Raw genomic sequence first — 57,671 nt, forward strand, 5'->3', positions numbered from 1 at the left:
TGCCAATGCCGCATTGTGGGCATCACCCGCACCATTCAGTTATGAATACGATTTTTCTGCCGCCGGCACGCGTCGTTCGGTTGAAGATAGTCTGCAACGGTTGGGCATACCGAAACTCGATATTGTCTATATCCATGATTTATCGCCGGATAATACCGAGTTGCCGCGCCCGTGGCAGGAGCATTTTGCCCAGGCGGCCAAAGGCGCGATGGTGGAGTTATCGCGGATGCGTGATGAAGGGCTGATTCGTGGCTGGGGATTTGGCATCAACACGCCGAATGCCGCGGTGCTGGCGGCCGAGTCGGACGTACCGACACCGGATATTGTGCTGCTGGCCTGTCAGTATTCGCTGTTGGATCATGCGGAAACCCTGAATAAAACCTTTCCGGCGCTGGAAAAGAAAGGCATTTCCGTGGTGGTGGGCACCCCGCTGAATGACGGATTTCTGGGCGGGCGCAGTCGCTATCACTTCAGCGACAACATTCCGTCGGGAGCGGTGGAAAAACGTGCGCGACTGGCGACGATCGCCGATCGGTTTGGTATCGACATTCGCACGGCGGCGCTACAGTTTGCCGCCGCTCCTCCCATTGTATCCGCCGTTATTCCAGGATCGCGAGTGCCGGGGCAGGTACGGGCTAATGCTGATTCTATGAAAGTGGCGATTCCGCCGGAATTCTGGAGCACGCTACGTCGCGAAGGGCTGATTGCGCCCAACGCACCCGTGCCGGCCTGATTATTGCCCGATAAGAAGTCTGGACGCGCCGTATGGTATTCCGATTTATCATACGGCGCGTTACTTTCCGCCAACTGTTATTAAGGTGATGACCGATGAAAATACTATGCGCCGCATTGATGTTGAGCCTGTCAACGGTGTTGCCTGTCCTGGCTCAGACGACATCGCCATTGAGCGATGCACAAGCCAGCAAACTTGCCAGTAAGCGGGATCTGGTGCAGGAAGAAAAGAACCGGGCGTTGGTGGTTGAGTTTTATACGGAGGTATTAAGCCATCGCCGGGTCGATCTGGCTGATAAATACCTGAGTGCAGACTATATTCAGCATAATCCGTATGCGGCGACCGGGCGTGACGCGTTTGTGGCATTTTTTACGGACCTGTTCCGTCGTTATCCGCAATCCGAACACCGTATTATCCGCACCGCGACCGACGGTAATCTGGTCTATCTGCACGTACTGGCGAAGAATGCCCCGGACGATCGGGGACGGGCGGTGGTCGATATTCTGCGTGTTGATAACGGTAAGATCGTGGAACACTGGGATGTGGTTCAGCCGATACCTGAAACGAGCGCCAACACCAACGGGATGTTTTGATACGGCTTGCCCGGCGTGGGCAAGCCATCGAACCTTATTGACTGACCAACTGCTCCAACTGCTGCCGGCTGGTCTTCTTGCGGTCGATTTTCACGTAGGCGCTGAGTTCATCCGGTACAATCACCACATCCGCCACCCCCGGGTGCCGCTGCAGTTTATCGGACAGCGCATTATCCCGCAGCGCTTCATCCGGCAGGGCAATCCGCAGGCTGCTCAGATAAGGCGGCTCCTGCATGGTGAAACTGACCAGCAACCAGGCCAGCCCCAGCAGTGCGCCTGCGCTGAACACCAGCGATGCGCCGTGCAGGTCATATAGCGCGCCGCCGAGGCTGCCGCCAATCGCCACCCCGATAAACTGGGTGGTGGAATAGACTCCCATCGCGGTGCCTTTATAACCGGCTGGCGACTCCTTGCTGATCAGTGACGGCAACAGTGCTTCCATAACGTTGAACCCCAGGAAGAACAGCTGAATACCGATAAGGATCTGCCACAATGCATGGCTGCCCGCCTGCAGCAATACCAGCTCTGCCGCAATCAGAATCATGACGCAGGCAATAAAGACCTGCTTCATCCGCCGTTTGACCTCGGCATAGATGACGAACGGCACGACGGCGGCGAACGACACCAGCATCGTCACCAGATAGACTTTCCAGTGATGCTGCGGCGCCAGACCTGCCTGTTCCATTACCCGCGGTAATGCCACAAAGCTCGACATCAGCAGGATGTGCAGGCACATGATACCGAAGTTGAGCTTTAGTAGTCGGCGGTTGGCCAGCACTTTGCCGACGCCGTCGCGTACGATAGCGGACTCGCGATTCAGCACATGGGATGACGACGAGGGGATGACTGCCAGGGTAATAACGATAGCCAGCAGCGCCAGCAATGCGATCCCCCAGAACAGCGCATTCAGACCCAAGGCGTGGGTGACAATCGGACCGACCACCATGGCGATGGCAAAGGTAACGCCGAAACTGACGCCGATGAACGCCATCGCTTTGGTGCGGTTTTGTTCGCGGGTTAAATCCGACAGCAACGCCATGACCGCAGCGGAAATGGCGCCGGAGCCTTGCAGCGCGCGGCCCAGAATAATGCCCCAGATAGAGTCGCTGAGCGCGGCGATGACGCTGCCCAGCACAAATATCAGCAGACCGCCGACAATCAGCGGTTTACGCCCGATGCGGTCGGACATTAGCCCGAATGGGATTTGGAAGATAGCCTGCATCAGGCCATAAATGCCTATTGCTACGCCAATCAGTGATTCGCTGGCGCCCTGCAGGGCCATTCCGTAAGTGGTCAGCACCGGAAGCACCATGAACATGCCCAGCATGCGAAGTGAAAAGACCAGACCCAGTCCCCATGTCGCCCTCTGCTCAACAGGGGTCATGCGATTATCGTTCATTGCTACCTCTGACATTTCGTTAGCGCTATTTTAGTGTCCGGGCCCAAAAGCGTAAACGACAGGTTTGTTTCTGTATTTGGCAAAACAGGGGAGGGAGGATAAAAAATGTCCGCCGCCAGGTTCATTACGCGGTCGGTAGTGGCGATAAATATAAAATAAGGCAATGAATCAGCGAGGGTTTTAACCTTTGTACGGCGCCAGCGTTTTATGGGGCGGGAGCCACAGTGGCGCATCGCAGCGGCAGGCCGGAGGGCACGGGTTAGTTCACGCTAACTCACTTCTTGCCCTCCATCATATGACGTGCGCCTTCTCCTCCGCAAAAAGCGAAAGTGTGAGATCCGAACGCTCTGCTGAGAAACGTTAGGACAGAGCGCGAAGGACATTGTCGATATCAGACCGCCATTCCTCTGCGGAGACCGCTTTGAACGGAACGGTGCCAACCGAGGCGCTTGAAATAACTACCGTAGGTTCGAGGTCGCGCAGAAGCATAAGGCTGCTCTTGAGGTCCGATTTCGAGCCGCCTTCATACCAATTGGTGCGGGTTTCCCACATCCCGTGGTTCATATAGATAGTGTCTCCGGTAAAGAGATATGTTTGCCCATGAACTGAATGAACCAGAAAACACACGCTGCCTTTGGTATGACCGGGGGTTGGTATCACCTCGATGTTGCCCTGAAGGGTCTCCCGTCTATCGAACAGATAATCGACCGGCGTTACCTTTCTAACGTCCGGTTCCTCTAGTCGGTGGCAACAGAGTTTCGAGCCAAAAAGCGTTTTTATCTCGGCGAGTGCGCCGCCTACTTCATCCCGGTGGCTCAAAAACTGATAGGCTACTCCGCCCAGTTCTTGAATGTGTCGATGCTCCTGCCGCGAGCCAGAGTTGTAAAAGAGGATGTTGCCGGTGTTTTGTACCAGCAGATAGGCGTGGGAGTTTACGCCCGAGAATGGGTGCTCCACACGGGTCTGCCAGAGATCGGGATAAATCTGTTTCATACATGCCTCCTTTGTTGCCAGGCAGACGTGCGATGGAGGTCGGCCGCCTTCGCTGTTCTACGCATTTCGCTCCATCGCCGGTCGCTGCAACATGTGCTCGAACGATTATTCATAAGTGAGCTGCGCAACTCAGGTTCGCCCTGATAGCAAGGAGCAACGCCGGTTTAGAATTTCTTCTGTCTGTTTAGCAGATTGCATTCCAGGCCGGGTTGCCCACTCAGTCGGCGCTAGGTGTGTGCAGATTCAGGTGTCTGGAAATACATCTCTCCTTCGAGATCGGAAAGCAGCGAAGGCATAATCGGGTTCCAGCCGAGTCTTTCCCGCGTCAGGCGGCTTGATGCGTCCAGGTCGAATGAAACAAAATGCGAGAACCATCCGAAGTGCGCCTCTGCTTCGGCTGCGGACTTCGAAATGATGGGTACGCCTAACCCACGGCCGATAGCAATGGCGATGTCTCTGAACGGAATGCGTTCCTCGGTGACGGCATGATAGCGAGCGCCCGAGGTACCTCGTTCCAGTGCGAGACGATACAGCATTGCAGCGTCGAGACGATGCACGGCTGGCCAGCAATTTTGACCGTCTCCGATGTAGGCCGAAACCCCTGTTTTGCGCGCAATGTCGATCAGTAAAGGCACGAACGCATGGTCGCCTTCGCCGTGAACGGACGAGGCGAGCCGGACGATCGAGGCATGGACGCCCTTTGCGATGACCGCGTCGACGGCTTCTTCCGTTGCTGCACGCGGATTCGCTGCAGACCCCATTGCGGGCATTGAGTCTTCGGTGGTTCTTTGGCTCTTGGGAAGAATGCCAATGGCTGATGTAATCACAAGCCGGCGGGGGGATCCTTCGATAACTGATCCCAGTGCCTCGATCAAGCGACGGTCAGTTTCGCAGTTGGTCTGAAATTTGGAAAAATCATTGTCAAAGGCGGTATGGATAATGCTGTCACAGACCGCAGCCCCGGCGAGAACGCTGTCGAGATCCTCTATGTCGCCGCGATGAACCGAACCGCCGATAGCCCGTAAATCATCGGCGGACTTGTCTGAGCGGACAAGCCCAAGAACCTGGTATCCATTAGCGATCAATTCGCGGATAACCGCGGAGCCGACGAATCCGCTGGCTCCAGTAACAAAAATTCGCATGGTCGAGCCCCCTTTTTCATTTCCTGGTGAAAAAGCATGGTGAAAAAACGGCTGATGATGGGGTGATTGGGTGCCTCAATCTCAAGCCGTTGGGGCATTCTATTGGACTCGTTTTGTACGATCTATACCGGTAAATCCAAATATCTTTCGCTATCGTCCAGAGTCGGGATGTGGCGTTTTTGGGGAAATATTACTCTGCATTAAGAGCGAGGGATATGACGCCCTTGAGGTTTCATCCGGAGGTAAGGGCTGAGGCAAGTTATGCGCCCGGTCCTACCGAGCGGCTATATCGCCTTGGGGAGTGCCCTATAATTCGCTTGAACGCGGTGCTGAATGCGCTTTCCGATTCATACCCAAGCGAAAAGGCGATGGTGGAAACCGGATCGTCTGAGTTCATTAGTCGATCGCTGGCGAGCAGCATACGCCATCGCGTCAGGTAATTGATTGGAGACGTACCGACGGCTTCTTTAAAACGCTGTGCGAATGAGGAGCGCGACATACCCGTCAGTTCGCCCAGTTCCTGAACCGTCCAGTTCAGGGCGGGTTTTTCATGGATGGCGGCGATTGCCGCACCAACGTTTTTGTCGGCCAGAGCTGACAGCAGCCCGACGTCATGGCAATCCAGATGCAGCCTGAGCGCTTGCACCAGGATCATGTGCGCCAAATGCTGCAAGATGAGGACGCTGCCGGGCTGCGGTACTCGCAGTTCCTGCATCATTCGTTCTACCAGCCACCGTAGTGTTGTTTGATCCGCGGTGCTACGGATGTGAACGATGCGGGGCAAAAGTTTCAATAGCATGTCGGCATGCAGTTCGGAAACGGAGAAGCGGCTACTGACGATAAATACGTCGCCGCCGCCGTTCCAGCTAACTATGCCGCCGCTTTCCGCTCCCGTGAACACCTCCGCCGCCTGCACCGGCTTAACGTCCATTTGGCTGGCAAGGTGAAACGGTTCCCCTCGCGGAAGAACAAAACAGTCGCCGCTTTCGAGTTGAACCGGCTCGTCAACCCCCTCCACCGCTAGCCAGCAGCGCCCCGTGACTATCGCGCCGCTCTTGATCGTTCCCGTTTGGTCAGGGAATTGAATCGCCCAGTCGCCGCCGCCGTCAAATCCGGCAGACATGTAGTTAACTGGCTTCAATAAGGCTAGAACATCGGAAAGAGGATCCATCAGCGCTCGCGGACGATTAGCAAATAAAAATGAGTTTTTATCCTAAAACGTCCGGCACTTTAGCGCCAGGTTTTTCAGCGTTCTTTGATTTGCGCCACACTCAGCGAGGCTCGCTGGGGGAGGAGAGGGCGGGTGTGGTAAGTTTGATTTCAGTCAGGCTGATTACTGGGAAAACCCTCTGTGGTGGGCCTCAGTGTAGACCGGCCAATCGTTGCATGAAAAAAAACAGACGGGCAAGCCCGTCTGTCGGTAAGCGTGTACTGATGACTATCAGTGCAGGTAAGTCAGCAGCGTTTCCTGCATGGGCGCCATCGAATCCACCGACATCATGACGCTCAGGGAAGTGATAGCCACGATGGAAAACACGAACAGCTTTCTTGCCCATACGCGATCGTCGTTCGGGCTTTTATAGCCGGACAACGCCATGCCAAGCCACCAGACGCTGACCGCCGCCGCCACCACCAGGTATTTATAACCGGCGTAGCCGCCCAGCGACAGCATCAGGGTCGCAATCATAAACGCCAGGATATACAGCGTAATATGATGCTTCGCCACGGAAATGCCTTTGACGACCGGCAGCACCGGAATATTGGCGGCCTGATAATCCTTAAAGCGGAAAATCGCGATGGCATAGGAGTGCGGCATCTGCCACAGGCTGAAAATCAGCAGTAGAATCAGCGCGCCGGCGTCAAACTGATTGCTGACGGCGCAATAGCCGATTACCGGCGGCGCCGCGCCTGACAGGCTGCCAATCAACGTGCCGTAAACCGAGTGGCGTTTCATGTACAGGCTGTAAACGCCGACATATACCACAAACCCCATCACCGCCAGCCACATGGCCAGCGGATTTGCCGCGAGGTACAGTAACGCGAAGCCAGCAATACCCAACAGCGAAGCGTAAATCAGCGTGTTTTTCAGCGGAATCAGCCCCTTCACCAGAACCCGATTCTTGGTCCTCTCCATTTTTTTGTCGATATCGCGATCGATAACGTTGTTAAAGACGCAACCCGATGCAACGACCAGCGACACCCCGATCAGGGTCGCGACAAACAGCGGATAGTTGATGGTGCCCTTGGCTGCCAGCAAAAATCCGCCGATAACGGAAATCAGGTTGCCAAAAATAATGCCGGGTTTGGTGACCTGCAGGTATTGCTTAATCATCATGTAAAAGGCTCGGTTACTGAATCATCATGTTGTGGTGCGCATTCATCATGATCCACAGGGATCCCACCACCACGATTGCGATAATCAGGGCGGTAAACACAATGGCTACCACATTCCAACGCTCTTCTGATGAGGTATTGAGATGCAGGAAGTACACCAGATGAACCAGAATCTGGATAACGGCGCAGCCCAGCACGGTCAGCAGAATGACGTTGTGGGAAGCCGAACCGTTCATCACCAGACCGAACGGAATAACGGTCAGGATGATGGACAGGACGAAACCAATCAGATAGGACTTCACGCTACCGTGGCTGGCGCCGGCATGATCGTGTGTGGAATGACTCATTACATCGCCCCCATCAGATAAACAACAGTGAAGACACAAATCCATACCACGTCAAGGAAGTGCCAGAACAGGCTCAGACACATCAGACGGGTCTTGTTGGTGCTGGTCAGGCCGTATTTCGTTACCTGGATCATCATGATGGCAATCCAGATCAGACCGGAGGTCACGTGGATACCGTGGGTACCGACCAGCGCAAAGAATGCGGACAGGAACGCGCTGCGGTCAGGACCGGCGCCTTCTGCGATCAGGTGATGGAATTCGTAGATTTCCATACCGATGAACACCAGCCCGAACAGGAAGGTCAAACCCAGCCAGGCGTTAACCTGGCTCTTGTTGCCTTTGTTCATGGCAATCATCGCCATGCCGTAGGTGATACTACTGAACAGCAGGGCGAAGGTTTCCACCAGCACGAACTTCAGATCGAACAGTTCCTTGCCGGTCGGGCCGCCAGCGGTGCCGTTCACCAGAACGGCGTAGGTCGCGAACAACATCCCGAACAGGATGCAGTCGCTCATCAGGTAGATCCAGAAACCGAAGACCTTATTGGCGCCGGTGTCGTGGTGCCCATGCTCGGCATGGGCTGCATTATGATGAGTTAACGTATCAGTGGACATTTTTCACGCCTGCTTTGCTGAGTTTATCGAAGTTTTGATTTTCGATTTGTTCGACCTCTTTAACCGGCACGTAGTAATCCACGTCCTGATTAAAGCTGTGCACGATCCAGGTCGCAACCATGCCCACAAAGCCGATAATCGCCAGCCACCAGATGTACCAGATCATCGCGAAACCAAATACCAGACTGAATGCGGAGATGATCACGCCTGCGCCGGTATTCTTCGGCATATGAATTTCTTCATACTGGGCCGGTTTGCGATAAGCATCGCCTTTTTCTTTGATTTCCCAGAATGCATCGCGTTCCTGAATATGCGGCACAATGGCAAAGTTATAGAACGGCGGCGGAGAAGACGTTGCCCATTCCAGCGTACGGCCATCCCACGGGTCGCCGGTCAGGTCGCGGTTCTGGTCGCGGTCGCGGATACTGACGGCAAACTGGATAATCTGGCACAGGACGCCCAGCGCAATCAGGCCGGCACCGATAGAGGCCACCACCAGCAGCGGGTGGAATTCCGGATTGATCTGTTGGCTCAGACGACGGGTCATCCCCATGAAGCCCAGCACGTACAGCGGCATAAAGGCTACGAAGAAACCGATAATCCAGAACCAGAAGGCGCGTTTGCCCCAGGTTTCATTCAGCTTGAAGCCAAATGCTTTCGGGAACCAGTAGGTGATACCGGCAAAGCAGCCAAACACCACGCCGCCGATGATCACGTTATGGAAGTGAGCGATCAGGAACAGACTGTTGTGCAGTACAAAGTTGGCGCCCGGTACGGCCAGCAGTACCCCGGTCATACCACCAATGGAGAAGGTGATGATGAAGCCGGTGGTCCACAGCATGGCGGAGTGCGGCTGAATGCGCCCCTGATACATGGTGAATAGCCAGTTGAAGATTTTAACCCCGGTCGGGATTGAAATAATCATCGTCGCTATACCAAAGAAGGCGTTGACGTTGGCGCCGGACCCCATGGTGAAGAAGTGGTGCAGCCAGACGATAAACGACAGAACGGTAATAGCGATAGTCGCCCATACCAGCGAGGTATAACCGAACAGACGCTTTTTACAGAAGGTTGCCACTACTTCGGAGTAAATACCGAACACCGGCAGCACCAGGATGTACACTTCCGGATGGCCCCAGGCCCAAATCAGGTTGATGTACATCATCATGTTGCCGCCCATATCATTGGTGAAGAAATGGGTGCCGAGGTAACGGTCCAGCGTCAGCAGAGCGATGGTCACCGTCAGAATCGGGAACGCGGCAATAATCAGTACGTTGGTGCACAACGCCGTCCAGGTGAACACCGGCATTTTCATCAGCGTCATGCCAGGAGCACGCATTTTCATGATGGTGGCGAAGAAGTTGACGCCAGTCAGCGTGGTACCCACACCGGAAATCTGGAGACTCCAGATCCAGTAGTCTACCCCGACGCCGGGACTGTATTCCTTACCTGACAAGGGCGGATAGGCTACCCAACCAGTCTGGGCGAACTCGCCGATGCCCAAAGACAGGTTGATAAGAACCACGCCGGCCACAAACAGCCAGAAGCTGAGTGAGTTCAGGAAGGGGAAGGCCACATCGCGTGCGCCGATCTGCAGCGGAACCGCCAGGTTCATCAGACCGACCACGAACGGCGTCGCCACGAAGAAGATCATGATCACGCCATGAGCGGTGAAGATCTGGTCATAGTGGTGAGGGTTGAGGAAACCCGCTTCACCGGCGGAGGCCAGCACCTGCTGACCACGCATCATGACGGCATCGGCAAAACCACGCAGCATCATCACCAGACCGACGATGATGTACATGATCCCGATTTTCTTGTGGTCCACGGAGGTGAACCACTCGGACCACAGCCATTTCCATTTACCAAAATAGGTAACGGCAGCCAGCAGCGCCAATCCGCCTACAATGATTGCCGCCACCGTGACCATGATAATCGGCTCATGGTAGGGGATCGCATCAAGAGTTAATTTTCCGAACATCGTTTATCCCTCGACTCCTTTTAATGAGAGGAGTGCTCGCTCATGTTCATGCCCTGGTGATTCTGCATGCCTTCTTCTTTCTTAGGCTCGCTTTCGGCACCGTGCTGCATGTTCATGTTGTTGCCAATGAATTTGGTAATGATCTGGCTGAACAGCTCAGGTTGAACCTGAGAGTAGTACTCCACCGGGTGGTACTCGGTAGGTTGCGCCAGTTTGTTAAAGTCATTCATCGTGCTCAGCGTCTTGGATGACTTGCGTACATTCTCAACCCATTGGTCAAACGCTTGCTGATCCGGGGTCGCGATGGCGGTGAATTTCATGCCGGAGAACCCTTTACCGCTGTAACCGCCGGAAATGCCGTCGTACTTGCCCGGCTCATTGGCGATCAGGTGCAACTGGGTCTGCATCCCGGCCATGGCATAGATCTGACCACCAAGACGCGGAATAAAGAAGGAGTTCATCACCGTATCGGACGTAATCTTGAAGTTGACCGGAACATTGGTCGGGAATGCCAGTTCATTGACCGTGGCGATGCCAAGGTCCGGGTAGATGAACAACCATTTCCAGTCCAGCGACACCACTTCAACATTGATGGGTTTGACATTGGAATCCAGAGGCTTATAGGGATCAAGCGAATGGGTGGTTTTCCAGGTGATCGTCCCAAGGATGATGATAATGATGATGGGAACCGTCCAGACAACGGCTTCGATTTTGTTGGAGTGCGACCAGTTTGGCGTGTACTTCGCTTTTTCGTTGGAAGCTCTGAACTTCCAGGCGAAGGCAATCGTCATAATGATCACCGGGATAACAACGATCAGCATCAAACCGAGTGCTGTCAGTATCAACGAACGTTGCTCTAACCCGACTTGTCCTTTGGGGTTCATCAATGCCATATCACAACCACTGAGAAGCAGTGTGGTTGCGATTAAAGACAACATCCCAAAAATTTTATTGTATTTCCTGAGTCTCATCTAGCGACCTCAATTACAAGGGCTCTATTGTCATTTCACGCGAGCGGGCATTTTACGGGAAGGTTACCGCACTGTAAACATGATTAAAGAGATGTCAGCCTGCTGTTTACAGTTTTTGCCTGACCTGTCACATCTGAGATACATTTCTCAAAATTACTTTTAAAAACAGTGGGTAAACCGACTACAGAAAAAGTATGTATCGCTTTTCAGGAATTACAACTATTTCTGAATACTATTTCGCTCTGGTGTTAATATTTCGTTTCTATAAAGTTGCGCTGAATAACATGGTCAGGCGGAATTATTAAGAATAATGAAATAAATGTTTCTACTCGCTGATGCCTGAGAAGAAAAATAATTTAATAAAGTGATAATAGATAATGACGGCACGCTTTTTAGCGATAGCCTGCATTTATTGATTTACAACCGCTCGATTTACAGGCGGCGTGACAACAGATAATCCAGCGTGCCGCCGAGTAGCATCGCCAGTACCGCCAGTATAGCGCCAGCGGTCATCAGCATGCTTTCCGCGCCGGTGTTTCCCAGCCAGCCCAAACCCACCATTCCCCAGACAAGCAGACCGCCGGCGAACAGTACGCAGCCGATAAAAAACAGGCGGGAAGCCAGCGTATAAAGGTGTGGATAGGCGTTACGACGAGTGAAAGCGCCTCCTGATTGCGCCTGTTCCAGCGATGGGCGGCAAATTTTTAACAGGAGCAGCCCCGGAATGGCGATGATGATCGAAAACAGGTAAAACCATGCCCAGCCGTACAGTTCGACAAACCAGCCGGCAATCGGGCCGACGTAAACCCGTCCGACTGCCGACAAGGCGGACAGCAGAGCGAACTGGGTTGCGGAAAACGATTTGTTACAAAGCGTCATCAATAACGCCACAAAGGCCGCGGTTCCCATGCCGCCGCACAGGTTTTCCAGAAACACCGCCGATGCCATGGTAAATAACTGCTTGTCCGTGACAGCAAGTAGCCAGTAACCGGCATTCGACACGGCCTGCAGCAGGCCGAACAGCATCAATGACCGGAACAGCGTCCAGCGTTGCATCAGCACCCCGCCGTACAGCGCGCCGATAATCGTGGCGAACAGGCCCAGGGTCTTATTGACCAACCCCACTTCGCCTGGATTGAAACCGACCCCCCGGATCAGAAAGGTCGTGCTGAGGCTGACGGCAAACGCATCCCCCAGCTTATAAAGCACAATCAGCATCAGAATCAGCCAGGCATTATTGCGGCTGAAAAAATCTTTCAGCGGTGCGAAAACCGCTTGTTCAAGAGACTGCGGAGCGGGTTCGCTGACGGCAGGTTCCGGCGACAGCCAGGTCGCCAGCGTGCACAGCAACAACAGACCCGCCATCAGCCAATAGGTGGCTTGCCAGCCGAGAAAACGATCGGCAATCCACAGCGCCAGGCCGCCGGAAACCAGCATGGCCAGCCGATAGCCCAGAACGGAAATGGCCGCGCCGCTGCCGCGTTCCTCCGGCGGCAGCAAATCGGTTTTGTACGCATCAAACACGATGTCCTGCGATGCGGAACAGAACGCGATGATGACAGCCAGCATTGCCAGCCACCATAAATGATGCGATGGATTCAGCGTACCGATAAAGACGATCGCCGCTACCAGCGACAACTGCGTCACCAGCAGCCAGCCGCGGCGGCGCCCCATAAACGGCGGCGTATAGCGGTCCATCAGCGGCGACCACAGGAATTTGAAGACATAGGCTTGTCCCACCAGCGAAAAGAAGCCGATGGTTTTTAGATCCACATTTTCTACCGTCATCCACGCCTGCAACGTGCCGGAAGTCAGTGCCAGCGGTAAACCCGAGGCAAAACCCAAAATCAGAAGAATGACACTGTTGCGTTCACGGAAAAGCGAAAAAAGACGGCTGAGCATGCGAGGTCCTTTTCCCTTGCCCTGACAGGGCAAGGGAGGTGAGGCGGAATAAACTGTTACCGGGAGTTGGTTTTGATGAAGGTACTAATGCTGGTGTCCTGAGCCATATCGCTAATGACATCACTCAACACCTGATTGACCGACTCGGTAATCTTGCTGTTAGTGGCGGTAAGCGCGCCCTGTACATTATAGCTGGCGCGATAGTTCTTGATCTGCTTATTGCCGTTGGCGGCCTGCGCGATAATGGAGATATCCGCGCGGGTGGTGATGTTGTAGCGCAGATTGCCTTCGGCGACATCAGCATACAGGGTATTAACCACCACCTGCAGCGCCACCGGGCCGCCGGTGCCGATCATGTAACCGCGGGTCGACATCTGTTTCTCCAGCACTTCCTGCAGCAGGAAACGCAAATCGCGCGACGGTGTCAGGGTCACTAACTGGCCGTCACGGTTGACCCGCGCCAGCGACTGGTCGGCACGCTGGTCGGCGCCGTTAATGCTGATGGTCACTCCCATCAGGGTCGGATCCTGCGACGGCAGTGCGATTTTCGGGGTGACATCCAGCGTGTTGCTCTTGCTGGCGCATCCTGCCAGCACGAGTGCGGCGAACAACGGGAAAATGAATTTTTTTAACATGCGTGTCTTCTCGTCATGAAACGGTGGTTGGCTGATAAACATAGTCCGGTATCATATCATCGTCTTGGACAAGGGAAAGAGCAGAAAGTGGTCAGTATCCTGCTGAGCTGCATTCCTTTTTTCCAGCGTGCTATGCGTGAGTGACGTCTGGAACCGGATAATGGCATGTCGGGTTGATGAATCCGCCTTGTCGCCGCGTATCCGGATAGTCGATATATTCCCATTAATAATCAAAAAATGAATAAAATTGAAGTGGATAAGCGAGCAGTCAGTGATAAAAGGCCGTTTTATCGACGCAATTTTCACTGACGCCTGAAAAAGGTAACCCTATGATTCGTGAAACGATAGAAGCCAAGTTGCGTGCGGAGTTTGAACCGCAACGCATTGAAGTTATTGACGAAAGTTATCGTCATAACGTGCCTGCCGGCTCTGAAAGCCATTTCAAGGTGGTGCTGGTCAGTGAATGCTTTACCGGCGAGCGGGTGATTGGCCGTCATCGCGCGATTTACCGTGTATTGGCTGATGAACTGGCGGGGGCGGTGCATGCGCTGGCGCTGCATACCTACACGCCGAAAGAGTGGCTGGACCTGCAGATGGCGGTGCCTTCGTCTCCGCCCTGTGGCGGCGCGGGATTGCAGCGTTAAGTGACGTGATTCGCCCAGCGCCGAACCGCCGGCAACGCCGATTGATCCATTTACAGATGGTTTGCAGATGAAAAGTGTGAAAGCCCTCCGCCAATAGTCTGGTTACTCTCCTCGACTCGGTCTATCGATGCCGCTATAATGCCGCGTCTTATTTTCCGGAATGTATTCGGGACGCTTCTGAGTATAGGGAACTGGTCCGGTAAAATGGCCGTCCTGGTTCTGTGAGACTGTGATCAGCAAGGTTGCCCCAGGGCGCTTTATGAAAACGGCCTCTGAGGTTGACCGAGCACTGTGATTTTTTGAGGTAACAAGATGCAAGTTTCAGTTGAAACCACTCAAGGCCTTGGGCGCCGCGTAACGATTACCGTTGCTGCTGACAGCATTGAGAATGCCGTTAAGAGCGAACTGGTCAATGTGGCTAAAAAAGTTCGTATCGATGGTTTCCGCAAAGGCAAAGTGCCGGCGAAAATTGTTGAGCAGCGCTACGGCGCATCCGTCCGTCAGGACGTGCTGGGCGATCTGATGCAGCGTCACTTCGTTGATGCCATCATCAAAGAAAAAATCAACCCGGCTGGCGCGCCGAACTATGTTCCGGGCGAGTACCAGATCGGTGGTGATTTTACCTACTCCGTAGAGTTCGAAGTTTATCCGGAAGTCGAGCTGAAAGATCTGGACACTATCGAGGTTGAAAAACCGCTGGTGGACGTTTCTGAAACCGACGTCGACGGCATGCTGGATACCCTGCGCAAACAGCAGGCAACCTGGAAAGAAACCGATCGCGTCGCGACTGCTGAAGACCGCGTAACCATCGATTTCACCGGTTCTGTCGGCGGTGAAGAATTCGAAGGCGGCAAAGCCTCCGATTTCGTTCTGGCTATGGGCCAGGGCCGTATGATCCCGGGCTTCGAAGACGGTATCGTTGGTCACAAAGCGGGCGATGAATTCACCATCGAGGTGAAATTCCCGGAAGACTACCACGCTGAAAACCTGAAAGGTCAGGAAGCTAAATTCGCCATCGTGCTGAAGAAAGTGGAAGAGCGTGAACTGCCGGAACTGACTGCCGATTTCATCAAACGCTTTGGCGTTGAAGACGGTTCTCTGGATGGCCTGCGCGCCGAAGTCCGTAAGAATATGGAGCGCGAGCTGAAAGGCGCGATCCGCAACCGCGTAAAAACTCAGGTTATCGACGGTCTGGTCAAGGCGAACGACATTGATGTGCCGGCCGCACTGATCGACAGCGAAGTCGATGTACTGCGCCGTCAGGCTGCTCAGCGTTTCGGCGGCAATGAAAAACAGGCTCTGGAACTGCCGCGCGAACTGTTCGAAGAGCAGGCTAAACGCCGCGTTGTTGTTGGCCTGCTGCTGGGCGAAGTGATCGCTTCCAACGAGCTGAAAGCCGATGAAGATCGCGTCAACGTGCTGATCGACGAAATCGCTTCTGCGTACGAAGATCCGCGTGAAGTGGTTGAGTACTACAAGAAAAACAAAGAAATGATGAACAATATGCGTAACGTAGCCCTGGAAGAACAGGCGATCGAAACGCTGTTGTCCAAGGCGAAAGTGGTAGAAAAAGCGGTCAGCTTCAACGAGCTGATGAATCAGACAACCGCTGCCTAATCACGCTTTTTCACCTGAAATCGTTTCTTCAAAAAGCCCGCGGCTTATGCTGCGGGCTTTTTCTTCCCTGATGCGACAAACTGAACGGCCTGCCGCCAGGTCCTGCCAAATCTGCACTATGATTAATAGCGATTAATCTATTGATGGCTGATTAATCAAGGCGCAATCAAACCCGCTTGCAGCGCAGGATATCGCTTTAACCAAAATGAATCGCTGGTGTAAGCTTGAAAAAGGATGCATCGGTCCCCAACTGGTTAATACCGCGTAGATTGCATCGTCAGGGAAACTCGCCCGATTCCGGCGACGGAGAGATGGCTAACTGCGTGTCTGAGCATGGTCATCACTTTCCATCTCAAGTAGAATCAGGCGGTATGCGCCAAATGCATTTTATCTAGGAGACGTTAATGTCATACAGTGGCGAACAAGAAAAACAGGCCCCTCACATGGCTTTGGTGCCGATGGTAGTTGAGCAGACTTCGCGTGGGGAGCGTTCTTACGATATCTATTCCCGACTCCTGAAGGAGCGCGTGATCTTTTTGACCGGTCAGGTCGAAGATCACATGGCTAACCTGATTGTGGCGCAGATGCTGTTTCTGGAAGCCGAAAACCCTGAAAAAGATATCTACCTGTACATTAACTCTCCAGGGGGCGTGATCACCGCCGGCATGTCGATTTACGACACCATGCAATTTATTAAGCCGGATGTCAGCACCATCTGTATGGGACAAGCGGCGTCGATGGGCGCTTTCCTGCTGACGGCGGGTACCAAGGGCAAGCGCTTCTGCCTGCCGAATTCCCGAGTGATGATCCACCAGCCGCTGGGCGGATTCCAGGGGCAGGCGACGGATATCGAGATTCACGCTAAAGAGATCCTCAAGGTGAAGGCTCGGATGAACGAGTTGATGGCCAAACATACCGGTCAGCCTCTTGAAGTAATAGAAAGGGACACGGAGCGTGACCGTTTCCTCTCTGCTGCTGAGGCAGTAGACTATGGGTTAGTAGATTCTGTACTTACCCATCGTGAATAACGCCAGGGATGCGAAATAGCCAGATGACGCGGGGTGCCGGCCATTATGGTAGTAGGCTGGCGTTTGCTGTGGCGCGATTGCTATGTGGTTGGCCTGCGGGCAAGAGACTAGAGAAGAGGTTTGACTCATGACAGATAAGCGCAAAGACGGTTCAGGAAAACTGCTGTACTGTTCTTTCTGCGGCAAAAGCCAACACGAGGTTCGTAAGCTGATCGCCGGGCCTTCAGTGTATATCTGCGATGAATGTGTTGACTTGTGTAACGACATTATTCGCGAAGAAATTAAAGAAGTAGCGCCACACCGTGAGCGCAGTGCGTTGCCGACGCCACACGAAATCCGCCGTCATCTGGACGATTATGTTATCGGTCAGGAGCAGGCGAAAAAGGTGCTGGCGGTTGCTGTCTACAACCACTACAAACGTCTGCGTAATGGCGACAGTAATAATGGTGTCGAACTGGGCAAAAGCAACATCCTGCTGATCGGTCCGACCGGTAGCGGGAAAACATTGCTGGCGGAAACGCTGGCTCGTTTCCTGGATGTGCCTTTCACTATGGCTGACGCCACCACGCTGACCGAGGCCGGTTACGTGGGCGAGGACGTTGAAAACATTATCCAGAAGCTGTTGCAGAAGTGTGACTACGATGTGCAGAAAGCCCAGCGCGGTATTGTCTACATCGATGAAATCGACAAGATTTCCCGTAAATCCGACAACCCGTCCATCACTCGCGACGTGTCCGGTGAAGGGGTGCAGCAGGCGTTGCTGAAGCTGATTGAAGGCACCATCGCCGCTGTTCCGCCGCAAGGGGGGCGTAAGCACCCGCAGCAGGAGTTTTTGCAGGTGGATACCTCCAAAATCCTGTTTATCTGTGGCGGCGCCTTCGCCGGGTTGGACAAGGTTATTGAACAGCGTACCGATACCGGTCGCGGCATTGGTTTCAACGCGACGGTGAAGGGCCTGTCCCAGAAGGCGACAGAGGGTGAACTGCTGAGCCAGGTGGAGCCGGGCGATTTGATCAAGTTTGGTCTTATTCCCGAGTTTATCGGGCGCTTGCCGGTGGTAGCGACGCTGAAAGAGCTGGATGAGGAAGCGTTGATCCAGATCCTGCGCGAGCCGAAGAACGCGCTGACCAAACAGTATCAGGCGCTTTTCAAACTGGAAGGCGCAGAGCTGGAATTCCGAGACGAAGCGTTGACCGCCATTGCGAAAAAAGCCATGGCGCGCAAGACCGGCGCTCGTGGTTTGCGCTCCATCGTAGAAGCGGCGCTGTTGGAAACCATGTACGACCTGCCTTCGCTGGAAAACGTGGATAAAGTGGTGATCGACGATTCTGTCATTTCGGGGCAAACCGAGCCGCTGCTGATTTACGGCAAGCCTGAAGCACAGCAGGCATCTGGCGAATAATTAGCCTAAAAAACAACGGTAAACGATAAAATGGGGGGTTTTAGCCCCCCATTTTTTTTTACACACGTTCAGTCGTTGAATGTGAGATATTTATCCCCATATACTCGATTACCTATAGGCGAAACCCGTGATGCCCGCGTTTCACGGATTCCCTTAACCTGGCGGAAACGAAACTAAGAGAGAGCTCTATGAACCCTGAGCGTTCCGAACGCATAGAAATCCCCGTATTGCCGTTGCGCGATGTGGTGGTTTATCCGCACATGGTCATTCCGTTGTTTGTTGGTCGGGAGAAATCAATTCGGTGCCTTGAAGCGGCTATGGATCACGACAAAAAGATCATGCTGGTGGCACAGAAAGAAGCCTCAACGGATGAGCCTGGTGTTAACGATCTTTTCTCGGTAGGGACGGTCGCCTCTATTCTTCAAATGCTGAAACTGCCTGATGGCACCGTGAAGGTGCTGGTGGAAGGCTTGCAGCGAGCGCGCATCACGACACTCTCTGACAGCGGAGAACATTTTGCGGCCCAGGCGGAATACCTGGAGTCGCCGGCAATTGAAGAGCGTGAGCAGGAAGTGCTCATGCGCACGGCCATCAATCAGTTTGAAGGCTACATCAAACTGAACAAGAAAATTCCCCCTGAAGTATTAACGTCTCTTAATAGTATTGATGATGCGGCGCGTCTTGCCGACACCATCGCCGCGCACATGCCGCTAAAGCTGGCGGACAAACAGTCTGTGCTGGAAATGTCCGACGTGACCGAACGTCTGGAATACCTGATGGCGATGATGGAGTCCGAGATTGACCTGTTGCAGGTGGAGAAACGGATCCGCAGTCGCGTCAAAAAACAGATGGAAAAAAGCCAGCGCGAGTATTACCTGAATGAGCAGATGAAGGCCATTCAGAAAGAGCTGGGAGAGATGGATGACGCGCCTGACGAACAGGAAGCGCTGAAACGCAAGATCGAATCCGCCAGCATGCCGAAAGAGGCGCGTGAAAAAGCCGAAGCCGAGTTGCAGAAGCTGCGTATGATGTCGCCGATGTCGGCTGAAGCGACCGTGGTGCGCAGCTACATCGACTGGATGGTGCAGGTGCCGTGGCAGGCGCGCAGCAAAGTGAAGAAAGATCTGGTCAAAGCCCAGGAAATGCTGGACAGCGACCACTATGGTCTGGAGCGCGTCAAGGAACGCATCCTCGAATATTTGGCGGTGCAGAGCCGTGTCAGCAAGATCAGAGGGCCGATCCTGTGTCTGGTCGGGCCGCCGGGAGTGGGTAAAACCTCTCTGGGTCAGTCGATCGCCAAAGCCACCGGCCGTAAATATGTGCGTATGGCGTTGGGCGGCGTGCGTGATGAAGCGGAAATCCGTGGTCATCGCCGTACCTATATCGGTTCCATGCCGGGCAAGCTGATTCAGAAGATGGCGAAAGTGGGGGTGAAAAACCCGCTGTTCCTGTTGGACGAGATCGACAAGATGTCCTCCGATATGCGCGGCGACCCGGCTTCCGCGTTGCTGGAAGTGCTGGATCCGGAACAGAACGTGGCGTTTAACGATCACTATCTGGAAGTGGATTACGACCTGTCCGACGTGATGTTTGTGGCGACGTCCAACTCCATGAATATTCCGGCGCCGTTGCTGGATCGTATGGAAGTGATCCGTCTGTCCGGTTATACCGAGGACGAAAAACTCAATATCGCCCGTCAGCATTTGCTGCCGAAGCAGATTGAGCGCAACGCCCTGAAAAAAGGCGAACTGACGGTCGAAGATAGCGCCATTATCGGTATTATCCGCTATTACACCCGCGAAGCCGGGGTGCGTAGTCTGGAGCGCGAAATCTCTAAACTGTGCCGTAAAGCGGTGAAATCGCTGATGATGGACAAAGCTCTCAAGCATATCCAGATCACCGGCGACAACCTGAAGGAATATCTCGGCGTTCAACGTTACGATTACGGCCGTGCGGACGAAGAGAACCGCGTGGGCCAGGTAACGGGTCTTGCCTGGACGGAAGTGGGCGGCGACTTGCTGACCATCGAAACCGCCAGCGTCCCGGGCAAAGGCAAGCTGACCTATACCGGTTCGCTGGGCGAGGTCATGCAGGAGTCGATTCAGGCGGCGCTGACCGTGGTGCGCGCCAGAGCGGAAAAGCTGGGGATCAACTCCGACTTTTATGAAAAGCGCGATATCCACGTGCATGTGCCGGAAGGCGCTACGCCGAAAGACGGCCCGAGCGCCGGTATCGCTATGTGTACCGCATTGGTGTCCTGCCTGACCGGCAACCCGGTGCGCGCCGATGTGGCGATGACCGGTGAAATCACCCTGCGCGGGCTGGTGCTGCCGATTGGCGGGTTGAAAGAGAAACTGCTGGCCGCGCATCGCGGCGGGATCAAGACCGTGCTGATTCCGGAAGAGAACAAGCGCGATCTGGAAGAGATTCCGCAGAATGTGATTGCCGACCTGGAGATTCACCCGGTCAAACGCATTGAGGAAGTGCTCACTATTGCTTTGCAGAATTCGCCTTATGGCATGGATGTGGTGAAGTCGGTAGCCAAAAAATAGTGACCTATCGCAAAAACCACTGAGAAAATAAAGGCTGGTAAGTAAAATGGTGCTTGCCAGCCTTTTTTCGTGCCGCTAAGTTAGAGCACTGTCGAGCCTGCTGGCAGGTAGTCTGCGGCTTGACTGAATTGATAAAGCTACGTGTTGCGCTGGACGCTCTGGCGTAATGACAGTATTTCAGAGGGGATGAGAGTGTGAACAAGTCACAATTGATCGACAAAATTGCCGCAGATGCTGATATTTCCAAAGCGGCAGCAGGGCGTGTGTTGGATGCAATTATTGGGTCTGTTACTGAATCTCTGAAAGCAGGGGATGACGTTGCTTTAGTCGGTTTTGGTACGTTCTCCGTGCGTGAGCGCGCAGCACGCACCGGCCGTAACCCGCAAACCGGGAAAGAAATCAGCATTCCGGCCGCTAAAGTGCCGGGTTTCCGTGCCGGCAAAGCACTGAAAGACTCAGTGAATTGATGAGTAAGTAGCAAAATCTGAGGTGGGACGGTTTTCCAGTCCAAACAACTACCTGACTCAGCGTACTGGGTAGGGTAAGATATAAGGCGCATCATGGTATGATGTGCCTTTTTTTACAGGTCATTAAGATTACTGTTATCAGGCAAATACTTGAGTGCGCCCTAGCCGAGTGCGGCTATAGCAATAGCAGGGAGGCATGGCTACGGCCTGCGCAGGGGAAGTGTTATCCATTCTACAGCGGAGTGTTGTCACATTATGATGGACAATTTACGCGCGGCCGCTAACAACGTCGTGCTGAAAATTATTCTTGCCTTGATTATTGGTTCATTCGTGTTGACCGGCGTGGGGGATTACCTGATACGAGGTTCAGGTGACTACGCGGCCAAGGTGAATGGGCAGGAAATTACCCGAGCTCAGCTTGAGCAGGGCGTACAGAACGAGCGCAGTCGTCAGCAGGAGATGCTGGGAGAGAATTTCTCCGCGCTGGCTGCCAACGAAGGGTATATGCAGCAGTTGCGCAGGCAGGTACTGTCGCAGCTGATCGACGAAACGCTGGTTGTTCAATATGCCCATACATTGGGGTTGAATATCAGCGACGAACAGGTCAAGCAGGCGATTTTCTCTGTGCCTGAGTTCCAGACCAACAACCGTTTCGATAATGATAAATACCTGGCGCAGGTGAGTCAGCTGGGGCTGACGCCGGATGCCTACGCGCAGTTTCTGCGCAAGCAGCTGTTAACCCAGCAATTGATTCGCGGGCTGGGCAATACTGACTTCGTGTTGCAGCAGGAGCTTGATAACCTGGTGGCGATGGCGGCGCAGGATCGCACCATTCGCACGGCAACTATCGATCTGAGCGCCCGCGCCAAGAACCAGACCGTTTCTGATGAGGAAGTGAAAAACTTCTACGATCAGAACAAGGGACGCTACCTGGCGCCAGAGCAGTTCAAAGTCGGCTATATCATGCTGGATGCCGCTTCCATCATGGATAAAACCAAGGTGGATAACACGGATATCGCGGCCTACTACGAGCAGCATAAGAGCGAGTTCACCCAGCCGGAACGTAAAAAATACAGCGTCATTCAGGTGAAAACCGAAGCAGACGCCAGAGCCGCGTTGGAGCAACTGAAGAAAGGCGCTGATTTTGCCGCGCTGGCTAAAGAGAAATCCACCGACATCGTTTCCCGTCGTAATGGCGGCGACCTGGGCTGGATGGATAGCGGTTCTACGGTGGATGAAATCAAACAGGCCGGTCTGAAAGAGAAAGGCCAGTTGTCTGACGTCATCAAATCCTCGGTCGGCTACCTGATTATTCGTCTGGATGATATTCAGGCGCAGCGCGTCAAGGCGCTGGACGAAGTTCGTGCCGATTTGGCGGAGAAGGTAAAACGCGAGAAAGCGCTGGATGCGTTCTATTCTTTGCAGCAGAAAATCAGCGAAGCCGCCAGCAACGATAATGAATCGTTGGCCTCCGCTGAGAAAGTCGCCAATGTCAAAGCGGTTCAGACCGACTGGTTCACGCGTGACAATGTGCCGGCTGCATTGAACTTTCAGCCGGTCACCCAGGCGATTTTCGGTGGTTCGCTGGTCGGCGAAAATGGCACGCCGGGTAATAACTCGGATGTGATCAGCGTTGAGGGCGACCGTGCGTTTGTATTGCGTGTGACCGAACATAAACCGGAAGCGACCCAGTCGCTGGATCAGGTGCGTGATCAGGTGGTTCAGACGCTGAAACGCCAGAAAGCCGAGCAGCAGGCCAAGGTTGAAGCTGAAAAGATTATGGCTGACCTTTATCAGGGGAAAACCGACAGCCTGACGGCTGCTGGCCTGAGCTTTAGCGCAGCGAAAGAGATGTCCTCGACCGGGCAGACCGATGCGCTGGCCGAAACGGTGTTTGCGATGCAGCAGCCGAAGAAAGACAAGCCTTCTTACGCGGTGGCTCAGGATCAGGCCGGCAATGTCGTGCTGATTGCGCTGGACGCAGTGAAGCCGCATGTCTTGTCGGATGATCAGAAGAAACAGTTCGGCGCCCAGGTAGAACAGAGTTCTGTCGGCGCGCTGTTTGACACCTTGCTGATGAGCCTGCGCAGTCAGGCGAAGATCAAGTACGGTAGCGCTGCGCAAGAAGTGCAATAAACCTCGCAGAATTCTGCAAATCACTGCAACATCCAAAGGCCGCTTTCGCGGCCTTTTCCACATTTTCAGTTTGCTGTTTGCCGTGTTTTGATGGCTCGGGCATTGTGACCGTGCTGTCAAACACAAGGAGGAAGCAGCATGAAAAATTCAGGAATCAAAGCATTATGTCTGATTGTGGGGATGAGTTTTGCCGGGGTGTCAACGTGGCTTCATGCCTCGCCAGCCGTGACGGCACCGGATAAAACCAGCGTCGCTGCGGTGAAGTCCGCTTCGCCTGAGCAGAAGCTTGAAAAGGCGACGACGTCGGCGACAGATGAAGAGGAAGTGAGTATTAACACCGCAACGGCGGAACAACTGGCCGCGGCGCTCAATGGGGTAGGACTGAAAAAGGCGCAGGCGATTGTGTCTTATCGTGAGCAAAATGGGCCGTTTACCCAGATTGAACAACTGCAGGAAGTGCCGGGAATCGGCAGTGCGTTGATCGAGCGTAACCAGTCCCGTTTGCGTCTTTAAGTCGGAGCATCGTCGGGGAAAACTGACACAACGCAATTCCCCGGCAGTAGCGAAAGCAGAATGTGAAAGATCAGTACCAGACAAGCGTTGGCTTGTCTGGTCCCGGTACCTTCATTTCAGACCGGTTTTTTGCTTCAGGGAAGCCATCACGGCCGATGGGTTATGCTGGTATTCCGCCAGCCCTTTTGCCCGCAGGTGGCATGCGGCGCACTGCCCGCACCCCGTTCCTTTAATACCGTTGTAGCAGGTAAGCGTATGGTTTTTAACGGTATCAAGCTGCTGATAATAGTCCGCCAGCGCCCAGGTTTCTGCCTTGTTGAGCCACATCAGCGGTGTGACAAAGTGAATGTCTCTTGCCAGACCCAGCGTTACCGCTTGATTCAACGCTTTGACGAATTCGTCGCGGCAGTCGGGGTAACCGGAAAAGTCGGTTTCGCAGACACCGGTAATAACGGTGTCCGCACCTACCTGGTAGGCGTAAATCGAGGCCAGCGTCAGAAAAAGAATATTTCGACCGGGAACAAAGGTACTGGGCAACCCGTCGGCATTGGCATCAAATTCGGGGACAGGGATATTGTCACGGGTCAGGCTACTGACCGCCAGCTCGTTGAGCAAGCCGACATTCAGCACCTTGTGCGCTCTGGCTCCCAACGCCTGCGCCAGCTCCGCGGCGACGTCGATTTCAGCGCGGTGGCGTTGCCCGTAATCAAATGTGACGCAATGGACTTCATCATACTGCTGCAGGGCCTGTATCAGGCAGGTGGTGGAATCCTGTCCACCACTGAAAACTACAACTGCGCTTGTCATTCTCGTTCACCCTCATGCGTGGGAGCCGCCAGGCGGCCGCTATCCGTCAACCATATTCTGACTATGGTACCTGAAATCCCGGCGCAGTTCAGCGTAAGGGGAACTCGGCCTCCCAGAGAACCGTCAGGGAATACGATATCCTTCAGTCAGTTGCTGAAGATAAGGGGTGATATCGCCAATCTGGGCGCGTACCCAATCCTGATTGTAGTAAGTGTCGAGATAGCGCTCGCCGCTGTCACACAGCAGCGTGACGATCGCACCGCGGCGCCCTTCCGCCACCATTTGTCCGGCCAGTTGCAGCATACCCCAGACATTCGTGCCGGTGGACGGGCCGACCTTGCGCCCCAGAATCCGCTCCAGCCAGTAAAGGGTGGCGATACTGGCGGCGTCGGGCACTTTCATCATGTCGTCGATAACGCCGGGGATAAACGATGGCTCGGCGCGCGGGCGGCCGATTCCTTCGATACGGCTGCTGCATTTCCCGATGAGCGTACGATCTTGCTGGCGATAGCAGTCGTAGAACACCGAGTTTTCCGGATCCACCACCACCAGTTGCGTATCCAAGCCTTTGTAACGGATGTAGCGCCCCAGCGTGGCGGACGTCCCGCCCGTGCCGGCGCTCATCACCAAATAGTCCGGTACCGGGAACGGTTCGCGCTCCATTTGCCGGTAGATGCTGTCCGCGATGTTGTTATTGCCGCGCCAGTCGGTGGCGCGTTCGGCGTACGTGAACTGATCCATGTAGTGGCCATGCAGTTCTTTGGCCAGCGCTTCGGAGGCGGCGTAAATCTGGCCGGATTGTTCAACGAAATGGCAATTCCCGCCGTAGAACGTGATTTGTTCGATTTTCCGTCTGGCGGTACAGGCAGGCATCACGGCAATAAACGGCAGCCCCAGCAAGCGGGCGAAATAGGCCTCCGACACGGCGGTACTGCCGGACGAGGCTTCAATAATCGGCGTGCCCTCATTAATCCAGCCGTTGCACAGACCGTACAGAAACAGGGAGCGGGCAAGGCGGTGTTTCAGACTGCCGCTCGGATGCGTGCTCTCATCCTTGAGGTAAAAGTAGATGCCGGGGTAGTCCGGCAAGGTCAGGCGAATCAGGTGAGTGTCTGCCGAACGTTGAAAATCGGCCTCAATCGCGCTGACGGCGTCGCGTACCCAGGTGCTGGTCATGTGATGTTGTCCTGCTGAATAAGAGTTATGTTTTCAAAGCTTGTTTCGCCATCCGACGCGCAACGCGTAGGCACAATGGCGAGGATAGGATTTAGCGTATCGGTTTTTGCAGAAAAAAAGATTGCCTTTTTGTTTGTAAAAAGGGCTAATGAGAGAAAATTTTTCTCTTTTATGTCGCCATGCTGGATAAAACCGATCGTATGTTGCTGTCATTGCTGCAGCAGGATTGTACTCTGTCGTTACAGGCGCTGGCCGAGGCGGTGAACCTGACGTCCACCCCTTGCTGGAAACGGCTAAAGCGGCTGGAGGATGACGGGTACATCAAGTCCCGCGTCGCTTTGTTGGATAATGAAAAGCTGGGGCTGGGGCTGACGGCATTTGTGTTGTTGAAAACCCAGCAGCACAACAGCGCCTGGTACCAGGAGTTTTCCCATTTTGTCTCCGATATGCCCGAGGTGCTGGCGTTTTACCGTATGGCGGGAGAATACGATTATCTGATGCAGGTTCAGGTGGCGGATATGAAAAGCTATGACGCTTTTTACAAACGGCTGGTCAATGGCATACCGGGGTTGGTTGATGTCACATCCAGTTTCGCTATGGAGTGCATGAAACAGACAACGGCTTTGCCCCTGCAGGTATAAAATTTATTCGCCATACACTTTATGTATAATAATCTGTTCCCTGCATCATAATTCTGTAGCTAATGGACTGAAATCGCGTGAGACTTTTTGTTCAACTAGGATGGTATTTCCGCCGTGAATGGAAGCGCTATCTGGGGGCGGTAATCCTATTGATTGTGATTGCTATCCTGCAATTGCTGCCGCCCAGACTGGTTGGCATCATTGTTGACGGCGTAACGCAGCGTCAAATGGCCACGAGCACGGTACTGTGGTGGATTGGCGGGATTCTTCTGGTTGCGTTATTGACCTATCTGTTGCGCTATTTCTGGCGCATCTGGCTATTTGGCGCAGCCTATCAACTGGCCGTTGAGCTGCGTGAAGATTTCTATCGCCAACTGAGCCGACAGCATCCTGCTTTTTACCTTCGCCATCGCACCGGAGACCTGATCGCTCGCGCGACCAATGACGTGGATCGGGTGGTCTTCGCCGCCGGGGAAGGGGTGTTGACGCTGGTGGATTCGCTGGTGATGGGGTGCGCGGTACTGGTGGTGATGTGTACCCAACTCAGTTGGCAACTGACGCTAATAGCGCTGGCGCCGATGCCGCTGATGGCGGTGATCATCAAACGTTATGGTACGCAGTTGCATCAGCGTTTCAAAGACGCGCAGGCGGCATTCTCCTCGCTCAATGACCATGCCCAGGAGAGCCTCACCAGTATCCGCATGATTAAAGCGTTTGGTCTGGAAGATCACCAGTCAGGCAGTTTCGCCCGGGTCGCCGCCGACGCCGGTCAGAAAAACATGCGAGTGGCGCGGGTGGATGCGCGTTTCGACCCGACGATTTATATCGCGGTGGCCTTCTGCAACCTGCTGGCGGTAGGGGGCGGCAGTTGGATGGTGATTAATGGTTCTATGACGTTGGGGTCGTTGACCAGTTTTGTGATGTACCTTGGCCTGATGATTTGGCCGATGCTGGCGCTGGCCTGGATGTTTAATATTGTCGAGCGCGGCAGCGCCGCCTATAGCCGCATCCGTCAGCTCTTGTCTGAGGCTCCGGTGGTGGTGGATGGCTCTCAGGCGCTGCCTGCCCAGCCGGGAACGCTGGTTGCGGAGATTACCGCCTTCCATTACCCGGGGCATTCGGCGTCGGTGCTCAATGATGTCCGTTTTACGCTGGCGCCGGGGAAAACCCTGGGGCTTTGCGGCCCGACCGGTTCCGGCAAGAGTACGCTGCTGGCATTGCTGCTGCGTTATTTTGATGTCGAACAAGGGCAGATTACCTATCACCAACAGCCATTAAACCAGATTCGACTGGATGAGCTGCGAAGCCGATTTGCAGTAGTCGGCCAGACGCCGTTCCTGTTTTCGGACTCGGTAGCCAACAATATTGCGCTGGGGCGCCCTGATGCTTCCCAACAACAGATTGAAGAAGCGGCGCGGCTGGCAAATGTGCATGACGATATTCTTCGCTTGCCGCAGGGGTATCAGACCGAAGTCGGCGAACGTGGGGTGATGCTGTCCGGCGGCCAGAAACAGCGCATCGCCATTGCCCGTGCGCTACTGTTGGAAGCTGAAGTGCTGGTGCTGGATGATGCGTTGTCTGCGGTGGATGGTCGCACGGAGCACCAGATTTTGAGTAATTTGCGTCAGTGGGGGCAGAGGCGAACGCTAATTATCAGCGCGCATCGTTTGTCGGCGCTGGTGGATGCCGATGAAATTCTGGTGTTGCAGCAAGGGCATGTCGCGCAATGCGGCGATCATGGGCAACTGTCGCAGCAGGCCGGCTGGTATCGCGATATGTATCGTTATCAACAACTGGAAGCCGCGCTGGATGATTCACCCCATGAGGAGCGACCGCATGAGTAATTCCCGGGCATTATGGCCGACGCTGAAGCGGTTGCTGGCTTACGGTCTGCCGTGGAAAAAAACGGTAGGGGCCGGAGTTTTGCTGCTGTGGGTGGCGGCGGGCGCGGAAGTAGCGGGGCCGGTACTGGTCAGCTATTTCATTGACCATCTGGTGAGCAAAGGCGAATTTCCGCTGATGATGGCGGCCGGGTTGGCGGTAGGGTATATCGTGCTGCAGGGGATTGCGGCGCTATTGCATTATGTTCAGGCGCTGATGTTCAACCGGGTGGCGGTTGGCGTCGTGCAACAGCTGCGCATTGATGTGATGGATGCGGCGTTGCGTCAACCGTTAGCGGTGTTCGATACCCAACCGGTCGGGCAATTGATCTCCCGCGTGACCAACGATACGGAAGTGGTCCGTGACCTGTATGTGATGGTGGTGGGCAGCGTGTTGCGCAGCGCGGCGCTGATTGGGGCGATGCTGATAGCCATGTTCAGTCTGGACTGGCGCATGGCGCTGGTGGCGCTGACCATTTTTCCGGCGGTCGCGATTGTCATGGTGATTTATCAACGCTACAGCACGCCGATTGTCCGGCGGATGCGCAGTTATCTGGCGGACATCAACGATGGTTTTAACGAGTCCATCAGCGGCATGAGCGTTATCCAGCAGTTCCGTCAGCAGATACGGTTTGGCAAAAAGCTGAGTGACGCCAGTTGGTCGCATTATGATGCGCGCATGCAGACGCTACGGCTGGACGGCTTTCTGCTGCGCCCGCTGTTGAGCCTGTTTTCGGCATTGGTGATGTGCGGCCTGTTGTTGCAATTCGGGTTCAGTTCGGTCGGCTCAGTCGGGGTTGGGGTGCTGTATGCCTTTATCAACTATCTGGGGCGTCTGAATGAGCCGTTGATTGAACTCACCACCCAGCAGTCAATGTTGCAGCAAGCTGTCGTCGCGGGAGAGCGTATTTTTGAGCTGATGGACGGCGCCCGCCAGCGTTATGGCGACGATGTTCGTGCGCTGGAGAGCGGGCGTATCGATATCAATCAGATGACGTTTTCCTACCATAAAGGCAAGCCGGTGCTGCATGACATCGAGTTGCACGTGCCGGATCGCGGATTTGTCGCGTTGGTTGGGCATACCGGGAGCGGCAAGAGTACGCTGGCAAGCCTGCTAATGGGGTATTACGCGCCGGATAGCGGGGAAATCCGTCTGGATGATCGCTCGTTGCCGACGTTGTCGCATCAGGTGCTGCGTCAGCATGTGGCGATGGTGCAACAGGATCCGGTAGTGCTGGCTGACTCCATGTATGCCAATGTTACGCTGGGGCGCGACATCAGTGAGGAAAACGTCTGGCAGGTGCTGGAAGCGGTACAACTGGCGCCGCTGGTGCGAGACATGCCGGAAGGTGTTCATACTCGTATCGGCGAGCAAGGGAACAACCTGTCGGTGGGGCAAAAACAGCTGCTGGCGCTGGCCAGAGTGCTGGTGGCGGCTCCCAGAATTCTGATTCTGGATGAAGCGACCGCCAATATCGATTCCGGCACCGAGCAGGCTATCCAGCGCGCATTACGGCTGGTGCGTTCTCACACCACGCTAGTGGTGATCGCGCATCGCCTGTCAACCATTGTCGAGGCGGACAACATTCTGGTGCTGCACCACGGTAAAACGGTGGAGCAGGGAACACACGAACAGTTGCTGACGAAGGAAGGGCGTTATTACCAGATGTACCAGTTGCAGCAGGCGAGCCGAGAGTTGGCCTTTTCGCAACCGCACGATGCTTCCGAACTGATATCTCAGGCACCATGACTGCCAACGCAGTGCAGCGTTTCGCACCATAATTTGGCAGAGCCCGCCTTGTTGTGCAGTGTGCTGCACTGAAACCAAGCGCGATGCACTATTTTTGTGCGTTGCGCGCTCCTGTTTTTCCTATTCATTGTCCATACTTCATACAGTCATCTTCCTTTCTGTCCCTAACGGGTCGCGTTTTATCGCTTTTGCTTCGGCTCAACATTTATGGCACACGATTTGCTTTAAGTGATGTGTGGACATATTTGAGAGTGACGGGCGCAGGCCTGAACTTACATGGTTAGGGGGATGAGGATGAAACTGGTTACTGTGGTAATTAAACCGTTCAAGCTGGAAGACGTACGCGAAGCATTGTCTTCTGTAGGCATCCAGGGGCTCACCGTCACTGAGGTGAAAGGGTTTGGGCGTCAGAAAGGGCATGCGGAACTGTATCGTGGCGCGGAGTACAGCGTTAACTTTTTGCCAAAAGTGAAAATTGACATCGCGATTGCCGACGACCAGTTGGATGAAGTTATCGATGTCATCAGTAAAGCCGCCTACACCGGTAAGATTGGCGATGGCAAAATCTTTGTCGCGGAACTGCAGCGTGTCATCCGTATCCGCACCGGCGAAACTGACGAAGCCGCACTATAACAATTACCTGATTTAGCCTTATTAAATAGGGATGAAGAGAAAATGAAGAAACTTTCCTTGTCATTAGGTTTAGGGGCGGCTGCCATGCTTCCGGCATGGGTCATGGCGGATACGCCGGCGCCTGTGGCGGACAAAGCGGACAATGCGTTCATGATGATTTGTACCGCATTGGTGCTGTTCATGACGATTCCTGGATTGGCGCTGTTTTACGGCGGCCTGATTCGTAGCAAAAACGTGCTGTCCATGCTGACTCAGATTATGGTGGCTTTTGCGCTGGTCTGCATTCTGTGGGTGATCTATGGCTACAGCGTGGCATTCAGCGCAGGCAGCCCGTTCTTCGGCAGCCTGACCAATTTCATGCTGAATGGCATCGATATCAACTCTGTCAGCGGTACTTTCTACCAGTTTATCCATGTGGCTTATCAGGCGTCCTTTGCCTGCATTACCGTGGGGCTGGTGATTGGCGCATTGGGTGAGCGTATTCGTTTCTCCGCCGTACTGATCTTCTCCGCACTGTGGTTCACCTTGTCTTATTTGCCGATGACCCACATGGTATGGGGCGGCGGCTATCTGGCGGCAGACGGCGCGCTGGACTTCGCTGGCGGCACCGTAGTGCACATCAACGCCGCTGTGGCTGGTCTGGTTGGCGCGTTGCTGTTGGGCAAACGTGTCGGTTTCGGCAAAGAGGCTTTCAAGCCGCATAATCTGCCGATGGTATTCCTGGGCACCGCTATCCTGTATATCGGCTGGTTCGGTTTCAACGCCGGTTCTGCCGCCGCCGCCAACAACGTAGCGGGTCTGGCGTTCCTGACCACCGTGGTGGCGACAGCCGCTGCGATTCTGGCTTGGGTAATTGGCGAGTGGATTAGTCGCGGTAAACCGTCTCTGCTGGGCGCCTGTTCTGGCTGTATCGCAGGTCTGGTTGCCATCACGCCGGCCGCGGGCACTGTGGGTATCGGCGGCGCGATGATTATCGGTTTTGCCGGTGGTTTTGCTGGCCTGTGGGGCGTGACCGTACTGAAAAAATGGCTGCGCGTCGACGATCCGTGTGATGTGTTCGGGGTGCACGGCGTATGCGGCATCGTAGGATGTCTGCTGACCGGCGTGTTCACCGCCGCGTCGCTGGGTGGTACCGGTTATGCACAGGGTGTGACCATGGCTCATCAGGTATGGGTACAGCTGTTCAGCGTGATCGTCGCTATCGTATGGTCTGGCGTCGCCGCGTTCATCTCCTTCAAGGTGGCGGATATTGCTGTCGGTCTGCGTGTACCGGAAGAACAAGAGCGCGAAGGTCTGGACGTCAACAGCCACGGCGAAAACGCCTACAATCAGTAATTAATTCTCGTTCGGTAACGGATAATAACGGTTACCGTCATGCACTAAACAAAAAAACCACCTTGAAAAAGGTGGTTTTTTTATGCCTGGCGCTAGGGCTACTGACCGTGACGCCGGATGACGCCTTCCTGCACGCTGGATGCTACCAGCACCCCTTCACGGGTATAGAACTGGCCGCGAACAAACCCGCGGGCGCCGGAAGCCGAGGGGCTTTCGACAGAGTAAAGCAACCAGTCATCCAGCCGGAACGGCCGGTGGAACCACATCGCGTGGTCAATCGTCGCGACCTGCATTCCTCGTTCCAGAAACCCTACGCCATGCGGTTGCAGCGCCGTGAGCAGAAAATGGCAATCGGAGGTATAACCGAGCAGATATTGGTGGGTTCGCTCGTCATCTGGCATGGTGCCGTTGGCCCGGCACCACACCTGTCTGACCGGAGGCGCGGCTTCACCTTTCAACGGGTTATGAAATTTTACCGGGCGAATCTCTATTGGCCTGTCATTGGTAAAAACCTGGCGCATAACCGGCGGGATCAGATGTTCTATACTGCGGGCGATGTCCTGCTCTGACGGCAAATCGTCCGGCGGCGCTACCTGCGGCATGTCGCTCTGGTGCTCAAAGCCGCTTTCCCGTGTCTGGAAAGAGGCGGTCATGTAAAAAATCGAACGGCCATTCTGAATGGCGCTGACGCGTCTGGCACTAAAACTGTTGCCGTCCCGCAATGTCTCCACATCGTAGATAATCGGTTTCTGACTGTCGCCCGGAAGCAGGAAGTAGCTGTGAAACGAATGAATGAAGCGGTCAGCCGGCACGGTCTGTTTAGCGGCCGACAGCGCCTGACCGACCACCTGACCACCGAACACCTGACGTAACCCCAGATCCTGACTTTGGCCGCGGAACAGGCCTTCTTCCAGCTTTTCCAGATTCAACAGGTCGAGAAGATTTTGTAGTGCCTGGCTCATAGTTCTGCCTTTGGGTTAATCGTGATTACGCGGATGGCTCGTCGTTCGCTAAAGAACGCTTTCCATCGCATTCAGACATGAAGGTATTGGCAGGATCCGGGATGTTAATGTGCTTACACGATAACTATCGGAATTTTCCACCATAATTGTTATGCCGGTTGGTTCATACTTCTTAACAGGTGGCGGTCTTTATGACCGTCATCCTGATAAAATAATTAAGGAGACTTACCTATGAGATTATGGCATATCTTTGGTGGTATTACGGTATCGATCGCGCTCTCCGGGTGTGTGAATAACCATGGTGTTGCTCCTGAAGCGACTGCGCCGGCAACGGGGCAGACTCAGATTCAGACTCTTTCTCAACCTGTTAGCGGCATGCCCGCTGTGACCGGCACAGTCAATATTCGCCAAAAAATCGCGTTGCCGCCGGATTCGGTGCTGACGGTGACTGTATCCGATGCGTCGATTCCGGATGCACCTTCAAAAGTGATCTCCCAGCGGGTTATCCGCACGGAAGGGCAGCAGGCGCCATTCCGGTTTGTGCTGCCTTATAACCCGGCGGAAATCCGGCCGGACGCCCGTATCCTGCTCAGTGCCGCCGTTGCCATTAACCACCGGGTGACATTGATTACCGAGCATGTGATGCCGGTGGTCAGCAATGGGGTGAATAATGCCGATCTGACACTGATACCGGTTCCGACCGTACCGGTGCCGGCGAAGTCCGGCGGGTTTCTGACGCCTAATGCACCGGCAGCGACCGATGATGGTGTTTCAGATTCGTCATCACAATCCTATTAATATTGTTAATCACGCTGGCGGTGCCTGCTTACAAGACATCCTGCACGTACCGCCAGCGAAACCTGTCCAGATCGATCTTCCCTTCCAAATCCAGTATCACCCCTTCAGATTGAAGGGCCGACTTTTGCCGCTGAAAATCCGGACCGGTAAGCGAAATCTCTCCTTTTCGATTAATTACCCGATACCAGGGGAGCTGGCTGCCGGCGGGGAGCCCCCGCAGTATACCGCCGACCTGCCGTGCGGCTCGCGCCGAGCCGGCAAGGCGAGCGACATCGCCATAGGTAACGACGCAGCCGTAAGGAATAGCGGCGATAACGTGGATGACTCGCTGACGAAAATTGTCCGCTTCGGTAATCATGGCGGGATCCAATATGTTGAAACCGGTAGAGAATGAACGGTATCAGCAGTATAAAAGCTGGCGATGGGTAAGAAAACAGCGGTTAGGCGGCAGCAACTTGCAATTGCCCAGTTCATCACCGATAATGCCCTCCGCCCCACAGCTGTGGGGCTGTCAATGGAGGCCCCGTTGGTTCTCCCGCAACACTAACCTGTGGACCCGGTCAGGTCCGGAAGGAAGCAGCCGCAGCAGGCGACGTGTGTGCCGGGATGTAGCTGGCGGGGCCTCCACCATTTTATCTCTCTTCCGCTGGCTTCAATATTCTTCTTTATATCCCCGCCTGATGTTTTATCAATAAAAGATACAGCGTTTTTTATACGATAAATGCGGTGAAAAGGTTTCTAATCAGAAAGGTTCGATTTAATTCTGGGGAGAGTGAATGAATTAATAAAGAGAAGCTTAAGTAATGCGTGATACTTCTTGTTACAAAGGGTGTGTTATTTTTTACAGTTCATAAAAACAAAGGCCGACAGAATATCGGCACAGTGTCTTTATGTATTTAAACCGCTGTTTTTAATGCTTAGCGAACGTATTTCCACACAGCAGTCGGCACTTTGTCGTAAAGCTTATTCATCGTCAGCTCGGCCAGGCGGTGGTCTGCGGCTGAATAGAACATTTCAAGCTCATCGTTGGAAAGCTCGTACTTGTTTTTTTCTATAACACGCTCAAGCGTGTCGATGGTTGTGCATTTACGCAAACGCATTAAATAGTCGATTTTTTTCATAGTGACCTTGTTAATTTTCCTGGATTAAAATTAAGTATGAGACAAATTATTGCTTAAGTTTTTACTACCGTACAGATGCTCTTTTCTGAGAACATTCTGAATAATTGTGACTTGGATTTCTTCCATTTCTGCAACTCGGAGTCATTTATACCGTAATTGCTGAAAAGAATATAAGTGTCATCCAGATATTTCTCAACCCGTTCACATAACGCCGCTTCATGCGGGTATTTTATTTTGTAGGTAACAACAAATGCCGCAATATGCTCGATAAGTTCGTTTAGTTGAAGGTTGACCGCAGAGGTCGGATCATTCACCCAGCCACGACTGCTGTCACCTAATGTCGCGATACTTTCGTCGTGCAGATTTTCACACAAGAATCTGAGTTGGGCAATATCATAATGTTGAGGTGTGTACTCATCCATTTCTATCCCTCCGTAAGCTACGATTCAGTGTCACTTAGGGCCACCACTCGGCCAGACAGGTGGTGTGATGAAGTGCAGAAGATAGAATGCCCCTCAGTATGCCTCAATTTCCCTTAATCTTAAGACGAACAGGGGTAACACGGTGAATGCCAGAGAATGACTCGACGTCACTGTCAACGATCATTCTGAATTCATTATAGCAAAAAAGCCAACGTTTACGGTGTGGTCGAACCAATTTTATGACGATTGCTACCATCGGTGCGGGCTGCTTCCGGTGAGCCGTGATATATTTATCGGCCACTGGAACAAGTATATTTAATTTTTTTCGGCGTTAGCAAGAATCACAGTGTTAATTAGTTTTTCTGGCTTGTCTTTATTTGTAAAGATTTTGATGAAATGAAAAGATGCTTATTTTATCTTTTTGTTTTTTAAGGGGATTGATGAAGGGATACGAAGAGGGAAGGTGTGGTGATGAGCACACCTTCCGATAATTTTTGAGCAAATAATAATTAGCGCTTTTTCTTTTTCCTGCCCTGTACCGCGTTGAAACGCGGGTTGCTCTTACAGATTACATAGACGCGACCGCGACGTTTGACCACGATACAGTCTTTGTGACGCGTTTTGGCGCTGCGAAGAGAACTTAATACCTGCATGGATAATTCCCCAGATTACGATTTAAGAAAACGGCCGAAACGCTGTTGGAAACGCGCTGCGCTACCTTCTTTGGCGTATTCTTTCTGCTTGCCGGTGTAATAAGGATGAGAGGCGGAAGAAACGTCGATAGTGACGTAAGGATAGACTTCGCCTTCGAACTCATAGGTTCTATCGGTTTTGATGGTAGAGCCGATTTTATAAAATACATTCTCACTGGTATCGTGGAACAACACAGTGCGGTAGTTGGGATGAATACCCGCTTTCATGACAGCCTCATTTGTTATGTTATAACATATCTATATTCTGCGCTTTTTTGGCGTGATGATCAACGTTACGATTTGCGGGGAGATCGCGGGGCAGGGGGATAAGGGAGTGCGCGTTGGGCTTGCTGCCTGAAAATACCTGAAAAGAAAAAGGCCGCATAAGCGGCCTTTTAGAAGCAATATAACGCGTTAGTGACTGGTCTGGGAGTGCTCGTGATGTGAGTCGTCCGCTTCTTTTTTCTTGCCGAAGCGGCGGCGTACCACTACAAAGAACACCGGCACGAAGTAGATAGCCAGTACGGTAGCGGTGATCATCCCGCCCATTACGCCGGTACCGACTGCGTTCTGTGCGCCGGAGCCTGCGCCGGTACTGATCACCAGCGGTACGACGCCCAGAATGAACGCCAGCGATGTCATCAGAATGGGGCGCAGACGCATACGTACAGCATCCAGGGTCGCCTCCACCAGACCTTTCCCTTCTTTCTCCATCAGGTCCTTAGCGAACTCGACGATCAGAATGGCGTTCTTGGCGGACAAGCCGATGGTTGTCAGCAGGCCGACCTTAAAGTAAACATCGTTTTCCAGTCCGCGCAGGCCGGCAGCCATCACCGCACCAAACACACCCAGCGGTACAACCAGCATAACGGAGAATGGAATCGACCAGCTTTCATACAATGCGGCCAGACACAGGAACACCACGATGGCGGAGATAATGATCAACGCCGGCGCCTGGTTACCGGCCAGTCGTTCCTGATAGGACATACCGGTCCAGTCGAATCCGATTCCCGGTGGTAATTGCGACGCCAGTTCTTCCATCAGCGCCATGGCTTCACCGGTACTTTTGCCGGGAGCGGCTTCACCCACCAATTCTACTGCCGGCAGGCCGTTGTAACGCTCCAGACGCGGCGAACCGTATTCCCAGCGTTCGGAAGCGAAAGCTGAGAAGGGGACCATCTGACCGGAGGTGCCGCGGACATACCATTTCTGGATATCGTTGGGCAGCATACGGAATTTGGCTTCCGCCTGAACGTATACCTTTTTCACCCTACCTCGGTCGATAAAGTCATTGACGTAGGTTCCCCCCAGCGCGGTGGACAGCGTGGCGTTGATGGTGGCAATCGATACCCCGAGCGATTCCGCTTTTTCCTGATCGATATCAAGCCGGTATTGCGGCATGTCTTCCATCCCGTTGGGACGAACACGCACCAGCGTGTCAGGATGTTGGGCGATCATGCCCAGCAACTGGTTACGAGCGGCCATCAGCTTATCGTGACCAAGGTTGTTCTGATCGATCAGTTCAAAGTCAAAACCGCTGGCGGTACCCAGCTCGACGATCGCCGGTATGTTGAACGGGATGACCATCGCTTCCTTGATTTGCGAGAAGGCGCCAAAGGCGCGACCGATAATTGCGTCGACCTTATTGGCTGCGCCAGTTCGCTCGTCCCATTCTTTCAGGCTGGCGAAGGCGATACCCATGTTCTGTCCGCGACCGGCGAAACCGAAGCCGTTAACGGTAAACACCGAGTTCACGTTGTCTTTTTCGTGTTGCAGGTAGTAATCGTTGACCTGATCAAGCACTTTCTGCGTGCTTTCCTGGGTCGCGCCTACCGGCAACTGCACCATTGTCAGTAATACGCCCTGGTCTTCCTGCGGCAAGAAGGAGCTTGGCAGACGGGTAAACATCAGACCCAATCCAGCCACGACAATCAGGTACACCACCACATAACGGCCAGTGCTGCGCAGGATGTTGGCGACGCTGTTGGTGTAGTGATGGGTACTCTTATCGAAAAGACGGTTGAACCAGCCGAAGAAGCCTTTTTTCTCGCCATGGGTGGCAATCGGTTTCAGGATGGTTGCACACAGCGCCGGCGTCAGGATCAACGCCACCAGCACCGACAGCACCATGGAAGACACGATGGTGACGGAGAACTGACGGTAGATGGCACCGGTCGAACCGCCGGAAAACGCCATCGGTACGAATACCGCGGACAGCACCAGCGCGATACCGACCAACGCGCCCTGAATCTGCCCCATGGATTTGCGGGTGGCTTCCTTGGGCGATAACCCTTCCTCCGCCATCACGCGTTCCACGTTTTCCACCACAACGATGGCGTCGTCCACCAATAGGCCGATGGCTAGCACCATGGCGAACATGGTCAGGGTGTTAATCGAGTAGCCGAAGGCGGACAGTATGGAGAAGGTTCCCAGCAGCACCACCGGTACGGCGATGGTGGGAATCAGCGTGGCGCGGAAGTTCTGCAAGAACAGATACATCACCACGAACACCAGCACGATGGCTTCAAGCAGGGTTTTCACCACCTCGTAAATGGAGATTTTTACGAACGGCGTGGTGTCATACGGATAAACCACTTTCAGCCCGGCCGGGAAGGTCGACTGCAATTTAGTGATTTCCGCTTTTACCGCTGAGGCCGTATCCAGCGCGTTGGCGCCGGTGGCGAGCTTAATACCCAGACCGGCGGCCGGACGACCGTTATAACGGGCGATGACGCTGTAGCTTTCGCCGCCGAGTTCGATGCGGGCAACGTTATTCAGGCGAACCTGTGAACCGTCCTGATTCACTTTGAGCAGAATATTGCCGAACTGTTCCGGCGAATTCAGCCGGGTCTGCGCAATAATTGACGCATTCAGTTTCTGACCGGGTACCGGCGGCGTGCCGCCAAGCTGACCGGCGGCGATTTGGTTGTTCTGCACCTGAATCGCCGAGACCACGTCGCTGGTGGTGAGCTGGTAATTGTTCAGTTTGTCCGGGTCGAGCCAGATACGCATAGCGTACTGGGCGCCGAACAACTGGGTATCACCCACCCCGCGTACGCGGCTGATCGGGTCTTTGATGCTGGCGCCGACGAAGTCCGCGATGTCCTGCTGGGTCATGTTGTTGTCATCGCTGACAAAACCGAGCACCATCAGGAAGCTGCTGCTGGATTTCTGTACGCTAACGCCTTGCTGCTGCACTTCCTGCGGCAGCAACGGCATCGCCAGTTGCAGTTTGTTCTGTACCTGCACCTGCGCAATGTCCGGGTTGGCATCGGCATCGAACGTCAGTGTAATCTGCACGGTGCCTGACGAGTCACTGTTGGAAGACATATACAGTAACTTGTCGATCCCGTTCATGTTCTGTTCGATTACCTGCGTTACGGTATCCTGCAGGGTTTTCGCATCCGCGCCCGGGTAGTTGGCGGTAATCTGAACCGCGGGCGGCGCGATGGTTGGGTACTGCGCAATAGGCAACTTCAGGATTGCCAGTGTCCCGGTGAGCATCACCATAATGGCGATGACCCAGGCAAAAATCGGGCGATCTATGAAAAACTTGGCCATGGATTACCGGCTCCTGTTAAGACTTAGCGGGTTGGGACTGCGGTTGCTGCTGTTGCGCATTACCTGCGGCCACTTCCTGCGCTTTTACCTGCATACCCGGTCCGATTTTCTGCAGGCCTGTCACGATAATACGGTCACCCGATTTGACGCCTGACGTCACCAGCCATTTGTCGCCGATGGCCTGGCCGGTGGTGATCGGATGGACTTCCACTTTGTCGCCTTCGCCGACCAGCATCACGGTAGCGTCGCCGCGCGGTGTGCGGCTCACGCCCTGCTGAGGCACCAGAATCGCGTTGGGAGTAACGCCGGAATCCATCTGCGCGCGGACAAACATCCCCGGCAGCAGGTTGTGATCAGGGTTAGGGAACACGGCGCGCAGCGTGATGGAGCCGGTGGTTTCATCCACGGTGACGTCGGAGAATTCCAGCGTCCCAGGCTGGCTATAATGGGTGCCGTTATCCAGCGTCAGCTGAACGTTGGCTTTGCCATTGGTCTGTTGCAGGGTGCCGTTTTCCAGTTCCTTTTTCAGGCGCAGGAAATCGTTGGTGGACTGGGTGACGTCCACATAAATCGGATCCAACTGCTGGATAGTCGTCAGCGCTGTCGTCTGCGCATTGGACACCAGCGCGCCTTCCGTTACGGTGGACTTGCCGACACGACCGGTAATCGGGGCCGTTACTCGGGTATAGTTCAGGCTAATCTGGGCGTTGTCGAGGCTGGCTTTCGCCGCGGCAACCGCTGCTTCGGTCTGGCGTGCGGTGGCCACAGCCTGATCGTAATCCTGCTTACTGACGTAGTTGGTGCCGAGCAGCGGTTTATAGCGGTTAACGGTCAGCCGCGCGATTTCTGCGTTGGCCTGAGCCTGGACCAGCGCGGCCTTGGCGTTGTTGTACTGGGCCTGATATGTGGCCGGATCAATCTGATACAGCGATGTGCCTGCTTTGACGTCGCTGCCTTCTACAAAGTTGCGCTTCAGAATAATACCGTTCACCTGAGGGCGTACTTCGGCAATACGATAGGCGCTTGTGCGTCCCGGCAGCTCGGTGATGATATTCAGAGTTTGTGATTTTATCGTAACGATGCCGACTTCCGGAGCGCCTCCCTGATGGGCCCCTTCTTGAGAAGCCTTGTTGTCACATCCTGTGAGTACGAGGCCGCCAGAAAGCATCAGCATAGCCGCCAGAGGCGTAAGCCTTCTGTTTTTATTCATAGATAAACCCCAAGTATCCGATTTTTAATTGACCAATGGATCACAAGCTTTTAAACCCATTGCTGCGATAAATTCAGGCTCGTGCTATGTTACATACATCCGTGAATGTATGTAAATCTCGCTTCCCTTGAAAGTCGGCGCTATGGCACGAAAAACCAAACAACAGGCTCATGAGACCAAACTTCAGATTATGGACGCAGCGCTGCGTCTGTTTTCCGAGCATGGCGTTTCCTCAACATCATTGTCCGATATTGCGACTGCCGCCGGCGTGACCCGCGGTGCTATTTACTGGCACTTTAAAAACAAAGCTGAACTGTTTGATGAGATATGGGCGCGATCAGAAGCCAAAATTTCTGATTTCGAAACTGAGTATCAGGCAAAATTTCCTGATGATCCACTGCATGTGCTCAGAGAGCTGCTGATTTATATGTTGAGATTGACCGAGTCAGATATTGAATGGCGCTCGATGATGGAGATCATATTCCATAAATGCGAGTTTGTCGGCGAAATGCTGCCGACATTCAATGGCCGTAAGGATCTGTATTTCGACTGCTACGATAAAATAGAAGCCTCGCTGATGAACTGCATTCGGCAGGGGATGTTGCCGATGGACGTAAATCCCCGGCGTGCAGCGGTAGCCATGCGCGCTTATATGCGCGCTTATCTGTCGGGTATCATGGAAAACTGGCTGTTCCTGCCGGAAAGTTTCGATCTGAAAAACGAAGCGCCGTATCTGGTCGATGGGCTTATCGATATGTTGCGCGGCAGTCAGGCCTTACGCCAGAACGGTAGCTCAGAAGCCTGATACGCATAAATGCAGCCCGGCATACCTTGTCTTCCGGCAGACGTGATAAACTGCGCCATCTCTGTAAAACCGATGATGCATCATGAGTCGCTGTTTCGCCGTTTCTGGTTCGTTTACCGTTCTTTTCCGTTCTTTCCTTTATGATTCTGTTCGCCGTAGCCTGCCGTATATCTGGGTGTTTCTGCTCGGGTTGATGCCGCAGTGGCCGGCGCTTGCCGCCGGTAGCGATTTGCCGACCCGGAATGAGATTCAGAATCGGCTGGATACCCTCAACAAACAAAAAAGTCTGACCTCGGTAGACAAGCTGACCCAGCAGGATTTAACCCAAACGCTGGATGTGCTGGACTCTATCGACCGGGTCAGGCAGGAAACCAGCCAGTTGAAGCAGCAGGCGGCGCAGGCGCCGGCCAAGCTGAAGCAGGTGAATGAAGATCTGGTGTCGCTGGGGGGCACTGCGCCGGTGTCTCAGCCATCGCTGGAGTCGCTGTCGCTAAAACAGCTGGAAGCCCGCCTGAATGAAACGCTGGATGATTTGCAGTCCGCGCAGGAAAACCTCTCTACCTACAATAGCCAGCTGATTTCGTTGCAGACCCAGCCAGAGCGGGTGCAGAGCGCGTTGTATGCCGCTTCGCAACGCAGCCAGCAACTGCGTACCCAGCTCAGTGGACTTGACCCGTCGCAGGAGCCGCTGCGGCCGAGTCAGCAGATTTTGCTGCAGGCGGAGCAGGCGCTGGTCGGGCTGCAAATGGAGCAGCAGCGCAAAAGTCTGGAAGTGAACACCACCATGCAGGATCTGCTGCAGAAGCAGCGGGATTACACCGCCGCGCAGATCGGCCAACTGGAACACATGGTGCAGACGTTGCAGGGCGTTATCAACAACAAGCGCCTCAACCTGTCGGAGAAAACCGCCAAGGAAGCGCAGAATTCGGATGAGTTGCAGCGTATTCAGGAGAACCCGCTGGTCAAAGCGGAGATGGATACCAACCGTCAGCTCAGCCAACGTTTGATCAAAGCGACCGAAGCAGGCAATACGCTGGTTCAGGAGAGCATTCAGGTAAAAAACTGGCTGGATCGGGCCACGCAGTCGGAACGCAACCTGAAAGAACAGATTACGGTGCTGAAAGGCAGTCTGTTGCTGTCGCGCATTCTTTATCAACAACAGCAAAATCTGCCATCGGCCGATGCGATGGGCAACATCAGCACCCAAATCGCCGATTTGCGTCTGGAACAGTTTGATATCAACCAGCAACGCGATGTGTTGTTCCGTGGCGATGAATATATCCAGCAACTGGTTGTTCACAGCAATGCCACGGTGGATGCCGAAGTTACCGATGCGCTGGAGCAGATCCTGGACATGCGCCGCGAACTGCTCGACCAGCTCAATAAGCAGCTTGGCAATCAGCTGATGCTGGCGATTAACCTGCAAATCAGCCGCCAGCAACTGATGAGCGTGAATGACTCGCTGCAACGTACGCTGACTCAGCAAATCTTCTGGGTCAGCAGCAATAAACCGATGGACTGGAACTGGCTGAAGGATCTGCCATCGACACTGAAACAGCAGGTAAAAAACCTGCATTTCAACCTGAAAGGCGTACAACTGGGCCAGGGGGTCATGAATTCGCTGTTGCTGATCATCCCGGCACTGATAATGGTCTGCCTGTTGCTGTGGCGGCGAAAAAGCATCGATAGCTATATGAGCAAGCTGGCGGACGATGTCGGGCAACTCAAGCGCGACAGCCAGTTGCATACGCCGAAAGCCATTCTGCTGTTGATTTTACGCACGTTGCCGGGCGTGCTGGTGATTTTGTCGCTGGGGCTATGCTTGAAGCGGACGGATAGCCAGCTCAGCAGCTTCGCCTGGCTGCTGAGCGAAAATCTGGCGTTGTTCTGGATGGTGTTCGCCACCGCCTGGTTTAGTCTCAAGCCGGGCAGCCTGAGCGAGCGCCACTTCAATATTCCAGCGTACCGCTGCGCGCATTACCGGCGTCAGACGTTGCGACTCGGCGGCGCGCTGCTGCCGCTGATGTTCTGGTCGGTGGTGGGCGAGAAAGCGCCGCTGTACCTGGTGGATGACGTCATCGGGCAGATCATTATCGTCTGTAACCTGCTGTTGCTGACCATTCTGGTGTTCCCGGTATGCCGCGACTGCTGGCGGGAAAAAGAACGTCATACGGTGCAGTTGATCGTGGTGACCATGATGGCCGCCATGCCGCTGTTTCTGATTGGGCTGATGCTGAACGGGTTTTTCTATACCACGCTGCGACTGGCCAGCCGCTGGATCGACAGCCTGTATCTGTTGATCGTCTGGAATATCGTCTATTTCGCCACTATTCGCGGTTTAAGCGTCGCGGCCCGCCGTCTGGCGTATCGCCGCGCGGTGGCGCGACGCCAGAATCTGGTCAAAGAAGGGGCGGAGGGCAGCGAACCGGTGCCGGAAGCGCCGCTGGCGCTGGAGCAGATCAGCCAGCAATCTTTGCGCCTGACCACCATGGTGCTGTTTCTGGCGTTCTCCGGCGCGTTTTACTGGATCTGGGCCGATCTGGTGACCGTGTTCTCTTATCTGGACAGCATCACGCTGTGGCATTACAGCACAACGAATGCCAGCGGCGCCGTATTGCAGCCGGTTACGCTAGGCAACCTGTTGGTGGCGATGGTGATTGGCGGCGTGGCCTATGTGATGACCCGCAACCTGCCAGGTTTGCTGGAGGTGCTGGTGCTGTCGCGTCTGCAACTGCGGCAAGGCACGTCTTATGCCATCACTACCGTGCTGACCTATCTGATTACCGCCGTCGGTGCGGTCACGTCACTGAGCTCGCTCGGGGTTTCCTGGGATAAGTTGCAGTGGTTGGTGGCGGCATTATCGGTGGGGTTGGGCTTTGGTTTGCAGGAGATCTTCGCCAACTTCGTGTCGGGCCTGATTATCCTGTTCGAACGACCGGTGCGTATCGGCGACACCATCACTATCGGTACGTTCTCCGGTTCGGTCAGCAAGATCCGTATCCGCGCCACCACGATTACCGATTTTGACCGCAAGGAAGTCATCATTCCCAACAAGGCGTTTGTCACCGAACGTCTGATCAACTGGTCACTGTCGGACACCATCACGCGTGTCCTGATTCGTATCGGCGTTGCTTACGGTTCCGATCTGGACAAGGTGAAAGAGGTATTGCTGCAGGCGGCGCGCGATAATCCACGCGTGATGACCGACCCGGAACCGCAGGTGTTTTTCCTGTCGTTCGGCCCAAGCTCGCTGGATCACGAACTGCGTTTGTACGTGCGGGAACTGCGGGACCGCAGCTACACCGTCGATGAACTGAATCGCACCATCGATCGTCTGTGCCGCGAAAACAATATCGACATCGCCTTCAACCAGTTGGAAGTACACCTGCACAACGCGCAGGGCAACGAGATACAGGAAGTGTCCCGCGTACTGACTCCGCCGCAGGATGCGATGGAAACCCGCTAAATAACGTTGTGGGGAATATGCGCCGGAGCGGGAATGCCTGCTCCGGCGTTAGGCGGGCGTCTGGTGGGGTGGGGCGTCGGCCTTCAACTGGTAGTCCCGGCGTACGATTTCCAGCGCCGCCAACACCACCTTCGGCGCTATCTGGTTGTCTTCCAACAGCATAATGAGATCGACCGCCAGTTTGATTTCTGGCGTTTCATTTTCCAGCGACATGATTCTTCTACCTCACTCCGATCCTGTTCTGTTTTTTCTAAAACATAGCAGAGAATAGTGAATGAGGATCACGAAAGGTCAAAACCCCTGCTCCTGACGTTCAATCTGACGCTCCAGCCGCGACAGCGCCTGACGGCAGCGGGCCAGTCGGCCTTCCAGCGCCGCCAGCTCGCGTTGTAGGCGTTGCTGCTCGCTGAGTTGGCTTTGGGTCGCCAGCAAGCTTTCCCGATCCTGAATCATCGCCAGCAGTCGACGCTCATAACCCTGATATTCCGCCAGTTTCTGGTACCGGTCCTGCGGCGCCGGCGTCGCGGGTTCCTGCTCCCGCAGCGGTTGGGTTGCCAGTTCCCGCTGCAGCGCCGTCATTTGCGTCAGCAGTTTTTCCGCCATGAACGCCACCCGATCCAGGCGCTGTTCCTGTACATATTGCTGCAGATGTTGGTAGTTATGGCGGATCTCGTCGAGATAATCGCCCAGTCGGGTGCCGTAGCAACTGAACAACTGGCGATCAAAACGCGACCGGGGCGCCTGTCGCGCGGCAATCGGCTCGACATCCCGCGCCAGCGTATCAATCTGGCGCGCCAGCACGGCCAGCAGTGCCTGTGTTTCCATGGCGTTTCCTCCGTCGGTCGACCGCGGCATCCGTAAGCCGCGGTATGTGGAATCACGGGCCGGTTCAGTGGGTGCTGAACGCCGGTTTGCCGCTGTGGAATTTGAAATCGTTGTCCGGGCTGGTAATCAGCTGTGCTTCTGTTTGCGCAAAAAAGGCGACGCGCGCGGTAATATCCTTACCGGCGATCTGTTCCGCCAGCGCCAGATAATCCTGATAGTGGCGGGCTTCGGAACGCAGCAATGAAATGTAGAATTTGCGCACGTCTTCTTCCAGATGCGGCGCCAGTCTGGCGAAGCGCTCGCAGGAACGCGCTTCGATAAAGGCGCCGATGATCAGTTTGTCCACCAGCGCATCCGGCTCGTGTGATTTCATGTGTTGCGTCATGCCGCGGGCGTAGCGGCTGGCGGGCACGTTCTGGTAAGGAATGCCCTTTTGCTCCATGACTTCCAGCACCTGATAGAAATGGTGCAGCTCTTCGCGGATCAACATCACCATTTTATCGATCATGTCCTGACTATAGTGGCAGCCGGCGCGGGCGGTAATCTGACGGGTAATTTGCCCGCCTGCTTTCAGCGTCTGCATGTCGCCCACCTGTCGGAAAGCGAAACTCTCGTATGGGGCAATCCAGTCCTGCAATTGATGCCGGCTCTCCTGATCCACCGCATAACGACGGATCAGAAACAGCGCGCTCTGAGCGGCTTTCAGTTCGCATACCAGATGATCGCGCAGCAATACCGGCAGATTTTCCGGCTTGCGCGCTTCGTCGATCCACTCATCTGGCGTAGCGGCGGTGAGGAAAGCATGAATGGGGTCGAGAATGGAATGATCAAACATGTACGGCGGACGGATTGAGTTAACGTGGCGGTATGATACAACGATTCCTGTGGATTGCGATCGGGTCTGCTGCGGCCCGGCTCGGGTGAGCTGTCTGGAAATGAACGTTCGTATGGAAACGTAATGGGGGCAAGATGTATCGAGTGGTGCTGATAGTCGTGGGGTGGCTGGCGGTAGTGCTGGCGGCGTTGGGCGTGGTGTTGCCGTTGTTGCCGACCACGCCGTTTCTGCTGCTGGCCGCCTGGTGTTTTGCCCGCTCCTCGCCGCGTTTCCACTATTGGCTGCTATACCGCTCCTGGTTCGGCGGCTATTTGCGCCACTGGCAGCAGCATCGCGCGCTGCCGCCGGGCGTCAAAACCAAGGCGGTGCTGGTGATTATCGCGACTTTTGCCTTGTCATTGTGGCTGGTGGATATTACCTGGGTCAGGGGCCTGCTGCTGGTGATTCTGGTCGCGTTGCTAACCTTTATGCTGCGTTTGCCGGTTATTGATCCGAAGCAATAGCCTGCGATAAAAACAGGCGGATCTGCGTAGGCCGGTTGCATTTGCCGGTCAGTTTGACTAGATTTGAGCGTTTTCGTGCGCGAGCCGCCACCGTATTTTTTATCGCCAACGCCTGCGGGCGGCATGGCGAAGGTCCGTGGCGGTGTTCAGTGAATATAAGGTTTTATCAGGCACAACATTATGACCGCAACTCAGCAGCCAGAATTGATTAAAAACAGTATCAAGAGTATTCCGGATTACCCCAAGCCGGGCATACTGTTTCGTGATGTGACCAGCCTGCTGGAAAATCCGCAGGCCTATTCGGCGAGCATCGACATGCTGGTTAAACGCTATCAGGACGCCGGCATTACCAAAGTTGTCGGTACCGAAGCGCGTGGTTTCCTGTTTGGGGCGCCGGTGGCGCTGGCGTTGGGCGTCGGATTTGTTCCGGTGCGCAAGCCGGGCAAATTGCCGCGCGCGACGCTGAGCGAAAGCTATGAACTGGAATACGGCAGCGATACGCTGGAAATTCACGCCGATTCCATTACCGCCAGCGACAAGGTGCTGGTGGTGGACGATCTGCTGGCGACCGGCGGTACGATTGAAGCGACCGTCAAACTGATTCGTCGTCTCGGCGGTCAGGTTGCCGACGCCGCTTTCATCATCAATCTCTTTGACCTCGGTGGACAGCAGCGCCTCGAAAGCATGGGCATCGCCTGCTACAGCCTGGTCGATTTCCCCGGCCATTGATGACGGCAGTCTCGCCGATGGCGGCGAGACTGTGTTAGCATCACCTCCTCAATAACTCAACTGCTGCGGTATTGATGAGCTATCAGGTTCTTGCCCGTAAGTGGCGTCCCCAAACCTTTGCCGACGTGGTAGGACAGGAACATGTCCTGACGGCGTTAGCCAATGGTCTTTCGTTAGGCCGTATCCATCATGCTTACCTGTTTTCCGGTACACGGGGCGTAGGCAAGACGACTATCGCCCGTTTACTGGCGAAAGGGCTGAATTGCGAAACCGGGATCACGGCTACGCCCTGCGGCCAGTGCGATACCTGCCGGGAAATCGAACAGGGACGATTCGTCGACCTGATCGAGATTGACGCTGCATCCCGCACCAAAGTGGAAGATACCCGCGATTTGCTGGATAACGTGCAATACGCTCCGGCCCGCGGCCGCTTCAAGGTTTACCTGATCGACGAAGTGCACATGCTCTCCCGCCACAGCTTCAACGCGTTGCTGAAAACGCTGGAAGAGCCGCCGCCGCATGTGAAATTCCTGCTGGCGACCACCGATCCGCAAAAACTGCCGGTGACGATTCTGTCCCGCTGCTTGCAGTTTCATCTCAAAGCGCTTGATGCCGAGCAGATTCGTCAGCATTTGCAACAGGTGCTGGAGCAGGAACAACTGGCTTCGGAACCGCGCGCGCTGCAATTGCTGGCCCGCGCCGCCGATGGCAGCCTGCGCGATGCGCTGAGCCTGACCGATCAGGCTATCGCCATGGGGCAAGGGCAGGTCACCGCCGCCGCCGTCAGCCAGATGCTGGGCACGCTGGATGATGAGCAGCCGCTGGCGTTGATTGAAGCGCTGGTGAAAGGCGATGGCGCCGGTGTCATGGCGCTGATGGGGCAGGCGGCGTCGCGCGGCGTCGACTGGGAAGCGCTGCTGGTGGAAACCCTGACGCTGCTGCACCGGATTGCCATGCTGCAGTTGCTGCCTTCCGCGTTGGGTGAAGAATACAATCAGGTCGCGCCCCGGTTGCGTGAACTGGCGCGGGTGATCCCGCCTGCCGAGGTGCAGCTCTACTATCAGACGCTGCTGGTGGGGCGCAAGGAGTTGCCGTACGCGCCGGATCGCCGTATGGGCGTGGAAATGACCCTGTTGCGGGCGCTGGCGTTTCATCCCAGCCAGACGATCGCCGAACCGGTTCCGGTCAGCGCGCCATCCGCGGCGCCTGCGGCGAGTGCGCCGTTACCCTCCGAACCGGCGCGTGTGCCGCCATCGGTTAGATCCAGCGCGATGCCTGCCGCATCCGGCGATGAACCGGCGGCCAGACCTATTCCGGCAACGGGCAGCGAATCGCCGCCAGTGCCAGCTCCGGACGGCAATTTGCCGGATGCGACCGCACAGTTGCTGCAGGCGCGCAGCCAGTTGCTGAGCCGACAGGGAAATACCCCGACAAAAAAGACTGAACCGGCGGCGTCAGGAAAAACGCGGCCGGTAAACTCGGCGCTGGAGCGGCTGGCTTCGGTGACCGAGCGTGGTCAGCAGCAAATGGCGGCCAAAGCCGTGGCGCAGGAAGAGCAGAAAAAGCAGGAGGCTTATCGCTGGCGGGCGCAGAAGAAAGCCGAGCGGGTTGAAACGGCGCCGGTGACTACGCCCAAGGCGCTACGCTCGGCGCTGGAATATGAAAAGACGCCGGAATTGGCGGCGCGGCTGGCGGTGGAAGCTATCGAACGCGATGCCTGGGCGGCGGAAATCGATCGTCTGACGTTGCCTAAGCTGGTACAACAGCTGGCGCTTAATGCGTTTAAAGAGATGGCGGAGGAGGGAGCGATTCACCTGCATTTGCGCTCTTCCCAGCGCCATCTGAATTCGGCGGCGGCGCAGAAAACGCTGTCGGAGGCGCTGGCGACGCACTACGGGCGTCCGATCAGCCTGACTGTCACCGAAGACGATACGCCGGCGGTCCGTACGCCGCTGGAGTGGCGTCAGGCCATTTATGAAGAGAAGCTGGCGCAGGCGCGCCAGTCCATCATGGCTGATAATAATATTCAAACGCTACGGCGTTTCTTTGATGCGGAACTGGACGAAGAGAGTATCCGCCCCGTTTAACCCGCTGCCTGCCGGCAGCCCGAAGTGGTAGAGAGAACGATATGTTTGGTAAAGGCGGTTTAGGCAATCTGATGAAGCAAGCTCAGCAGATGCAGGAAAAAATGCAGAAGGCGCAGGAAGAGATTGCCAATCTGGAAGTGACCGGGGAATCGGGCGCCGGGCTGGTGAAGGTGACCATTAATGGCGCCCACAACTGCCGTCGTGTTGAAATCGACCCTAGTCTGATGGAAGACGACAAAGAGATGCTGGAAGACCTGATTGCGGCGGCTTTCAATGATGCGGCGCGGCGTATCGCCGAAGTCCAGCAGGAAAAAATGGCGTCGGTTTCCAGCGGTATTCCGCTGCCGCCCGGCTTCAAGATGCCGTTCTGATGCAAACCAGCCCGCTTCTTGAATCGCTGATGGAGGCGCTGCGCTGTTTACCCGGCGTGGGGCCAAAATCGGCGCAGCGTATGGCGTTTCATCTGTTGCAGCGCGATCGCAGCGGCGGTATGCGTCTGGCGCAGGCGCTCACCCGCGCTATGTCGGAGATTGGCCACTGCGCCGACTGCCGGACCTTTACCGAGCAGGAGGTTTGCACCATCTGCGCCAATCCGCGTCGCCAGCAGAACGGCCAGATTTGTGTGGTGGAAAGCCCGGCGGATATTCATGCCATCGAGCAGACCGGGCAGTTCGCCGGTCGTTATTTTGTGCTGATGGGCCACCTGTCGCCGCTGGATGGCATCGGTCCCGGCGATATCGGGCTGGATCGACTGGAAGAGCGTCTGGCGACGGAAACCATCAGTGAAGTGATTCTGGCGACCAACCCGACGGTGGAAGGCGATGCAACGGCCAACTACATCGCCGAGCTGTGCGCCGAGCATGGAGTAATGGCCAGCCGTATCGCTCACGGCGTACCGGTGGGCGGCGAGCTGGAAATGGTGGACGGCACCACGCTGTCTCACTCGCTGGCCGGGCGACACCCCATCCGGTTCTGATTTCTGCGGCCGCCTGTCGGCGGCCGATATATCACCGACATTGTTTATGTCGTCAAATTGCATATGTCGACAAATTGTTGGTGTAGACAAATTGTCGGTGTAGTCAATTGCAGTTCCCCCCCTTGAAACCCCATCGGGTTATCCCCATCTGTTGCTTATCCTCCGTTGAATCAGCCTGAATAAATACGTATTGAGGGAAGTAATAATGAGTATGAAAGGCCAAGAGACCCGCGGCTTCCAGTCCGAAGTGAAGCAACTGCTGCACCTGATGATCCATTCGCTGTATTCCAATAAAGAAGTGTTCCTGCGCGAATTGATCTCCAACGCATCCGATGCGGCGGATAAATTGCGCTTTCGCGCGCTGTCTACGCCGGATCTGTATGAAGGCGACGGCGAGTTGCGCGTTCGGGTATCGATCAATAAGGAACAGCGGACCCTGACCATTAGCGATAACGGCATCGGCATGAGCCGCGATGACGTGATTGACAACCTGGGTACCATTGCCAAATCCGGTACCAAGGCGTTTCTGGAGTCTCTCGGTTCCGATCAGGCGAAAGACAGCCAGTTGATCGGCCAGTTCGGGGTCGGTTTCTATTCCGCGTTTATCGTTGCCGATAAGGTGACGGTGAAAACCCGCGTAGCGGGCGCCAGCGCCGATCAGGGCGTGTTCTGGGAATCCGCCGGTGAAGGCGAATACACCATCGCCGATATCGCCAGAGCGGAACGCGGCACCGAAATCACCCTGCACCTGCGCGAAGGCGAGGATGAGTTCCTCGACAACTGGCGTGTGCGCTCGGTGATCAGCAAATATTCCGATCACATCGCGTTGCCGGTGGAAATCGAATCCCGTACTGAAAGCGAAGAAGAGGGCGGGGAAGAGACCGTCACCTGGGAGAAGATCAACAAAGCCCAGGCGCTGTGGACCCGCAGCAAGTCTGACATCAGCGACGACGAGTACCACGAGTTTTACAAACACATCGCCCATGACTTTACCGACCCATTGAGCTGGAGCCACAATCGGGTGGAAGGGAAGCAGGAATACACCAGCCTGTTGTACATTCCTTCCCAGGCGCCGTGGGACATGTGGAACCGCGATCACAAACATGGTCTGAAACTGTACGTGCAGCGCGTGTTCATTATGGACGATGCCGAACAGTTCATGCCGAACTACCTGCGTTTTGTACGCGGTCTGATCGACTCCAACGACCTGCCGCTCAACGTCTCCCGTGAAATTCTGCAGGACAACCGCGTAACGCAGAGCCTGCGTACCGCGTTGACCAAGCGTGTGCTGCAGATGCTGGAAAAACTGGCCAAAGACGACAGCGAAAAATACCAGACTTTCTGGCGCCAGTTCGGTCTGGTGCTGAAGGAAGGTCCGGCGGAAGATAGCAGCAACCGTGAAACTATCGCCAAACTGCTGCGTTTCGCCACCACCCATAACGACAGCGATGAGCAGAGCGTGTCGCTGGACGACTACATCAGCCGCATGGTGGAAGGTCAGGATAAGATCTATTACATCACCGCCGACAGCTATGCCGCCGCCAAGAGTAGCCCGCATCTGGAGCTGTTCCGCAAGAAAGGCATCGAAGTGCTGCTGCTCTCCGATCGTATCGACGAATGGATGATGAGCTACCTGACCGAGTTCGACGGCAAGTCCTTCCAGTCGGTCAGCAAGGCCGACGAGTCGCTGGACAAACTGGCGGACGAGGCTGACGAGTCGCAGAAAGAAGCGGAGAAGGCGCTGGAGCCGTTTGTCGATCGCGTCAAGACGCTGCTGGGCGAGCGTGTGAAAGAGGTGCGCCTGACGCACCGTCTGACCGACACGCCGGCGATCGTCACCACTGACGCCAACGACATGAGCACCCAGATGGCGAAGCTGTTCGCCGCTGCGGGCCAACAGGCGCCGGAAGTGAAGTACATTTTCGAACTGAACCCGGAACATGCGCTGGTAAAACGCGCCGCCGATACGCAGGATGACGCGCAGTTCGGCGAGTGGGTGGAACTGCTGTTGGATCAGGCGCTGTTTGCCGAGCGCGGCACGCTGGAAGATCCTAACCAGTTTATCCGTCGAATGAACCAGCTGCTGACTGCCTGATTCTGCTTATCATGATGAGGCTGAACGCTCCGGCTTGCCGGGGCGTTTTTTATACTGCTTCTGCATATATTTACCCTGATGTTAACGACTGGTAACTCCCAGGTTGCCGATTCGTCGTCTACACTCTCAGAGTCGGCTGAAAAGTCATACGCCATCACAGATTTCAGTAGTACCGCGCCCGCTGAACCGAGCCCGTTCCTTGAGGAAGCTCTTCCGGAATGGTATGGTTTAGCGTTTTTCAAATTTTTTTTAAAAAAACTACATAGCAAGGGGAATTACGCAATGCGTATTATTCTGCTGGGCGCTCCGGGCGCAGGCAAAGGTACTCAGGCTCAGTTCATTATGGAGAAGTATGGCATTCCGCAAATTTCCACCGGCGACATGCTGCGTGCGGCGGTAAAGGCCGGTAGTGAACTGGGCAAGCAGGCAAAAGAAATCATGGATGCGGGTAAACTGGTGACAGACGAACTGGTGATTGCCCTGGTCAAAGAGCGTATCGCACAAGATGACTGCCGCAATGGTTTCCTGCTGGATGGTTTCCCGCGTACCATTCCTCAGGCTGATGCGATGAAAGAAGCCGGCATTAATGTTGATCACGTGATTGAGTTCGACGTGCCTGACGAGCTGATCGTCGAGCGCATCATCGGCCGTCGCGTGCATGCGGCTTCCGGTCGCGTGTACCACGTGAAGTTCAATCCGCCCAAAGTGGAAGGCAAAGATGACGTCACCGGTGAAGAGCTGACCATCCGTAAAGATGATCAGGAAGACACCGTACGCAAACGTCTGGTGGAATACCATCAGCAGACCGCGCCGTTGGTGAATTACTATCAGCAGGAAGCCGCGGCTAACCACACCCGTTACCACAAGATTGACGGCACCCGCCAGGTCAGCGAAGTCAGCGCAGAGCTGGCCCGTATTCTCGGCTGATTTCGTCTTTCGGATGCGCCATCATGGCTGGTGGCGCTTCTTCCCGCACTCTTCCGCTGTTTTCTCCTCTTTATATTGCTCCCGACAATTGCTGGTATCGGCGTTAACCACGCTGCCAGCCGGTTTTTCACGGCGGTGTTTCCGCTACAATGACACTCCGTTCCCGTCCAAACGATGATGCCGAAGCGGCAGCAGAGGAAAACGTTGATGAAAAAAGAAAAACGCGGTGTGTTGATGGTGAATCTGGGCACGCCGGATGCACCGACGCCGCAGGCGGTAAAACGTTATCTGGCCGAATTCCTGAGTGATAAACGCGTTGTGGATCTGAACCGGCTGCTGTGGTGCGCCATCCTGCGCGGCATTATTCTGCCGACCCGTTCACCGCGGGTGGCGAAGCTCTATCAGTCGGTGTGGATGGAGGCGGGATCGCCGCTGCTGGTTTACAGCCGCCGACAGCAGCAGGCGCTGGCGGCGAATCTGCCGGATATGCCGGTGGAGTTGGGCATGAGCTACGGTTCCCCGAGCTTGCAGTCCGCGCTGGATGCGTTGCTGGCGCAGGGCGTCACCGAGGTGACGGTGTTGCCGATGTACCCGCAGTATTCCTGCTCCACGACCGCCGCCGTGTGGGATGGCCTGGCGAAGCTGCTGAGTACCCGGCGTCAGGTGCCGGGCATTCGTTTTATCCGTGATTATGCCGAACATCCGGTGTATATCGCGGCGCTGAAACACTGCGTCGAACAGTCATTTGCGGAGCATGGCGTGCCGGATAAGCTGGTTATTTCATTCCACGGCATTCCGCAGCGCTATGCCGATGAAGGCGATGATTATCCTGAACGCTGCGCCGCTACGGCTCAGGCGTTGACTGCTGCGCTCGGCTTGCCGCCGGAACAGGTGATGATGACCTTCCAGTCCCGCTTTGGTCGTGAAGTCTGGCTGACGCCTTACACCGATGAAACCATGCAGGCGTTGCCGAAGCAGGGGGTGAAGCGGGTTCAGGTCATCTGCCCCGGTTTTTCCGCCGACTGTCTGGAAACGCTGGAAGAGATCAAAGAACAGAATCGGGAGATTTTCCTGCATGCCGGCGGGGAGTCTTTCCATTATATCCCGGCGCTGAACGACGACCCGCAGCACATTGCGTTGCTGACGCAGTTGGTGAACGCGCCGGCGTAAGGCCGGTCATTGATGGCGGTACGGCTCGTGACGTCAGGCGCCGGCGGCGCCTGACGGGGGACGGTTTAGAGCGGGCACGCTTTGGCGGCGACGATCTCGTCGACGTTCAGCATGGTGATCATGGTTTCGGCGATTTCCCGCTCGCCCATTACCACGTGATCGGCGCCGTGTTCGGTGATGTAAGCCACTTCATCGTCATAGTGAGCCCGGGCGATGATTTTCAGGTCCGGGCGACGCGCTCGCGCCGCCGCCACAATTTCCCCGGCTTCGTAGCCGTTGGGGATGGTCAGCAGCAGCCAACAGGCGCAGTCAAGACGGGCGATGTCCATGATATCGGGTCGCGTGGCGTTGCCCAGCACCGTTTTGATGCCTTGTTCGCGCAGTGCATCGACGCGAGCACGCGAGGTTTCAATCACTACCATCGGTACGCCAGCCTGATACAAGCGGGCGCCGATCAGGCTGCCTACGCGCCCATAACCCACCAGTAACGCATGATTGCACAGGTCAACCGGGATCTGTTTTTCCTCTTCGATCGCTTCTTCGACGATCTGCTCTTCAATGGTTTCGTGCTTGGCTAGGTAGCGCTCCAGCAGGGCGAACAGCAGCGGGTTGAGCATGATCGACAAAATTGCGCCGGCCAGCACCAGATTGCGGCCGTTTTCCGACAACATGCCAAGCGAAATGCCAAGACCGGCCAGGATAAAGGCGAACTCGCCAATCTGCGCCAGGCTGACGGAAATGGTCAGCGCCGTGCGTTTGGAATGCCCGAACATGTGCACCAGCACAAAGGCGGCCATTGACTTGCCAATCACGATAATCAGCAGCGTGCTCAGCACAGCCAGCGGTTCGCTCACCAGGATCATCGGGTCGAACAGCATGCCGACGGAAACGAAGAACAGCACCGCGAACGCATCACGCAGCGGCAGGGTGTCGTGCGCGGCGCGCTGGCTCAGCTCCGACTCGTTCAGCACCATGCCGGCGAAAAACGCGCCCAGCGCAAACGAGACGTCAAACAGTTTGACCGCGCCGAACGCGATGCCGAGCGCCATCGCCAGCACCGACAGCGTAAACAGCTCGCGTGAACCGGTACTGGCGCTTTTCGCCAGCACCCACGGCACCACGCGCCGGCCCACCACCACCATCAGCGTAATGAACGCCACCACTTTACCAAGCGTAATCGCCAGGTCCTGCAGCAACTTACTGGTGTTGGTGGTATCGGTTTTCAGCATGTCGGCGAAGGCCGGCAGCAGCACCAGCGTCAGCACCATCGCCAGATCTTCGACAATCAACCAGCCAATGGCAATTTGTCCGCGTTGACTGTCGATCAACTGGCGTTCTTCCAGCGCGCGCAGCAGCACCACGGTACTGGCGGTGGACAGACACAAACCAAATACCAACCCCTCCGGCAGGCTCCATCCCAGCAGCGCCGATAGTCCGGCGCCCAGTAGGGTCGCCATCATGATTTGCGCCACCGCGCCGGGAATGGCGATCGACTTCACCGCCATCAAATCCCGCAGCGAAAAATGCAGCCCAACGCCAAACATCAGCAAAATCACGCCCAGTTCGGCAATTTCCGGCGCCAGTTGGGTATCGGCGACAAAACCCGGCGTAAAAGGACCGACCAGCACGCCGGCTACCAGATACCCGACCAGCGGGGAAATACGCAGTCGGTTGGCCAGGATGCCGAGCAGAAAAGCCAGCACCAGACCGACGGCCATCGTGGAGATTAAGGGGGTGGTATTATCATGCATTCCGACTCCTTTGCCATGCGTAACGAGAATGAGCGGATATTCCTGAGCCGTCAGTGGGTTGAGGCTCCTGAATGCTTATGTACCCTGCCGGCCCAAACCGTTCCCTATCCGTATACCGATGGCACTATTCAACGTCAGAGGGGGAAAACCGTCAGGAAGACGGGCAGAGTGAGACATAAAATGGTGTTTTTCATCCATTTAAATAGTGTAACACATATTTTCAGTTAAATTATTGCTTTTATCGTTGATATATAGAGCTAATTCAGTCTCTGTTTGCGGAGAAATCCCGCCAGCCGCATCCGCAGGTATTCCTGCCATGATTCAAGTTACGGATTATCAGACTGATAGTATGGCCGTTCTGCGATAACACGAGGCATCTCAGGTTCATCATAACGTCAACCATCCTGCCCTGATTTGTGTTAATTTGTGCGCGTCACAACAGGTTTAATGTAACAATTCTATAAGGAATTTTTATTACGGGGAGTGGTTATGCATTTTTCTGTCAAAAATC

The 57,671-nt window shown here is 54.9% G+C and carries 52 protein-coding genes, 1 other RNA gene and 1 other annotated feature (2 of these 54 running past the window's edge); of the genes, 28 read left to right on the plus strand and 25 right to left on the minus strand.

Annotated features, from left to right (window positions below; genetic code table 11):
- On the plus strand, positions 1–733 hold the 3' portion of the coding sequence (locus DXX3274_RS06015) for an aldo/keto reductase (RefSeq protein ID WP_042859062.1). Its footprint begins 458 nt before the window's first position; the window shows 733 of its 1,191 coding nt (coding positions 459–1,191); its start codon lies off the left edge, out of view; it ends in the stop codon at positions 731–733.
- A 95-nt stretch (positions 734–828) separates the two neighbouring features.
- Positions 829–1,326: a nuclear transport factor 2 family protein gene (locus DXX3274_RS06020; RefSeq protein ID WP_042859063.1), complete on the plus strand. Its 498-nt coding sequence runs from the start codon at positions 829–831 to the stop codon at positions 1,324–1,326.
- A gap of 34 nt (positions 1,327–1,360) precedes the next feature.
- Here DXX3274_RS06020 and DXX3274_RS06025 read toward each other — a convergent pair whose 3' ends face one another.
- From DXX3274_RS06025 to DXX3274_RS06075, 11 genes are all read right to left on the minus strand, one after another.
- Complete coding sequence (locus DXX3274_RS06025; RefSeq protein WP_042859064.1) at positions 1,361–2,725, minus strand: MFS transporter; 1,365 nt, start codon at positions 2,723–2,725, stop codon at positions 1,361–1,363.
- 360 nt (positions 2,726–3,085) lie between these two features.
- Complete coding sequence (locus DXX3274_RS06030) at positions 3,086–3,718, minus strand: MBL fold metallo-hydrolase (protein WP_042859065.1); 633 nt, start codon at positions 3,716–3,718, stop codon at positions 3,086–3,088.
- Positions 3,719–3,945: 227 nt separating this feature from the next.
- Entirely contained in the window at positions 3,946–4,860 is a 915-nt protein-coding gene (locus DXX3274_RS06035; protein WP_042859066.1) for an SDR family oxidoreductase, read from the minus strand.
- Positions 4,861–5,119: 259 nt separating this feature from the next.
- Complete coding sequence (locus DXX3274_RS06040) at positions 5,120–6,031, minus strand: AraC family transcriptional regulator (protein ID WP_042859067.1); 912 nt, start codon at positions 6,029–6,031, stop codon at positions 5,120–5,122.
- Between the two features lie 270 nt (positions 6,032–6,301).
- Positions 6,302–7,192, minus strand: coding sequence for a heme o synthase (gene cyoE, locus DXX3274_RS06045; protein ID WP_042861920.1), 891 nt, complete (start codon positions 7,190–7,192; stop codon positions 6,302–6,304).
- Between the two features lie 16 nt (positions 7,193–7,208).
- Positions 7,209–7,541, minus strand: a complete 333-nt coding sequence (locus DXX3274_RS06050) for a cytochrome o ubiquinol oxidase subunit IV (protein WP_042859068.1) — start codon at positions 7,539–7,541, stop codon at positions 7,209–7,211.
- A complete protein-coding gene (locus DXX3274_RS06055; protein WP_042859069.1) occupies positions 7,541–8,155 on the minus strand; it encodes a cytochrome o ubiquinol oxidase subunit III in 615 nt (204 codons plus the stop codon). Before DXX3274_RS06055 ends, DXX3274_RS06050 begins: the two co-directional genes overlap by 1 nt.
- The gene (gene cyoB / locus DXX3274_RS06060) at positions 8,145–10,136 is read right to left on the minus strand and encodes a cytochrome o ubiquinol oxidase subunit I (protein ID WP_038900557.1); all 1,992 of its coding nucleotides are present in this window, start codon (positions 10,134–10,136) and stop codon (positions 8,145–8,147) included. Before cyoB ends, DXX3274_RS06055 begins: the two co-directional genes overlap by 11 nt.
- A 20-nt stretch (positions 10,137–10,156) precedes the next feature.
- Entirely contained in the window at positions 10,157–11,107 is a 951-nt protein-coding gene (cyoA, locus tag DXX3274_RS06065) for a cytochrome o ubiquinol oxidase subunit II (protein WP_042859070.1), read from the minus strand.
- 432 nt (positions 11,108–11,539) lie between these two features.
- The gene (gene ampG / locus DXX3274_RS06070) at positions 11,540–13,009 is read right to left on the minus strand and encodes a muropeptide MFS transporter AmpG (RefSeq protein WP_042859071.1); all 1,470 of its coding nucleotides are present in this window, start codon (positions 13,007–13,009) and stop codon (positions 11,540–11,542) included.
- 56 nt (positions 13,010–13,065) lie between these two features.
- Positions 13,066–13,644, minus strand: a complete 579-nt coding sequence (locus tag DXX3274_RS06075) for a lipoprotein (RefSeq protein ID WP_038661242.1) — start codon at positions 13,642–13,644, stop codon at positions 13,066–13,068.
- 329 nt (positions 13,645–13,973) lie between these two features.
- Between DXX3274_RS06075 and bolA the strand changes: the two genes are divergently transcribed.
- The 8 genes from bolA (at position 13,974) to DXX3274_RS06120 (ending at position 24,003) form a co-directional block, all read left to right on the plus strand.
- Positions 13,974–14,288 carry a transcriptional regulator BolA gene (bolA, locus tag DXX3274_RS06085; RefSeq protein ID WP_042859073.1) on the plus strand — a complete coding sequence of 105 codons (315 nt, stop codon included), beginning with the start codon at positions 13,974–13,976 and terminating at the stop codon, positions 14,286–14,288.
- Positions 14,289–14,600: 312 nt separating this feature from the next.
- Positions 14,601–15,905: a trigger factor gene (tig, locus tag DXX3274_RS06090; protein WP_042859074.1), complete on the plus strand. Its 1,305-nt coding sequence runs from the start codon at positions 14,601–14,603 to the stop codon at positions 15,903–15,905.
- 404 nt (positions 15,906–16,309) lie between these two features.
- Positions 16,310–16,933 carry an ATP-dependent Clp endopeptidase proteolytic subunit ClpP gene (clpP, locus tag DXX3274_RS06095; RefSeq protein ID WP_042859075.1) on the plus strand — a complete coding sequence of 208 codons (624 nt, stop codon included), beginning with the start codon at positions 16,310–16,312 and terminating at the stop codon, positions 16,931–16,933.
- A 127-nt stretch (positions 16,934–17,060) separates the two neighbouring features.
- Positions 17,061–18,335 (plus strand): ATP-dependent protease ATP-binding subunit ClpX, encoded by a 1,275-nt coding sequence (gene clpX / locus DXX3274_RS06100; RefSeq protein WP_038661234.1) that lies wholly within the window; start codon positions 17,061–17,063, stop codon positions 18,333–18,335.
- A 188-nt stretch (positions 18,336–18,523) separates the two neighbouring features.
- On the plus strand, positions 18,524–20,887 hold the full coding sequence (gene lon, locus DXX3274_RS06105; protein WP_013316856.1) for an endopeptidase La: 2,364 nt from the start codon (positions 18,524–18,526) through the stop codon (positions 20,885–20,887).
- Positions 20,888–21,081: 194 nt separating this feature from the next.
- Positions 21,082–21,354 (plus strand): nucleoid-associated protein HU-beta, encoded by a 273-nt coding sequence (gene hupB, locus DXX3274_RS06110; protein WP_012770737.1) that lies wholly within the window; start codon positions 21,082–21,084, stop codon positions 21,352–21,354.
- Between the two features lie 255 nt (positions 21,355–21,609).
- Positions 21,610–23,490: a peptidylprolyl isomerase gene (ppiD, locus tag DXX3274_RS06115; protein ID WP_042859076.1), complete on the plus strand. Its 1,881-nt coding sequence runs from the start codon at positions 21,610–21,612 to the stop codon at positions 23,488–23,490.
- A 138-nt stretch (positions 23,491–23,628) separates the two neighbouring features.
- On the plus strand, positions 23,629–24,003 hold the full coding sequence (locus DXX3274_RS06120) for a helix-hairpin-helix domain-containing protein (protein ID WP_042859077.1): 375 nt from the start codon (positions 23,629–23,631) through the stop codon (positions 24,001–24,003).
- A 111-nt stretch (positions 24,004–24,114) separates the two neighbouring features.
- Here the strand turns inward: DXX3274_RS06120 and queC are convergent, their stop codons facing one another.
- Positions 24,115–24,810: a 7-cyano-7-deazaguanine synthase QueC gene (gene queC, locus DXX3274_RS06125; RefSeq protein ID WP_042859078.1), complete on the minus strand. Its 696-nt coding sequence runs from the start codon at positions 24,808–24,810 to the stop codon at positions 24,115–24,117.
- A 123-nt stretch (positions 24,811–24,933) separates the two neighbouring features.
- Positions 24,934–25,986, minus strand: coding sequence for a PLP-dependent cysteine synthase family protein (locus tag DXX3274_RS06130; protein WP_042859079.1), 1,053 nt, complete (start codon positions 25,984–25,986; stop codon positions 24,934–24,936).
- Positions 25,987–26,165: 179 nt separating this feature from the next.
- On the opposite strand from DXX3274_RS06130, the gene DXX3274_RS06135 reads away from it, so the two are divergent.
- From DXX3274_RS06135 to amtB, 5 genes are all read left to right on the plus strand, one after another.
- On the plus strand, positions 26,166–26,627 hold the full coding sequence (locus tag DXX3274_RS06135; protein WP_013316862.1) for an Lrp/AsnC family transcriptional regulator: 462 nt from the start codon (positions 26,166–26,168) through the stop codon (positions 26,625–26,627).
- Between the two features lie 77 nt (positions 26,628–26,704).
- Positions 26,705–28,471 (plus strand): SmdA family multidrug ABC transporter permease/ATP-binding protein, encoded by a 1,767-nt coding sequence (locus tag DXX3274_RS06140; protein WP_042859080.1) that lies wholly within the window; start codon positions 26,705–26,707, stop codon positions 28,469–28,471.
- Positions 28,464–30,257, plus strand: coding sequence for a SmdB family multidrug efflux ABC transporter permease/ATP-binding protein (locus tag DXX3274_RS06145; RefSeq protein WP_042859081.1), 1,794 nt, complete (start codon positions 28,464–28,466; stop codon positions 30,255–30,257). The genes DXX3274_RS06140 and DXX3274_RS06145 overlap by 8 nt, the downstream gene beginning before the upstream one ends.
- Positions 30,258–30,551: 294 nt before the next feature.
- On the plus strand, positions 30,552–30,890 hold the full coding sequence (gene glnK / locus DXX3274_RS06150) for a P-II family nitrogen regulator (protein ID WP_002208627.1): 339 nt from the start codon (positions 30,552–30,554) through the stop codon (positions 30,888–30,890).
- Positions 30,891–30,932: 42 nt separating this feature from the next.
- Complete coding sequence (gene amtB / locus DXX3274_RS06155) at positions 30,933–32,225, plus strand: ammonium transporter AmtB (protein ID WP_042859082.1); 1,293 nt, start codon at positions 30,933–30,935, stop codon at positions 32,223–32,225.
- A 98-nt stretch (positions 32,226–32,323) separates the two neighbouring features.
- Here amtB and tesB read toward each other — a convergent pair whose 3' ends face one another.
- A complete protein-coding gene (gene tesB / locus DXX3274_RS06160; protein ID WP_042859083.1) occupies positions 32,324–33,187 on the minus strand; it encodes an acyl-CoA thioesterase II in 864 nt (287 codons plus the stop codon).
- 231 nt (positions 33,188–33,418) lie between these two features.
- Between tesB and DXX3274_RS06165 the strand changes: the two genes are divergently transcribed.
- Positions 33,419–33,985, plus strand: coding sequence for a YbaY family lipoprotein (locus DXX3274_RS06165; protein ID WP_042859084.1), 567 nt, complete (start codon positions 33,419–33,421; stop codon positions 33,983–33,985).
- A 28-nt stretch (positions 33,986–34,013) separates the two neighbouring features.
- Here DXX3274_RS06165 and DXX3274_RS06170 read toward each other — a convergent pair whose 3' ends face one another.
- Positions 34,014–34,343, minus strand: a complete 330-nt coding sequence (locus DXX3274_RS06170; RefSeq protein WP_042859085.1) for an MGMT family protein — start codon at positions 34,341–34,343, stop codon at positions 34,014–34,016.
- Positions 34,344–34,509: 166 nt separating this feature from the next.
- Here DXX3274_RS06170 and ffs point away from each other — a divergent pair.
- Positions 34,510–34,606: signal recognition particle sRNA small type (gene ffs, locus DXX3274_RS22685), an RNA gene on the plus strand.
- 296 nt (positions 34,607–34,902) lie between these two features.
- Here the strand turns inward: ffs and DXX3274_RS06175 are convergent.
- The 6 genes from DXX3274_RS06175 to DXX3274_RS06200 all read right to left on the minus strand — a co-directional run bounded on the left by DXX3274_RS06175 (position 34,903) and on the right by DXX3274_RS06200 (position 40,991).
- The gene (locus DXX3274_RS06175) at positions 34,903–35,106 is read right to left on the minus strand and encodes an HHA domain-containing protein (protein ID WP_009114000.1); all 204 of its coding nucleotides are present in this window, start codon (positions 35,104–35,106) and stop codon (positions 34,903–34,905) included.
- A 53-nt stretch (positions 35,107–35,159) separates the two neighbouring features.
- Positions 35,160–35,528: an Hha toxicity modulator TomB gene (gene tomB / locus DXX3274_RS06180; protein WP_042859087.1), complete on the minus strand. Its 369-nt coding sequence runs from the start codon at positions 35,526–35,528 to the stop codon at positions 35,160–35,162.
- Between the two features lie 509 nt (positions 35,529–36,037).
- Positions 36,038–36,181, minus strand: a complete 144-nt coding sequence (gene ykgO / locus DXX3274_RS06185; protein WP_013316871.1) for a type B 50S ribosomal protein L36 — start codon at positions 36,179–36,181, stop codon at positions 36,038–36,040.
- A 15-nt stretch (positions 36,182–36,196) separates the two neighbouring features.
- The gene (locus DXX3274_RS06190; protein WP_042859088.1) at positions 36,197–36,448 is read right to left on the minus strand and encodes a type B 50S ribosomal protein L31; all 252 of its coding nucleotides are present in this window, start codon (positions 36,446–36,448) and stop codon (positions 36,197–36,199) included.
- A 186-nt stretch (positions 36,449–36,634) separates the two neighbouring features.
- Positions 36,635–39,781 carry an efflux RND transporter permease subunit gene (locus tag DXX3274_RS06195; RefSeq protein ID WP_042859089.1) on the minus strand — a complete coding sequence of 1,049 codons (3,147 nt, stop codon included), beginning with the start codon at positions 39,779–39,781 and terminating at the stop codon, positions 36,635–36,637.
- Positions 39,782–39,797: 16 nt separating this feature from the next.
- A complete protein-coding gene (locus DXX3274_RS06200; RefSeq protein ID WP_042859090.1) occupies positions 39,798–40,991 on the minus strand; it encodes an efflux RND transporter periplasmic adaptor subunit in 1,194 nt (397 codons plus the stop codon).
- A gap of 142 nt (positions 40,992–41,133) precedes the next feature.
- Here DXX3274_RS06200 and acrR point away from each other — a divergent pair, with 142 nt between their 5' ends.
- Positions 41,134–41,796: a multidrug efflux transporter transcriptional repressor AcrR gene (gene acrR, locus DXX3274_RS06205; protein ID WP_042859091.1), complete on the plus strand. Its 663-nt coding sequence runs from the start codon at positions 41,134–41,136 to the stop codon at positions 41,794–41,796.
- Positions 41,797–41,878: 82 nt separating this feature from the next.
- Positions 41,879–45,262: a mechanosensitive channel MscK gene (mscK, locus tag DXX3274_RS06210; RefSeq protein ID WP_042859092.1), complete on the plus strand. Its 3,384-nt coding sequence runs from the start codon at positions 41,879–41,881 to the stop codon at positions 45,260–45,262.
- 48 nt (positions 45,263–45,310) lie between these two features.
- Here the strand turns inward: mscK and rsmS are convergent, their stop codons facing one another.
- From rsmS to DXX3274_RS06220, 3 genes are all read right to left on the minus strand, one after another.
- A complete protein-coding gene (gene rsmS / locus DXX3274_RS22690; RefSeq protein WP_071603918.1) occupies positions 45,311–45,475 on the minus strand; it encodes a pleiotropic regulatory protein RsmS in 165 nt (54 codons plus the stop codon).
- Positions 45,476–45,553: 78 nt separating this feature from the next.
- Complete coding sequence (priC, locus tag DXX3274_RS06215; protein ID WP_038918206.1) at positions 45,554–46,087, minus strand: primosomal replication protein PriC; 534 nt, start codon at positions 46,085–46,087, stop codon at positions 45,554–45,556.
- A gap of 64 nt (positions 46,088–46,151) precedes the next feature.
- Positions 46,152–46,922 carry a tRNA-(ms[2]io[6]A)-hydroxylase gene (locus tag DXX3274_RS06220; RefSeq protein ID WP_042859093.1) on the minus strand — a complete coding sequence of 257 codons (771 nt, stop codon included), beginning with the start codon at positions 46,920–46,922 and terminating at the stop codon, positions 46,152–46,154.
- A 134-nt stretch (positions 46,923–47,056) separates the two neighbouring features.
- On the opposite strand from DXX3274_RS06220, the gene DXX3274_RS06225 reads away from it, so the two are divergent.
- The 8 genes from DXX3274_RS06225 to hemH all read left to right on the plus strand — a co-directional run bounded on the left by DXX3274_RS06225 (position 47,057) and on the right by hemH (position 55,409).
- Positions 47,057–47,425: a DUF454 family protein gene (locus DXX3274_RS06225; protein WP_042859094.1), complete on the plus strand. Its 369-nt coding sequence runs from the start codon at positions 47,057–47,059 to the stop codon at positions 47,423–47,425.
- Between the two features lie 180 nt (positions 47,426–47,605).
- Entirely contained in the window at positions 47,606–48,154 is a 549-nt protein-coding gene (apt, locus tag DXX3274_RS06230) for an adenine phosphoribosyltransferase (RefSeq protein ID WP_038661165.1), read from the plus strand.
- Positions 48,155–48,228: 74 nt separating this feature from the next.
- Complete coding sequence (dnaX, locus tag DXX3274_RS06235; protein ID WP_042859095.1) at positions 48,229–50,241, plus strand: DNA polymerase III subunit gamma/tau; 2,013 nt, start codon at positions 48,229–48,231, stop codon at positions 50,239–50,241.
- Positions 49,568–49,632: a sequence feature (DnaX frameshifting element), on the plus strand. (Overlaps the previous gene by 65 nt.)
- Positions 50,242–50,282: 41 nt before the next feature.
- On the plus strand, positions 50,283–50,612 hold the full coding sequence (locus tag DXX3274_RS06240) for a YbaB/EbfC family nucleoid-associated protein (protein WP_016942050.1): 330 nt from the start codon (positions 50,283–50,285) through the stop codon (positions 50,610–50,612).
- Positions 50,612–51,217, plus strand: a complete 606-nt coding sequence (gene recR / locus DXX3274_RS06245) for a recombination mediator RecR (protein WP_038661158.1) — start codon at positions 50,612–50,614, stop codon at positions 51,215–51,217. The genes DXX3274_RS06240 and recR overlap by 1 nt, the downstream gene beginning before the upstream one ends.
- Before the next feature lie 211 nt (positions 51,218–51,428).
- Positions 51,429–53,312 (plus strand): molecular chaperone HtpG, encoded by a 1,884-nt coding sequence (htpG, locus tag DXX3274_RS06250; protein ID WP_193747075.1) that lies wholly within the window; start codon positions 51,429–51,431, stop codon positions 53,310–53,312.
- A 282-nt stretch (positions 53,313–53,594) separates the two neighbouring features.
- Positions 53,595–54,239 (plus strand): adenylate kinase, encoded by a 645-nt coding sequence (gene adk / locus DXX3274_RS06255; RefSeq protein WP_038661156.1) that lies wholly within the window; start codon positions 53,595–53,597, stop codon positions 54,237–54,239.
- Between the two features lie 207 nt (positions 54,240–54,446).
- Entirely contained in the window at positions 54,447–55,409 is a 963-nt protein-coding gene (gene hemH / locus DXX3274_RS06260; protein ID WP_042859097.1) for a ferrochelatase, read from the plus strand.
- Positions 55,410–55,474: 65 nt separating this feature from the next.
- On the opposite strand, the gene ybaL is transcribed toward hemH, so the two are convergent.
- The gene (gene ybaL, locus DXX3274_RS06265; protein ID WP_042859098.1) at positions 55,475–57,160 is read right to left on the minus strand and encodes a YbaL family putative K(+) efflux transporter; all 1,686 of its coding nucleotides are present in this window, start codon (positions 57,158–57,160) and stop codon (positions 55,475–55,477) included.
- A 489-nt stretch (positions 57,161–57,649) separates the two neighbouring features.
- On the opposite strand from ybaL, the gene ushA reads away from it, so the two are divergent.
- A protein-coding gene (gene ushA / locus DXX3274_RS06270; RefSeq protein ID WP_042859099.1) for a bifunctional UDP-sugar hydrolase/5'-nucleotidase UshA crosses the window boundary here: on the plus strand, positions 57,650–57,671 show its 5' portion. Its footprint extends 1,631 nt past the window's final position; 22 of the gene's 1,653 nt are visible here — the first part of the coding sequence; the start codon lies at positions 57,650–57,652; its stop codon lies off the right edge, out of view.

Source organism: Dickeya sp. NCPPB 3274 (assembly GCF_000406205.1).
In the GTDB taxonomy this organism is placed as follows: Bacteria; Pseudomonadota; Gammaproteobacteria; order Enterobacterales; family Enterobacteriaceae; genus Dickeya; species Dickeya fangzhongdai.

Excerpts from the sequence above, each read along its gene's own strand:
- DXX3274_RS06225 (WP_042859094.1), top strand. The coding sequence starts at position 47,057 with ATGTATCGAGTGGTGCTGATAGTCGTGGGGTGGCTGGCGGTAGTGCTG.
- recR (WP_038661158.1), top strand. The coding sequence starts at position 50,612 with ATGCAAACCAGCCCGCTTCTTGAATCGCTGATGGAGGCGCTGCGCTGT.
- dnaX (WP_042859095.1), top strand. The coding sequence starts at position 48,229 with ATGAGCTATCAGGTTCTTGCCCGTAAGTGGCGTCCCCAAACCTTTGCC.
- amtB (WP_042859082.1), top strand. The coding sequence starts at position 30,933 with ATGAAGAAACTTTCCTTGTCATTAGGTTTAGGGGCGGCTGCCATGCTT.
- lon (WP_013316856.1), top strand. The coding sequence starts at position 18,524 with ATGAACCCTGAGCGTTCCGAACGCATAGAAATCCCCGTATTGCCGTTG.
- DXX3274_RS06195 (WP_042859089.1), bottom strand. The coding sequence starts at position 39,781 with ATGGCCAAGTTTTTCATAGATCGCCCGATTTTTGCCTGGGTCATCGCC.
- DXX3274_RS06035 (WP_042859066.1), bottom strand. The coding sequence starts at position 4,860 with ATGCGAATTTTTGTTACTGGAGCCAGCGGATTCGTCGGCTCCGCGGTT.
- clpP (WP_042859075.1), top strand. The coding sequence starts at position 16,310 with ATGTCATACAGTGGCGAACAAGAAAAACAGGCCCCTCACATGGCTTTG.
- cyoE (WP_042861920.1), bottom strand. The coding sequence starts at position 7,192 with ATGATTAAGCAATACCTGCAGGTCACCAAACCCGGCATTATTTTTGGC.
- cyoB (WP_038900557.1), bottom strand. The coding sequence starts at position 10,136 with ATGTTCGGAAAATTAACTCTTGATGCGATCCCCTACCATGAGCCGATT.
- DXX3274_RS06055 (WP_042859069.1), bottom strand. The coding sequence starts at position 8,155 with ATGTCCACTGATACGTTAACTCATCATAATGCAGCCCATGCCGAGCAT.
- htpG (WP_193747075.1), top strand. The coding sequence starts at position 51,429 with ATGAAAGGCCAAGAGACCCGCGGCTTCCAGTCCGAAGTGAAGCAACTG.
- priC (WP_038918206.1), bottom strand. The coding sequence starts at position 46,087 with ATGGAAACACAGGCACTGCTGGCCGTGCTGGCGCGCCAGATTGATACG.
- bolA (WP_042859073.1), top strand. The coding sequence starts at position 13,974 with ATGATTCGTGAAACGATAGAAGCCAAGTTGCGTGCGGAGTTTGAACCG.
- queC (WP_042859078.1), bottom strand. The coding sequence starts at position 24,810 with ATGACAAGCGCAGTTGTAGTTTTCAGTGGTGGACAGGATTCCACCACC.
- tesB (WP_042859083.1), bottom strand. The coding sequence starts at position 33,187 with ATGAGCCAGGCACTACAAAATCTTCTCGACCTGTTGAATCTGGAAAAG.
- apt (WP_038661165.1), top strand. The coding sequence starts at position 47,606 with ATGACCGCAACTCAGCAGCCAGAATTGATTAAAAACAGTATCAAGAGT.
- ybaL (WP_042859098.1), bottom strand. The coding sequence starts at position 57,160 with ATGCATGATAATACCACCCCCTTAATCTCCACGATGGCCGTCGGTCTG.
- acrR (WP_042859091.1), top strand. The coding sequence starts at position 41,134 with ATGGCACGAAAAACCAAACAACAGGCTCATGAGACCAAACTTCAGATT.
- DXX3274_RS06075 (WP_038661242.1), bottom strand. The coding sequence starts at position 13,644 with ATGTTAAAAAAATTCATTTTCCCGTTGTTCGCCGCACTCGTGCTGGCA.
- adk (WP_038661156.1), top strand. The coding sequence starts at position 53,595 with ATGCGTATTATTCTGCTGGGCGCTCCGGGCGCAGGCAAAGGTACTCAG.
- ppiD (WP_042859076.1), top strand. The coding sequence starts at position 21,610 with ATGATGGACAATTTACGCGCGGCCGCTAACAACGTCGTGCTGAAAATT.
- DXX3274_RS06145 (WP_042859081.1), top strand. The coding sequence starts at position 28,464 with ATGAGTAATTCCCGGGCATTATGGCCGACGCTGAAGCGGTTGCTGGCT.
- glnK (WP_002208627.1), top strand. The coding sequence starts at position 30,552 with ATGAAACTGGTTACTGTGGTAATTAAACCGTTCAAGCTGGAAGACGTA.
- DXX3274_RS06030 (WP_042859065.1), bottom strand. The coding sequence starts at position 3,718 with ATGAAACAGATTTATCCCGATCTCTGGCAGACCCGTGTGGAGCACCCA.
- DXX3274_RS06135 (WP_013316862.1), top strand. The coding sequence starts at position 26,166 with ATGCTGGATAAAACCGATCGTATGTTGCTGTCATTGCTGCAGCAGGAT.
- DXX3274_RS06240 (WP_016942050.1), top strand. The coding sequence starts at position 50,283 with ATGTTTGGTAAAGGCGGTTTAGGCAATCTGATGAAGCAAGCTCAGCAG.
- DXX3274_RS06165 (WP_042859084.1), top strand. The coding sequence starts at position 33,419 with ATGAGATTATGGCATATCTTTGGTGGTATTACGGTATCGATCGCGCTC.
- DXX3274_RS06020 (WP_042859063.1), top strand. The coding sequence starts at position 829 with ATGAAAATACTATGCGCCGCATTGATGTTGAGCCTGTCAACGGTGTTG.
- hemH (WP_042859097.1), top strand. The coding sequence starts at position 54,447 with ATGAAAAAAGAAAAACGCGGTGTGTTGATGGTGAATCTGGGCACGCCG.
- ampG (WP_042859071.1), bottom strand. The coding sequence starts at position 13,009 with ATGCTCAGCCGTCTTTTTTCGCTTTTCCGTGAACGCAACAGTGTCATT.
- DXX3274_RS06200 (WP_042859090.1), bottom strand. The coding sequence starts at position 40,991 with ATGAATAAAAACAGAAGGCTTACGCCTCTGGCGGCTATGCTGATGCTT.
- clpX (WP_038661234.1), top strand. The coding sequence starts at position 17,061 with ATGACAGATAAGCGCAAAGACGGTTCAGGAAAACTGCTGTACTGTTCT.
- DXX3274_RS06050 (WP_042859068.1), bottom strand. The coding sequence starts at position 7,541 with ATGAGTCATTCCACACACGATCATGCCGGCGCCAGCCACGGTAGCGTG.
- DXX3274_RS06220 (WP_042859093.1), bottom strand. The coding sequence starts at position 46,922 with ATGTTTGATCATTCCATTCTCGACCCCATTCATGCTTTCCTCACCGCC.
- cyoA (WP_042859070.1), bottom strand. The coding sequence starts at position 11,107 with ATGAGACTCAGGAAATACAATAAAATTTTTGGGATGTTGTCTTTAATC.
- tomB (WP_042859087.1), bottom strand. The coding sequence starts at position 35,528 with ATGGATGAGTACACACCTCAACATTATGATATTGCCCAACTCAGATTC.
- DXX3274_RS06040 (WP_042859067.1), bottom strand. The coding sequence starts at position 6,031 with ATGGATCCTCTTTCCGATGTTCTAGCCTTATTGAAGCCAGTTAACTAC.
- DXX3274_RS06175 (WP_009114000.1), bottom strand. The coding sequence starts at position 35,106 with ATGAAAAAAATCGACTATTTAATGCGTTTGCGTAAATGCACAACCATC.
- DXX3274_RS06025 (WP_042859064.1), bottom strand. The coding sequence starts at position 2,725 with ATGAACGATAATCGCATGACCCCTGTTGAGCAGAGGGCGACATGGGGA.
- ykgO (WP_013316871.1), bottom strand. The coding sequence starts at position 36,181 with ATGCAGGTATTAAGTTCTCTTCGCAGCGCCAAAACGCGTCACAAAGAC.
- rsmS (WP_071603918.1), bottom strand. The coding sequence starts at position 45,475 with ATGTCGCTGGAAAATGAAACGCCAGAAATCAAACTGGCGGTCGATCTC.
- DXX3274_RS06170 (WP_042859085.1), bottom strand. The coding sequence starts at position 34,343 with ATGATTACCGAAGCGGACAATTTTCGTCAGCGAGTCATCCACGTTATC.
- DXX3274_RS06130 (WP_042859079.1), bottom strand. The coding sequence starts at position 25,986 with ATGACCAGCACCTGGGTACGCGACGCCGTCAGCGCGATTGAGGCCGAT.
- DXX3274_RS06120 (WP_042859077.1), top strand. The coding sequence starts at position 23,629 with ATGAAAAATTCAGGAATCAAAGCATTATGTCTGATTGTGGGGATGAGT.
- mscK (WP_042859092.1), top strand. The coding sequence starts at position 41,879 with ATGAGTCGCTGTTTCGCCGTTTCTGGTTCGTTTACCGTTCTTTTCCGT.
- tig (WP_042859074.1), top strand. The coding sequence starts at position 14,601 with ATGCAAGTTTCAGTTGAAACCACTCAAGGCCTTGGGCGCCGCGTAACG.
- DXX3274_RS06190 (WP_042859088.1), bottom strand. The coding sequence starts at position 36,448 with ATGAAAGCGGGTATTCATCCCAACTACCGCACTGTGTTGTTCCACGAT.